The 56,267-nt window shown below is 39.3% G+C and carries 66 protein-coding genes (2 of these 66 running past the window's edge); 13 read left to right on the top strand and 53 right to left on the bottom strand.

Annotated elements, in window-relative coordinates; all coding sequences use genetic code 11:
• On the top strand, positions 1-1,361 hold the 3' portion of the coding sequence (locus tag HDF25_RS12445) for an aconitate hydratase (protein WP_184625134.1). The gene continues 907 nt to the left of window position 1, outside the view; 1,361 of the gene's 2,268 nt are visible here — the last part of the coding sequence; its start codon lies beyond the left edge, outside the window; it ends in the stop codon at positions 1,359-1,361.
• Positions 1,362-1,407: 46 nt separating this feature from the next.
• Here HDF25_RS12445 and HDF25_RS12440 read toward each other — a convergent pair whose 3' ends face one another.
• Positions 1,408-2,745 (bottom strand): GH1 family beta-glucosidase, encoded by a 1,338-nt coding sequence (locus HDF25_RS12440; protein ID WP_184625132.1) that lies wholly within the window; start codon positions 2,743-2,745, stop codon positions 1,408-1,410.
• 54 nt (positions 2,746-2,799) lie between these two features.
• Positions 2,800-4,644: a MutS-related protein gene (locus HDF25_RS12435; RefSeq protein WP_184625130.1), complete on the bottom strand. Its 1,845-nt coding sequence runs from the start codon at positions 4,642-4,644 to the stop codon at positions 2,800-2,802.
• Positions 4,645-4,767: 123 nt separating this feature from the next.
• Between HDF25_RS12435 and rlmH the strand changes: the two genes are divergently transcribed.
• A complete protein-coding gene (gene rlmH / locus HDF25_RS12430) occupies positions 4,768-5,241 on the top strand; it encodes a 23S rRNA (pseudouridine(1915)-N(3))-methyltransferase RlmH (protein WP_184625128.1) in 474 nt (157 codons plus the stop codon).
• A 269-nt stretch (positions 5,242-5,510) separates the two neighbouring features.
• On the opposite strand, the gene HDF25_RS12425 is transcribed toward rlmH, so the two are convergent.
• Both HDF25_RS12425 and HDF25_RS12420 read right to left on the bottom strand, forming a co-directional pair.
• Positions 5,511-6,041: a DUF5606 domain-containing protein gene (locus HDF25_RS12425; RefSeq protein ID WP_184625126.1), complete on the bottom strand. Its 531-nt coding sequence runs from the start codon at positions 6,039-6,041 to the stop codon at positions 5,511-5,513.
• A 3-nt stretch (positions 6,042-6,044) separates the two neighbouring features.
• The gene (locus tag HDF25_RS12420) at positions 6,045-6,506 is read right to left on the bottom strand and encodes a peptidylprolyl isomerase (RefSeq protein WP_184625124.1); all 462 of its coding nucleotides are present in this window, start codon (positions 6,504-6,506) and stop codon (positions 6,045-6,047) included.
• Positions 6,507-6,689: 183 nt separating this feature from the next.
• Between HDF25_RS12420 and HDF25_RS12415 the strand changes: the two genes are divergently transcribed.
• The gene (locus tag HDF25_RS12415) at positions 6,690-7,952 is read left to right on the top strand and encodes an asparagine synthetase B (protein WP_184625122.1); all 1,263 of its coding nucleotides are present in this window, start codon (positions 6,690-6,692) and stop codon (positions 7,950-7,952) included.
• 15 nt (positions 7,953-7,967) lie between these two features.
• On the opposite strand, the gene HDF25_RS12410 is transcribed toward HDF25_RS12415, so the two are convergent.
• Genes HDF25_RS12410 through lpxK form a run of 3 tightly spaced genes read right to left on the bottom strand, consistent with a single transcriptional unit; the run spans position 7,968 to position 11,828 of the window.
• Complete coding sequence (locus HDF25_RS12410) at positions 7,968-9,983, bottom strand: putative porin (protein WP_184625120.1); 2,016 nt, start codon at positions 9,981-9,983, stop codon at positions 7,968-7,970.
• A complete protein-coding gene (locus tag HDF25_RS12405) occupies positions 9,983-10,798 on the bottom strand; it encodes a purine-nucleoside phosphorylase (protein WP_184625118.1) in 816 nt (271 codons plus the stop codon). The genes HDF25_RS12410 and HDF25_RS12405 overlap by 1 nt, the downstream gene beginning before the upstream one ends.
• Positions 10,770-11,828, bottom strand: coding sequence for a tetraacyldisaccharide 4'-kinase (gene lpxK / locus HDF25_RS12400; protein WP_184625116.1), 1,059 nt, complete (start codon positions 11,826-11,828; stop codon positions 10,770-10,772). The genes HDF25_RS12405 and lpxK overlap by 29 nt, the downstream gene beginning before the upstream one ends.
• Positions 11,829-11,922: 94 nt before the next feature.
• Here lpxK and pruA point away from each other — a divergent pair, with 94 nt between their 5' ends.
• Entirely contained in the window at positions 11,923-13,551 is a 1,629-nt protein-coding gene (pruA, locus tag HDF25_RS12395) for an L-glutamate gamma-semialdehyde dehydrogenase (protein ID WP_184625114.1), read from the top strand.
• Positions 13,552-13,597: 46 nt separating this feature from the next.
• Here pruA and can read toward each other — a convergent pair whose 3' ends face one another.
• From can to HDF25_RS12380, 3 genes are all read right to left on the bottom strand, one after another.
• Entirely contained in the window at positions 13,598-14,293 is a 696-nt protein-coding gene (gene can, locus HDF25_RS12390) for a carbonate dehydratase (RefSeq protein WP_184625112.1), read from the bottom strand.
• A gap of 5 nt (positions 14,294-14,298) precedes the next feature.
• Entirely contained in the window at positions 14,299-15,894 is a 1,596-nt protein-coding gene (locus HDF25_RS12385; protein WP_184625110.1) for a SulP family inorganic anion transporter, read from the bottom strand.
• Positions 15,895-15,967: 73 nt separating this feature from the next.
• The gene (locus tag HDF25_RS12380; RefSeq protein WP_184625108.1) at positions 15,968-16,309 is read right to left on the bottom strand and encodes a hypothetical protein; all 342 of its coding nucleotides are present in this window, start codon (positions 16,307-16,309) and stop codon (positions 15,968-15,970) included.
• A gap of 185 nt (positions 16,310-16,494) precedes the next feature.
• Here HDF25_RS12380 and HDF25_RS12375 point away from each other — a divergent pair, with 185 nt between their 5' ends.
• The 4 genes from HDF25_RS12375 (at position 16,495) to HDF25_RS12360 (ending at position 21,498) form a co-directional block, all read left to right on the top strand.
• A complete protein-coding gene (locus HDF25_RS12375; protein ID WP_184625105.1) occupies positions 16,495-17,727 on the top strand; it encodes a porin in 1,233 nt (410 codons plus the stop codon).
• 42 nt (positions 17,728-17,769) lie between these two features.
• Entirely contained in the window at positions 17,770-19,314 is a 1,545-nt protein-coding gene (locus HDF25_RS12370; protein ID WP_184625103.1) for an acyl-CoA carboxylase subunit beta, read from the top strand.
• A gap of 147 nt (positions 19,315-19,461) precedes the next feature.
• Positions 19,462-20,577 (top strand): M20/M25/M40 family metallo-hydrolase, encoded by a 1,116-nt coding sequence (locus tag HDF25_RS12365; protein WP_184625101.1) that lies wholly within the window; start codon positions 19,462-19,464, stop codon positions 20,575-20,577.
• A 21-nt stretch (positions 20,578-20,598) separates the two neighbouring features.
• Entirely contained in the window at positions 20,599-21,498 is a 900-nt protein-coding gene (locus tag HDF25_RS12360) for an NDP-sugar synthase (protein ID WP_184625099.1), read from the top strand.
• A 101-nt stretch (positions 21,499-21,599) separates the two neighbouring features.
• Here the strand turns inward: HDF25_RS12360 and dnaK are convergent, their stop codons facing one another.
• From dnaK to HDF25_RS12195, 33 genes are all read right to left on the bottom strand, one after another.
• On the bottom strand, positions 21,600-23,513 hold the full coding sequence (dnaK, locus tag HDF25_RS12355; protein WP_184625097.1) for a molecular chaperone DnaK: 1,914 nt from the start codon (positions 23,511-23,513) through the stop codon (positions 21,600-21,602).
• Between the two features lie 179 nt (positions 23,514-23,692).
• On the bottom strand, positions 23,693-24,880 hold the full coding sequence (locus tag HDF25_RS12350; protein WP_184625095.1) for a class I SAM-dependent methyltransferase: 1,188 nt from the start codon (positions 24,878-24,880) through the stop codon (positions 23,693-23,695).
• Positions 24,881-24,988: 108 nt separating this feature from the next.
• Positions 24,989-25,522, bottom strand: a complete 534-nt coding sequence (gene rplQ / locus HDF25_RS12345) for a 50S ribosomal protein L17 (protein ID WP_184625093.1) — start codon at positions 25,520-25,522, stop codon at positions 24,989-24,991.
• A gap of 86 nt (positions 25,523-25,608) precedes the next feature.
• The gene (locus tag HDF25_RS12340) at positions 25,609-26,601 is read right to left on the bottom strand and encodes a DNA-directed RNA polymerase subunit alpha (RefSeq protein ID WP_184625091.1); all 993 of its coding nucleotides are present in this window, start codon (positions 26,599-26,601) and stop codon (positions 25,609-25,611) included.
• 79 nt (positions 26,602-26,680) lie between these two features.
• Positions 26,681-27,289, bottom strand: a complete 609-nt coding sequence (gene rpsD, locus HDF25_RS12335; protein WP_041878578.1) for a 30S ribosomal protein S4 — start codon at positions 27,287-27,289, stop codon at positions 26,681-26,683.
• Between the two features lie 65 nt (positions 27,290-27,354).
• Positions 27,355-27,744: a 30S ribosomal protein S11 gene (gene rpsK, locus HDF25_RS12330; RefSeq protein WP_041878538.1), complete on the bottom strand. Its 390-nt coding sequence runs from the start codon at positions 27,742-27,744 to the stop codon at positions 27,355-27,357.
• A gap of 21 nt (positions 27,745-27,765) precedes the next feature.
• Entirely contained in the window at positions 27,766-28,143 is a 378-nt protein-coding gene (gene rpsM / locus HDF25_RS12325; RefSeq protein ID WP_037442576.1) for a 30S ribosomal protein S13, read from the bottom strand.
• Between the two features lie 80 nt (positions 28,144-28,223).
• Positions 28,224-28,340 (bottom strand): 50S ribosomal protein L36, encoded by a 117-nt coding sequence (rpmJ, locus tag HDF25_RS12320; RefSeq protein ID WP_010599887.1) that lies wholly within the window; start codon positions 28,338-28,340, stop codon positions 28,224-28,226.
• 1 nt (position 28,341) lies between these two features.
• On the bottom strand, positions 28,342-28,560 hold the full coding sequence (infA, locus tag HDF25_RS12315) for a translation initiation factor IF-1 (RefSeq protein WP_008244555.1): 219 nt from the start codon (positions 28,558-28,560) through the stop codon (positions 28,342-28,344).
• 71 nt (positions 28,561-28,631) lie between these two features.
• Positions 28,632-29,417 carry a type I methionyl aminopeptidase gene (gene map / locus HDF25_RS12310; RefSeq protein ID WP_184625089.1) on the bottom strand — a complete coding sequence of 262 codons (786 nt, stop codon included), beginning with the start codon at positions 29,415-29,417 and terminating at the stop codon, positions 28,632-28,634.
• A gap of 6 nt (positions 29,418-29,423) precedes the next feature.
• On the bottom strand, positions 29,424-30,767 hold the full coding sequence (gene secY / locus HDF25_RS12305; protein WP_184625087.1) for a preprotein translocase subunit SecY: 1,344 nt from the start codon (positions 30,765-30,767) through the stop codon (positions 29,424-29,426).
• Positions 30,768-30,780: 13 nt separating this feature from the next.
• A complete protein-coding gene (gene rplO, locus HDF25_RS12300) occupies positions 30,781-31,227 on the bottom strand; it encodes a 50S ribosomal protein L15 (RefSeq protein ID WP_184625085.1) in 447 nt (148 codons plus the stop codon).
• Between the two features lie 108 nt (positions 31,228-31,335).
• Positions 31,336-31,515 (bottom strand): 50S ribosomal protein L30, encoded by a 180-nt coding sequence (gene rpmD / locus HDF25_RS12295; protein ID WP_090555281.1) that lies wholly within the window; start codon positions 31,513-31,515, stop codon positions 31,336-31,338.
• Between the two features lie 4 nt (positions 31,516-31,519).
• Positions 31,520-32,038, bottom strand: coding sequence for a 30S ribosomal protein S5 (gene rpsE, locus HDF25_RS12290; RefSeq protein ID WP_184625083.1), 519 nt, complete (start codon positions 32,036-32,038; stop codon positions 31,520-31,522).
• Between the two features lie 18 nt (positions 32,039-32,056).
• Positions 32,057-32,410: a 50S ribosomal protein L18 gene (rplR, locus tag HDF25_RS12285; protein WP_037442582.1), complete on the bottom strand. Its 354-nt coding sequence runs from the start codon at positions 32,408-32,410 to the stop codon at positions 32,057-32,059.
• A gap of 5 nt (positions 32,411-32,415) precedes the next feature.
• Complete coding sequence (gene rplF, locus HDF25_RS12280; protein WP_184625081.1) at positions 32,416-32,973, bottom strand: 50S ribosomal protein L6; 558 nt, start codon at positions 32,971-32,973, stop codon at positions 32,416-32,418.
• An 18-nt stretch (positions 32,974-32,991) separates the two neighbouring features.
• Positions 32,992-33,390 (bottom strand): 30S ribosomal protein S8, encoded by a 399-nt coding sequence (gene rpsH / locus HDF25_RS12275; protein ID WP_041878531.1) that lies wholly within the window; start codon positions 33,388-33,390, stop codon positions 32,992-32,994.
• A gap of 131 nt (positions 33,391-33,521) precedes the next feature.
• A complete protein-coding gene (gene rpsN / locus HDF25_RS12270; protein ID WP_184625080.1) occupies positions 33,522-33,791 on the bottom strand; it encodes a 30S ribosomal protein S14 in 270 nt (89 codons plus the stop codon).
• The gene (gene rplE, locus HDF25_RS12265; RefSeq protein WP_221450897.1) at positions 33,791-34,363 is read right to left on the bottom strand and encodes a 50S ribosomal protein L5; all 573 of its coding nucleotides are present in this window, start codon (positions 34,361-34,363) and stop codon (positions 33,791-33,793) included. Before rplE ends, rpsN begins: the two co-directional genes overlap by 1 nt.
• The gene (gene rplX, locus HDF25_RS12260) at positions 34,363-34,704 is read right to left on the bottom strand and encodes a 50S ribosomal protein L24 (RefSeq protein ID WP_221450896.1); all 342 of its coding nucleotides are present in this window, start codon (positions 34,702-34,704) and stop codon (positions 34,363-34,365) included. Before rplX ends, rplE begins: the two co-directional genes overlap by 1 nt.
• Position 34,705: 1 nt before the next feature.
• On the bottom strand, positions 34,706-35,074 hold the full coding sequence (rplN, locus tag HDF25_RS12255; RefSeq protein WP_041878524.1) for a 50S ribosomal protein L14: 369 nt from the start codon (positions 35,072-35,074) through the stop codon (positions 34,706-34,708).
• Between the two features lies 1 nt (position 35,075).
• On the bottom strand, positions 35,076-35,330 hold the full coding sequence (gene rpsQ / locus HDF25_RS12250) for a 30S ribosomal protein S17 (protein WP_037442595.1): 255 nt from the start codon (positions 35,328-35,330) through the stop codon (positions 35,076-35,078).
• A 13-nt stretch (positions 35,331-35,343) separates the two neighbouring features.
• Positions 35,344-35,553, bottom strand: a complete 210-nt coding sequence (gene rpmC / locus HDF25_RS12245; RefSeq protein ID WP_037442597.1) for a 50S ribosomal protein L29 — start codon at positions 35,551-35,553, stop codon at positions 35,344-35,346.
• Positions 35,554-35,631: 78 nt separating this feature from the next.
• Positions 35,632-36,054, bottom strand: a complete 423-nt coding sequence (rplP, locus tag HDF25_RS12240; RefSeq protein WP_037442599.1) for a 50S ribosomal protein L16 — start codon at positions 36,052-36,054, stop codon at positions 35,632-35,634.
• Between the two features lie 38 nt (positions 36,055-36,092).
• On the bottom strand, positions 36,093-36,953 hold the full coding sequence (gene rpsC, locus HDF25_RS12235) for a 30S ribosomal protein S3 (protein ID WP_041878513.1): 861 nt from the start codon (positions 36,951-36,953) through the stop codon (positions 36,093-36,095).
• Positions 36,954-36,958: 5 nt separating this feature from the next.
• Positions 36,959-37,321, bottom strand: coding sequence for a 50S ribosomal protein L22 (gene rplV / locus HDF25_RS12230; protein ID WP_184625078.1), 363 nt, complete (start codon positions 37,319-37,321; stop codon positions 36,959-36,961).
• Positions 37,322-37,328: 7 nt separating this feature from the next.
• Entirely contained in the window at positions 37,329-37,595 is a 267-nt protein-coding gene (rpsS, locus tag HDF25_RS12225) for a 30S ribosomal protein S19 (RefSeq protein WP_008244581.1), read from the bottom strand.
• The gene (gene rplB / locus HDF25_RS12220; RefSeq protein WP_184625076.1) at positions 37,595-38,419 is read right to left on the bottom strand and encodes a 50S ribosomal protein L2; all 825 of its coding nucleotides are present in this window, start codon (positions 38,417-38,419) and stop codon (positions 37,595-37,597) included. Before rplB ends, rpsS begins: the two co-directional genes overlap by 1 nt.
• A gap of 23 nt (positions 38,420-38,442) precedes the next feature.
• Positions 38,443-38,733, bottom strand: coding sequence for a 50S ribosomal protein L23 (gene rplW / locus HDF25_RS12215; protein WP_184625074.1), 291 nt, complete (start codon positions 38,731-38,733; stop codon positions 38,443-38,445).
• A 1-nt stretch (position 38,734) separates the two neighbouring features.
• Entirely contained in the window at positions 38,735-39,364 is a 630-nt protein-coding gene (gene rplD / locus HDF25_RS12210) for a 50S ribosomal protein L4 (protein WP_184625072.1), read from the bottom strand.
• A gap of 4 nt (positions 39,365-39,368) precedes the next feature.
• Positions 39,369-39,986 (bottom strand): 50S ribosomal protein L3, encoded by a 618-nt coding sequence (gene rplC, locus HDF25_RS12205; RefSeq protein WP_184625070.1) that lies wholly within the window; start codon positions 39,984-39,986, stop codon positions 39,369-39,371.
• A 192-nt stretch (positions 39,987-40,178) separates the two neighbouring features.
• Positions 40,179-40,574, bottom strand: a complete 396-nt coding sequence (locus HDF25_RS12200; protein ID WP_184625068.1) for a DUF1634 domain-containing protein — start codon at positions 40,572-40,574, stop codon at positions 40,179-40,181.
• 70 nt (positions 40,575-40,644) lie between these two features.
• Positions 40,645-41,481, bottom strand: a complete 837-nt coding sequence (locus tag HDF25_RS12195; RefSeq protein WP_184625066.1) for a sulfite exporter TauE/SafE family protein — start codon at positions 41,479-41,481, stop codon at positions 40,645-40,647.
• Positions 41,482-41,560: 79 nt separating this feature from the next.
• On the opposite strand from HDF25_RS12195, the gene HDF25_RS12190 reads away from it, so the two are divergent.
• Complete coding sequence (locus HDF25_RS12190; protein ID WP_184625064.1) at positions 41,561-42,184, top strand: hypothetical protein; 624 nt, start codon at positions 41,561-41,563, stop codon at positions 42,182-42,184.
• A gap of 72 nt (positions 42,185-42,256) precedes the next feature.
• Here HDF25_RS12190 and HDF25_RS12185 read toward each other — a convergent pair whose 3' ends face one another.
• From HDF25_RS12185 to HDF25_RS12155, 7 genes are all read right to left on the bottom strand, one after another.
• Complete coding sequence (locus HDF25_RS12185) at positions 42,257-43,585, bottom strand: outer membrane beta-barrel protein (RefSeq protein WP_184625062.1); 1,329 nt, start codon at positions 43,583-43,585, stop codon at positions 42,257-42,259.
• A 280-nt stretch (positions 43,586-43,865) separates the two neighbouring features.
• The gene (gene rpsJ / locus HDF25_RS12180; RefSeq protein ID WP_008244591.1) at positions 43,866-44,171 is read right to left on the bottom strand and encodes a 30S ribosomal protein S10; all 306 of its coding nucleotides are present in this window, start codon (positions 44,169-44,171) and stop codon (positions 43,866-43,868) included.
• A gap of 61 nt (positions 44,172-44,232) precedes the next feature.
• Positions 44,233-46,347 carry an elongation factor G gene (fusA, locus tag HDF25_RS12175; protein ID WP_184625059.1) on the bottom strand — a complete coding sequence of 705 codons (2,115 nt, stop codon included), beginning with the start codon at positions 46,345-46,347 and terminating at the stop codon, positions 44,233-44,235.
• 16 nt (positions 46,348-46,363) lie between these two features.
• Positions 46,364-46,831: a 30S ribosomal protein S7 gene (gene rpsG, locus HDF25_RS12170; protein WP_041878496.1), complete on the bottom strand. Its 468-nt coding sequence runs from the start codon at positions 46,829-46,831 to the stop codon at positions 46,364-46,366.
• Between the two features lie 16 nt (positions 46,832-46,847).
• A complete protein-coding gene (gene rpsL / locus HDF25_RS12165) occupies positions 46,848-47,261 on the bottom strand; it encodes a 30S ribosomal protein S12 (RefSeq protein WP_008244597.1) in 414 nt (137 codons plus the stop codon).
• A 169-nt stretch (positions 47,262-47,430) separates the two neighbouring features.
• Positions 47,431-48,132 carry a hypothetical protein gene (locus HDF25_RS12160; protein WP_184625057.1) on the bottom strand — a complete coding sequence of 234 codons (702 nt, stop codon included), beginning with the start codon at positions 48,130-48,132 and terminating at the stop codon, positions 47,431-47,433.
• Positions 48,133-48,234: 102 nt separating this feature from the next.
• Positions 48,235-48,456, bottom strand: coding sequence for a VF530 family DNA-binding protein (locus HDF25_RS12155; RefSeq protein ID WP_184625055.1), 222 nt, complete (start codon positions 48,454-48,456; stop codon positions 48,235-48,237).
• A gap of 337 nt (positions 48,457-48,793) precedes the next feature.
• Here HDF25_RS12155 and HDF25_RS12150 point away from each other — a divergent pair, with 337 nt between their 5' ends.
• Complete coding sequence (locus HDF25_RS12150; protein ID WP_184625053.1) at positions 48,794-49,438, top strand: hypothetical protein; 645 nt, start codon at positions 48,794-48,796, stop codon at positions 49,436-49,438.
• Between the two features lie 29 nt (positions 49,439-49,467).
• Positions 49,468-50,778, top strand: a complete 1,311-nt coding sequence (locus HDF25_RS12145) for a mechanosensitive ion channel family protein (RefSeq protein WP_184625051.1) — start codon at positions 49,468-49,470, stop codon at positions 50,776-50,778.
• Positions 50,779-50,831: 53 nt separating this feature from the next.
• Here HDF25_RS12145 and HDF25_RS12140 read toward each other — a convergent pair whose 3' ends face one another.
• The 3 genes from HDF25_RS12140 to HDF25_RS12130 all read right to left on the bottom strand — a co-directional run bounded on the left by HDF25_RS12140 (position 50,832) and on the right by HDF25_RS12130 (position 54,000).
• Entirely contained in the window at positions 50,832-52,802 is a 1,971-nt protein-coding gene (locus HDF25_RS12140) for a M1 family metallopeptidase (protein ID WP_184625049.1), read from the bottom strand.
• Positions 52,803-52,818: 16 nt separating this feature from the next.
• On the bottom strand, positions 52,819-53,550 hold the full coding sequence (locus HDF25_RS12135) for a hypothetical protein (protein ID WP_184625047.1): 732 nt from the start codon (positions 53,548-53,550) through the stop codon (positions 52,819-52,821).
• 102 nt (positions 53,551-53,652) lie between these two features.
• Positions 53,653-54,000 carry an ArsC family reductase gene (locus tag HDF25_RS12130; RefSeq protein ID WP_184625045.1) on the bottom strand — a complete coding sequence of 116 codons (348 nt, stop codon included), beginning with the start codon at positions 53,998-54,000 and terminating at the stop codon, positions 53,653-53,655.
• A 284-nt stretch (positions 54,001-54,284) separates the two neighbouring features.
• Here HDF25_RS12130 and HDF25_RS12125 point away from each other — a divergent pair, with 284 nt between their 5' ends.
• Positions 54,285-55,784, top strand: coding sequence for a sensor histidine kinase (locus tag HDF25_RS12125; protein ID WP_221450895.1), 1,500 nt, complete (start codon positions 54,285-54,287; stop codon positions 55,782-55,784).
• A gap of 4 nt (positions 55,785-55,788) precedes the next feature.
• Positions 55,789-56,267 carry the 5' portion of a LytR/AlgR family response regulator transcription factor gene (locus tag HDF25_RS12120; protein ID WP_184625043.1) on the top strand. 205 nt of this gene lie beyond the right edge of the window, so the window shows 479 of its 684 coding nt (coding positions 1-479); the start codon lies at positions 55,789-55,791; its stop codon lies off the right edge, out of view.

Raw genomic sequence — 56,267 nt, 5'->3', positions numbered from 1 at the left:
ATCCTGCTAAATATTTTGATCAGTTAATCGAAATCGATTTATCAACTCTTGAGCCTTACCTGAACGGTCCGTTCACACCAGATTTAGCAACTCCTATCTCTAAAATGAAAGAAGTTGCTTTAGCTAACGGATGGCCAATGAAAATTGATGTAGGCCTGATCGGTTCTTGTACCAACTCTTCTTATGAAGATATCTCAAGAGCAGTAAGTGTAGCTAAACAAGTTGCAGAAAAAGGCTTAACTGCAAAATCTGAGTACTGTATCAATCCTGGATCTGAGCAGATCCGTTTCACTATTCAACGTGACGGATTTATGGATGTATTCAAACAAATAGGTGCAAAAGTATTTACTAATGCCTGCGGTCCTTGTATCGGAATGTGGGACAGGGTAGGTTCGGAAAAACAAGAGAAAAACACTATCGTTCACTCTTTCAACCGTAACTTTGCTAAACGTGCCGATGGTAACCCTAATACCTTTGCTTTTGTTGGTTCTCCTGAGCTGGTAACAGCTTTGGCTATTGCTGGTGACTTAAGTTTCAATCCACTGACAGATACACTGACAAACGCAAATGGTGAGCAGGTAAAACTGGATGAACCTACAGGATATGAATTGCCTCCAAGAGGTTTCGCTGTGGATGACGCAGGTTATCAGCAGCCGGCAGCTGACGGAAGCGGTGTTCAGATCCTGGTTTCACCAACTTCTCACAGATTACAGTTACTGGATCCGTTTACTCCATGGGAAGGGACAGATCTTAAAGGCTTAAGATTATTGATCAAAGCAAAAGGTAAATGTACTACTGACCATATTTCTATGGCTGGTCCATGGTTGAAATTCCGTGGTCACCTGGACAATATCTCTAATAACATGCTGATCGGTGCGGTGAATTATTTCAATGATAAAACTGATACCGTTAAAAACCTGTTAACTGGTGAATATGGTCCTGTACCTGCAACACAACGTGCTTACAAAGCAGATCACATCGGAACTATCGTAGTTGGTGATGAGAACTACGGTGAAGGTTCTTCACGTGAGCATGCTGCAATGGAGCCACGCCATCTTGGTGTCCGTGCTGTATTGGTTAAATCATTTGCACGTATCCACGAAACCAATCTGAAAAAACAGGGAATGTTAGGTTTAACATTCGCTAATAAAGAAGATTACAATAAAATTCTGGAAGATGATGTGATCGACATCGTTGGATTAACAACTTTCACTCCTGATGTACCTTTAACTATTGTGTTAAACCATGCTGATGGTACGAAAGAAGAATTCCCCGTAAATCACAGTTATAATGCACAGCAGATCGACTGGTTTAAAGCCGGTGGTGCACTAAATATTATTCGTAAGCAAGTTGCCCAATAATATAAATTAAGCATAAAAAAACTCCCGCTGGAAGGCGGGAGTTTTTTTATGCCTTTAGAAATTCCTGCCACCAGTATCCTGATGATTTGATAGTTCTCTGCTGTGTTTTAAAATCATTATGTATTAACCCGAACCGGGCATTAAAACCTTCGGCCCATTCAAAATTATCGAGCAGTGTCCAGGCCATATAACCTGTTATATTGATCCCTTCTTTTTTAGCCCTTAATACAGCCAGCAGATACAGCCTGAAGTATTCTATACGGTCTGTATCATCCACAGCGCCGCCGATAAGCTTATCATGGAAAGCAGCTCCATTCTCTGTAATCATCAGATTTTTGATTCCCGGATAAGAAGCGAACTGTTTAATAATATTATAGAAGCTATCCCCGTTAATCTCCCAGCCCATTGCTGTATGTGGTTTTTTCCGGTTTTTAGCCTTCACCTCCCAGGCCTGGACTACAGGTATAAAGGCATTATATTTAATTGTCAGCGGAAAATAGTTCTGCAGACCAATGAAATCAAAATCAAAAGTTAACCGCTCTGTATGCCGCCAGGTAGAATGTGAGATGGCAAACTTTTCCATCACCTCCCAGTCCTGTCCTGGGTACCCCATTCCTAAAGCTGGCTCTATGAACAAACGATTCATCAGACAATCTACACGTGAAGCAGCCAGTATATCGGCATCACTCTGCGTATAAGGAAGAATCTCTGAACAGGAATAGGTAGTTCCGATATTGGCACCGGAGATCTCTGCACGCAAAATACGCCCCCCGTCAGCCTGTGCAATCGCTGTATGATGAACTGCAGAGAAAAAATTCGTTAAACCTGTTTTACCTGGTGCATGTACACCCAGCATATAACCCAGAGAAGTAAATCCAAACGGTTCATTCAGCACAATCCAGTTTTTCACCTTATCTCCATAAGTTTGCGCACAGATAGTAACGAATGCATTAAAAGCCATATTAACGCTAAATGCAGTCCATCCTCCTTCTGCTTCCAGTGCTTCAGGCAGATCCCAATGGTAAAGTGTGATATAGGGTGTAATCCCCTGCTCCAGGCATTCATCGATCACATTGTGATAAAACCTGATCCCTTCTTCATTAATCGGACCATTGCCATAAGGAAGAATCCGGGGCCAGGAAATGGAAAATCTAAAAACGGAGAACCCCAGCAGTTTAACCAAAGCAATATCTTCGTTATAACGATGATAAAAATCACAGGCCATTGCCGGATGATGCCCCTTCTTGATCTTACCGGATCTTTTAGCGAAAGTATCCCATATAGACGGCCCCTTCCCATACATATCTGCTGCACCTTCAATCTGCAAAGCGGCTGTAGCCACGCCCCACGAAAAATCATCACCAAAATCGGATGCTTTAATCATATATGAATTGTATAACAGGCAATATGAGAATTTGATATTAACATCATGTTATCTTTACAGTAAATTTACCTGATTGAGTTCATCAGGATCAAAACTTAGTCCGATCTCTTTCAGTAACAAAGCTGCATTAAATGTTTTGCAGGCCCCCTCTTTCAGCTTATAGTCAAAATTCATCTCCCCCTCTGCCAGCTGGATATCAAAATGATAATTTCTCAGTGTATCAGGATATTGATGGATCATCTCGGATAATTGCAGGTCATGTGTGGCAAACAAAGCCGGAGACTTCTTGCTGATCATCTGCTGAATAAAAACTTTCGAGCCCAGATATTTATCCTTGCTGTTAGTTCCTCTCAACATTTCGTCAATCAGGACCAGTGGATGAGCCAGTGTACGCACGCCTTCGAGGATCATTTTTAACCGGTTAAGTTCTGCCTTAAAGGTTGAAGTCTGGTCATTCAGCGAGTCTTTGATCCTCATATAAGTCAGGATTTCAAAAATGGAGACCTTCATATAGGCAGCGCATACCGGAGCTCCTGAGTAAGCCAGTACCATATTTATTCCAACAGTCCGCAAAAATGTACTTTTCCCTGCCATATTGGACCCAGTGACCACGTCTACTGTAGGCAGATCCTCAAAACTATAATCGTTAACGACGCGTTTATCATCCTTAATAAGGGGGTGTCCCAGTTCTCTGGTTTCGAGATGGAAGGTTTCAGAGATCACCGGAAAAGTCAGATCAGGTTCATTATAGTTAAAAGTAGCCAGTGAAATGAGTTCTTCAAACTGGCTGATCGTATATAAACCACGGACCAGCTGATCAGAAGATCCGGCATGCCATTTATCCAAACGGATGGCACACCTGAAGTCCCACAACAGGAATATATTAAAGATTGTACCTAATAACATGTTCAGTCTGATATCAAATGAATTGATAATACCGGACAAGATTTTGATTCGCTTACTTAAAGGTATTTCCAGGTCCTGCCTGGTTAAAAATCCCCTGATATAAGCACTCTCCCATTTCCTCTCTTCGGTCCATTTTACTGTCCCTGAAATTGCATTCAGCAAACTGGCGCTCCCGCTAAATCCAGCATGTAAAACATTAATTCTTTTACTATAAACATAATTCAAAACCACATTCACAAAAGCCAGCAGCCCCAGTCCTTTCCAGAACAGGCCCCCATATAATGTACCCAGCAGGATTAATCCGAAAGTCAGAAAAGGAACAACTGCCGTATATAGCCTTAATAATTTGTCCTGTGTAAATTTTAACTGTTCCGGCAGCTGGTGCTCAAATTTATAGGCTATAATTTCCAGCTGTTCAGGTTTATGATTCTGAAGCCCTGCCCTGAAATGAAATGTCTGATCAATATGCGTGGTCAATTCAGTAATTGCTGCCTGGCGATCCAGAATAGTCTTCAGATCTGCTGGTTTAATGAAACTACCGGCAAGCAGTTTCATTCCGTTAACTGTATTTGAACGATTGACAAATGCAAATAAAGAAGCGTGACCGTACAGATCCAGATCCGACGAATAGGGATGATATTCATCTTCAAATTCCTTTCCGTCCTTATATTTATTCTTACCATTAAGAATAACATTAACCTCATTCTGATAAACAAAAAGTAATTTTTCAGCGTAATTCAACTCCTGCTCTTTTGCTGTCTGACGCTTAACCAATACCATAAAAGCCAAAATTGGTACACACATCAGTACACCTACTGGCCAGTAATAGCCAAAATAGATGGTAATACTTACTAAAAATATTTCAGCCAGAAACAAACCTAACCTGGCTAAAGAGATGTTATTAAGTGATTTATTAATTTCCTTTAACTGTGCTTCCTGAACCGTAACGTTATTTTGATAGCCCTTTAAAATACTATCTTTAGATTTTACCATATCTTTGAACTTCTAAAATTCTAAATATAGACAATACTGAATGAAACCCGCATGAGCTTACACTCAAAATTAAATAAATAAGCACATGCAAACTTCATAACCATTAAAGAACAATATATACTGATGAAAATCACTTTACTCGTCGTTGGAAAAACGGAAGATAAATATCTGATCGAGGGCATTGAAAAGTACCTTAACCGGTTAAAACACTATATCGGATTCAATCTTGTAGTTATCCCAGATGTGAAGAACACTAAAAATTTAACTGAAGCACAACAAAAGACCAAAGAGGCTGAGCTGATCCTAAAACAAATCAGTAACCTCGATACCGTTATCCTGATGGATGAGAAAGGGAAGAAATACACTTCAGTGCAATTTGCAAATTATCTGAACAAACAGATGATTGGAAGTGTTCAGCATATGATATTTGTAATCGGCGGGCCTTACGGTTTTGATGAAAGTGTTTACAAAAGAGCGAATGGAAGTATATCTTTATCAGATATGACATTCTCACATCAGATGGTCCGTCTGTTTTTTGTGGAACAATTATACAGGGCCTTTAGCATTTTAAAAGGTGAGCCCTACCACCATGAATAAAAGCACTTCTTAGTCCGGAAGATTTTATGGAATTTTTCATTTTATGCATCATGATTATATAGAAAAAAGGAAAATATGCAACCAGGAGATTTTAAACGAAAATACAGATTCAGAAGCCACCCCAAAGGTAACCGCTGGGGTTTTACGATCGCTATTATTATTTCTATACTGGCATTTCTGCTGATAGTATATTATCTGTAAAGGGGTAGAAAAGACATAAAAAAACCGGATTAAACAATCCGGTTTTTTTATGGAGCTGAAAAGGGTAATTAAACTCCTTTTTTGCTTGTCATATTTGCTTTTTTAGCCGGCTGAGCTGTTTTGCTCGGTGCTTTAGCATTAGAAGGTTTAGGCGTAGCCTTAACTTTCTTCTCTTCAGCTTTAGCAGCTTCCAATGATTCAGGTGCTCCTGGTGCAGCTTCAGTAAATAAAGGAAGTTCCTTTAACAAATGAAACCAGGTAACGATTTTCTTCATATCTGAAGCATAAACCTTTTCCTGATCATGTGTAGGAGCAACATCCACGAATAATGCTCTTAAAACTTTAGCATCTGCCTTAGCATCAGGAACATCTCCTTTTACAGCAGCAATATTTGCCAGAACATCAATCAGTTTTAAATCTTCATCCTCACCGTAGATTGTAATATCTTCCAGTGAAGCTAGTTTAGTAGAAGAAATACTAGCTACAATTTTAACCTTTTGAGCATCCAGCCCTTCCAGTACATAACCCGCTTTATTTTGTCCAACAAGTTTAAATAAACCTGGTCTGCCGGATACGGCTACAATTCCTCTTAAATTCATATATTAATCTTCTATCACTTCTATACCCAAAATTTTGTCTCCTTGTTTGAGATCATCAACAATGTCAACATTTTCAATCACTTTACCAAAGCAAGTGTGATTTCTGTCTAAATGTGCAGTATTTGCTCTGCTGTGGCAGATGAAAAACTGTGATCCGCCTGTATTTCTACCAGCATGTGCCATAGATAATACACCACGCTCATGATGTTGGTTTTCGCCATCCAGTTCACAATCAATTTTGTAACCAGGTCCGCCTGTTCCAGCCAGATGAGCTGTAGCTGCATCTTTTGAATTCGGACATCCTGCCTGCACTACGAAATTTGGAATTACACGGTGGAAAGTAACTCCATTATAAAACCCTTCGTTTGCTAATTTCTTGAAGTTAGCAACTGTGTTAGGGGCATCCTTGTCATAAAACTCGACAGTCATGTCGCCTTTTTCTGTTTTTATTATTGCTTTGCTCATATTCTTTTTTGTAATCGCCAAATTTAGTAAATTGAAATGACTAGATAAAGATTTCAAACTCCATCTGACCTATAAATGTATATATAATGATTGATTTTCACGTTTAATTAAAGAAAAAAATCAATCCACAATATTGTAATTCCTGTTGATAAACTAACTAAATTCGTAAAGATTTCTTTGCTTATGATTCTGAAAAAGGGCTTTCTGTTACTCCTGTTCCTCGTACTGACCCTTGTGGTGAAGGCTTCATCGATTCTCATCAATATGGATGAAGATCAGAAAAACCACCTTAAAGCCTACGGCATTGCCTACTGGAGTATCACACAAAAAGCAGAAGTAAGCTGGCTGCTCAACTATAGGGGCGGAAGTTTCCTGATCAGTTACAGTAAGCCTGTAGAAGACGAATGTAAGATCAGAGGCGTATCCTATCAGGTCATTCCTGACGCAAAGGTAACTGCTATCCTCAATGAGATCAATGACCCTGAGGTCAATATGGAAATGGTCAAACTGGAGAAAGCCCCTAAAATCGCCGTCTATTCCCCTAAAAGTAAATTACCTTGGGATGATGCGGTGACCATGGTCCTGACCTATGCAGAAATCCCTTATGATATCATTTATGATGACGAAGTTCTAAAAGATAAATTAAGTGGTTACGACTGGCTGCATCTTCATCACGAAGATTTCACCGGTCAGTATGGCCGCTTCTGGAGCGCTTTCCAGAATACTGCCTGGTATCGGGACGATGTCAGAACCCAGGAAGCAACAGCAAAAAGGAACGGGTTCAGCAAGGTATCACAGATGAAACTGGCCGTTGCCAAAAAGATGAAGGAATTCTGTGCTGGCGGAGGTTTTCTCTTTGCAATGTGTTCGGCTACTGACAGTTTTGACATTGCACTCTCGGCAGAAGGGGTAGATATCTGTGCCAGCATGTTTGATGGTGATGCCGAAGATCCGAATGCCCAGTCTAAACTGAACTACAACAATACCCTGGCCTTTAGAGATTTCAAACTGGATCTGAATCCTGCTAATTACAAACTATCCGACATTGATGTCACACAAACCCGGAATCTGACCCAGGAAAATGATTATTTCACCTTATTTGAATTCTCCGCCAAATCAGATCTTGTACCCACCATCCTTACCCAGGATCATGACAGGGTGATCAAAGGCTTCATGGGCCAGACCACCGCATTCAGAAAGAGCCTGTTGAAGTCGAGTATTACAGTACTGGGTGAAAACAAAGGGGCAGGCGAGGTACGTTATTTGCATGGAGATATAGGAAAAGGGCAGTTTACCTTCTATGGTGGTCACGATCCGGAGGACTACCAGCATCTGGTAGGTGATCCTCCGACAGATTTAAATCTGCATCCCAATTCACCGGGATACCGTTTAATCCTGAATAATGTCCTGTTTCCGGCAGCAAAGAAAAAACATCAGAAAACCTGATGTTTAAACTGGCTCTTAATCATAGAAACTCCAGCTCAACCCTACTTTGAATAACCTGTCAGGCATAGGATACCTGTTTACGGTATAATAACCTTTGGATTGTAATCCCTGGTTGGCATATTCATATTTAAGAAAGATATTGGCTTTTCTCAAACTTGCCCTAATCCAGAAATCTACGATAGGGTAAGAATCGAACTTATCCATCTTGCCGACATAAAACTGGCTTACAGCAGGCGAATAAGAATAGTTTGTATATTTTGTATTATACCTCACGTCAAAACCATATTCAGCTTTTAAAACTTTAAAGAAAGTCTGTTTCAGATACAAGCTGTTGAAAGTATAGAATTCGGGCGTCAGCATGATATCCGGTTTGCTGTTTTTCTGATAGACGATATAACTATCGAGGTTAAATCTGCCATAAGTCAGTTTTTTCCCAACAGTCAGCTTTAACAGACTGATATTTCCTGTATTCTGTACCGGTGCAATCGTCAGGGAATCTACGGACGGATTTGCCTGCAGGAAATACAAATAGTCTGTGATCAGGAAGTACTCTGCACCAGCTTCCAGTCCAAGTTTCTCATTGATGTACTTAAAAGACAGATTGACTGTTTTTGTTCTTTTAAAATTGTTGTCTTTCCATTGAAAATGGTTCCCGTAATGAGTGTCATAAATTTCCTCCGGCGATTTATTCTGAATATATCCTCCCAGAACTATCCTTCCCAGGTTTTTACTGACCATCACATTACTTTTAGCCTCATACAGGAAATCACCTGCCTGTCTGCCCTGGAATATCTGCTGGACATCAAAATTCAGATCTATACGGTCACTGAATCTGTAACCCGCAGAACCCAGCAGCGTCACATTCTGAAATGATTTTGTGTACTTGGAATAGTATTGCTGAGGAGGTGGAACCCCTACCAGCTGCGTATAATTATAGAAATCGTGGCGTATCCCGGCATCAATCTTCAATTCATTCTTAATCACAGATTTAGACTTTCCACGAAGAAAGAAACTATAAATAAATTCATTCTGAATATGTTGTACTGAGGTACTGTCATTGGTATAGGAAAGATCATTCAGTCCGGCAGGTAAAACAGTATGGTCATCAGATTCATTTTTCTGAAAAGCATAGGAATCCTTATCGTATCTAATGGTATAGGTGATTTTATTCGTCGGCAAAACCTTTTTGGTGATCTCCTGATCCAGCGTATCAATACGACCGACAAAGTACATCTGCTTTAAGAAAAATGTATTCTTTCTGTAGATCTGCCTGGCTGTACTTAAACGTACTGTCTGAGACATCCTGTCTATAGAGAGATTATTATTTCCAAAGATATCCGTGTTTGTAATAGATCCGTTTTCATAAGCCTTCAGCGTATTAAAAATAGCATTGGCAAATAAGGTATAACGTTTATTTGGTGAAGTGTACCAGCTCCAGAATGTACCGTTCAGCACATCCCCTCTCTGACGCTGGTAAAGTCCGTTAGCCCCTATCCGGTTATAACTGGCACCTACATTGAAATTTTTCTTAATGTTCTGAGAATGCAGCACCCGGAAAAGCTGTTCTGCATCCCCGCTATATTGTCCTGCGTAATAGAGGTTACTGTATGGTGTCCTTGCCTGATAATATTTGATATCATCTGGCCCCATCGCATACCAGTCAAGGGAATGGAAACCAGGATCAAAACCTATCGTTTTTGAAGGCACAAATAAGAGATCTTTTGCAGCAAGGCCGATATTACCCGTATTGATCGTTGGTCTCCTTGGCTGTGCAATCGGACTGAAATTCTGCATCCCTCTTAAACTGGTATCCAGTGCTAAAGTCTGAATACTGTCTTTCGTTAATTTAAGTGTGGTATAACGGACAAATCTGGAGGTAAAAATAACAGAGTCCTTACTGTTTTCCAGTTTATTTCTTAAGGAATCCAACTCTTTATTCTGGTTCACTGAAGTTTTAAGATCCTGGGCAATAGCCTGCTGTGCCCCAAACAAGACGCAGCTCAAAAGAAATAAAACAATGGTTTTATACATTATAAAGAAAGAATTAGCTGGCTTAATATTTTTGTCATCTTGGGCTCAGCCAATCTCGCTGTAGCCAGTATTTCTTCCAGGCTGACCGGAACCAGCACATCTGTAAATCCTTCATCGGTTAATACCGAAACAGCAAAAACAGGAATACTCATATGGTTGGCAACGATAACCTCGGGAACAGTACTCATTCCTACTGCATCTCCACCGATAATACGCAAATAATTATATTCCGCTTTGGTTTCCAGGTTTGGTCCTGTCACAGACACATAAACTCCCTGGTGACAAGTGATCTTTTCTTCTTCAGCTATCGCCAGTGCATGTTTAATCAGGTCTTTCTGATAAGGCTGGCTCATATCCGGAAATCTTGGTCCCATATCCGCATCATTTCTTCCGCGTAAAGGACTTTCCGGCTGCAGATTGATATGATCATTAATAATCATCAGGTCGCCTTTCTTAAATGCAGGATTTAAAGAACCTGCTGCATTAGAGATAAACAGGTTCCTAATTCCAAGTGCTTTCATCACTCTTATAGGAAAGGTGATCTGCTGCATGGAATAACCTTCATAATAATGCAGTCTGCCTTGCATAGCCACCACTTTTTTACCATTCAGTACACCGAAGATTAACTTTCCAGAATGGAATTCAAGGGTTGAAATAGGAAAATTGGGAATATTGGAATACATCAGACTGAATTCAACTTCAATCTCATTCACCAAACCACCCAGTCCGGTTCCCAGAACAATCCCGATTTCCGGCTGGAAATCATTAGTTTTTAACTTTATATACTCAACGGTTTCGTGTAGTGTCTGAAACATATTTTAATATCTTTTGATCAAATTTATCTTTGTGGTCTGCCTCAATAACGATGTTAATCGGCAGGTAAAATACAGGCAAATCTAACAGTAATTCTTTGATTGTAACATCAAATAAACGCTGCGCATCCTTTTCTGTTGTGATAATAATCTTTTCTTTTGCAGGATCCTGCCTGAATGCCTCTACCAATTTACTCAAATTTCCCGAACTGAATGAATGATGATCAGGATAATCATGATGTATAATAGAAGCAGAAAATTGCCCCAGGTAATCCAGCAATGGTTTGGGGTTAGCAATTCCTGTCAGCAAAAATATCTTTTTATAATCAAGGACTTCAGCGTTCAGCTGCTCCCCGGTAAAAAGACCGGTAAGATTCCGGTACTGGATACCAGAAAAGAATAGTTTATCTCCGGCGTCTTTTCCAAACTTCCTGCTGCACTCATTTCTTTGTGTCATACTGATCCCCTCAGGAGATTTCGTGACTAATAAAACGTCAGCTCTTTGATATCCTCCAAAAGGTTCTCTCATATTTCCTGCGGGCAACAGGAACTGTGGCTTTACTAATTTCTGGAATTCGAATAATAAAATACTAAACCCGGGATTCAATCTTCTGTGCTGATAGGCATCATCCAGTAAAATCAGATCATGATCTTGTTTTAACCGATTAATTCCTTTTACACGATCTTCACAGACAGCAACTGTTATCTGCGGAAATTTATGATAAAACTGTAAAGGTTCATCTCCTATAGACCTGGCAGTTGCAGTTTCATCCGCATATAAAAACCCTTTAGTCTCCCTGCCATATCCCCTGCTTAAAATCGCAATTTTATAGCCGGCCAGCAGATGCACCAGATACTCCGTCACCGGGCTCTTTCCCGAACCGCCAACCACCAGATTGCCCACACAGATAACCGGGAGATCAAACCGCGTAGATTTGAAAAGCCCCAGGTCATAGCACTTATTCCGCAGAATAACCACTATACCATAGACAACAGAAAAGGGCAGTAACAGTAATCGGATATATTTTATCATACTAAGGATTCAAAAATAAGAATATCATATAATAGAATGGATTGATTGGCAATAAAATAAAAAACTATCTTTGTACAAACAACAATATTATATCATGCTCAAAGGATTTTTTAACGTACCAACACCTGAGAACGAGCCTATTTTAGGTTACGCGCCAGGAAGTAAAGAACGTGAATTATTGAAAGCTGCTTTAGCTGAAGCACGTTCAAAAAAAGGTGACATTCCAATGTATATCGGTGGCAAAGCTGTCCATACTGATAAAAAGGGAAAGGTTACTCCACCGCACGATCACCAACACGTTTTAGCACAATACAGCATAGGCGACAAAACTCATGTACAACAGGCAATTGATGCAGCATTAGCTGCTAAACCACAATGGGAAAACCTGCCATGGGAGCAACGTGCCGCAATCTTTTTAAAGATAGCTGAATTAATTTCAGGCCCGTACCGCTATAAATTAAATGCTGCTACCATGCTTGGTCAGTCAAAAAATGCTTACCAGGCAGAGATAGATGCAGCTTGTGAGCTGATAGATTTCTTACGTTTCAACGTAAGTTATATGGCTGATATTTACAAACAACAACCTCCTGTTTCACCAAAAGGAGTATGGAACAGAGTTGAACAACGTCCTTTAGAAGGTTTCGTATTCGCACTGACGCCTTTCAACTTTACGGCTATCGCAGCCAACCTGCCAACTTCAGCTGCCCTGATGGGTAACGTTGTCGTTTGGAAACCGGCAGACACACAAGTTTATGCAGCTAATTTACTGATGGAGATTTTCAGAGAAGCTGGTTTACCTGATGGTGTAATCAACCTTGTTTATGTAGATGGTCCTGAAGCAGGAGAAGTTATCTTCAACAGCCCTGATTTCGCAGGTATTCACTTTACTGGTTCTACTGCAGTATTCCAGAACATCTGGAAAACTATTGGTACAAACATTCATAAATACAAAACCTACCCACGCATTGTCGGAGAAACCGGTGGAAAAGATTTCATCCTGGTTCACAGTTCTGCAGATGCAGAAGTTTCAAGCACAGCGATCTTACGTGGTGCTTTTGAATACCAGGGACAAAAATGTTCCGCTGCTTCAAGAACTTACATTGCTAAAAGTTTATGGCCAAAAATTAAAGAACTGATGCTTCGTGACCTGGCTACCTTCAAAATGGGTGGAACAGAAGATTTTGGAAACTTTATCAACGCAGTAATCGACGATCGTTCTTTCACTAAACTGGCTAAATATATTGACCAGGCAAAAGCCGATAAAGGCGTAGAAATTATTGCTGGTGGAAACTATGATAAATCTAAAGGATACTTCATAGAGCCAACAGTTTTAGTCGTTGAAGATCCAAAATACACGACCATGTGCGAAGAATTATTCGGACCGGTTTTAAGTGTATATGTATATGATGATGCCGATTTTGATCAGGTTTTAGAAATTATAGATACGACTTCACCTTATGCACTTACAGGTGCGGTGATCGCTCAGGACCGCTATGCTATCGATAAAGCTTCTTATGCTTTACGTAATGCAGCAGGTAACTTCTATATCAATGATAAATGTACAGGTGCTGTTGTTGGTCAGCAGCCTTTTGGCGGCGCCAGAGGTTCAGGTACAAACGACAAAGCAGGTTCAATGATTAATTTATTACGCTGGGCTTCCCCGCGCACTATTAAAGAAACATTTGATCCGCCTAAGGATTACCGTTACCCATTTATGGGATAATCAAATCATAAAAAAAGCCGGTGTTAACCGGCTTTTTTTATGATTATTATTTTTTAGACTCACTAGCTATCACTTTGCTAGGATCAGCTATCTTAAATACTGATGAGATATGATCATTGGATTCTGTAGTCACGCCCAGATCTTTGATTAATCCGGTTTCCAGACTATATACCCAGCCATGAATACCCAGTTTTTTACCATTCTGCCATCTGTTCTGAACAATAGAAGTTTTAGTCAGGTTAAAGACCCCTTCTATCACATTCAGTTCAACAAGTCTGGCTGCACGTTTTTTATCATCTGTGATCCTGTCCAGTTCATGATAATGCAAACGGTAAGTATCTTTTATATTTCTCAGCCAGTTATCAATAATTCCGTATTGTTTATTACCTAAAGCGGCTTCCACGCCTCCGCAACCATAGTGTCCGCAAACAATAACATGTTCAACTTCCAGTACGTTTACCGCGTAATCCAGTACACTTAACATATTCATGTCTGTATGTACAACTACATTGGCAATGTTACGGTGAACAAAGATGTCACCAGGGTTGGTATTGGTAATCTGGTTCGCCGGTACCCTGCTGTCCGAACAGCCTATCCATAGAATAGGTGGCTTCTGGCCTGCTGATAGACGGTCAAAAAATGTAGGGTCCTCAGCTAAAGTTGTTGCTACCCAGTCCTTATTACCTTGTAATAAGCCTTCGTAAGTTATTTCGTGAGAATGTTGTTCTGATTTTGCACACATAATATTTATATTTTATGAATATCTTCAATAATTTTGTCAGTAATACGGGGTACTATATAATGCTCCTTTATAGCCACTAAGGTAACTACAATCCCCTTTGTATAAGCATTATGCTTGTAATTAAAAATTGTCTCCAGCACATCCGGATGAATGTATCTGGAATTACTTCCGTCAATAATAACGTTTGTTTCCTGAGGAATCTTATTTAATACAACCTGAATGGCTGCTTTGTTTAAAAAGGAAACTTCTTCAGCCAATTTAATTCTCAGATTCTTCTTATTTCCCTCTTCCTGAATTTTGTAAAAAAATGGATTCCGCATATTGGTCCTCAGTAAATAGAATACCGATAACAACATACCAACTGCTACCCCTTTAAGCAGGTCAGTCAGTAGAACAGCCACTACTGTAATAAAGAACGGAACAAACTGATCCCAGCCCTTATGGTACATGTGTTTAAATAAACTGATCCTTGTCAGTTTATAACCTGTTACCAACAGGATCGCTGCTAAACAAGCCAGCGGAATCATATTAATCAGTCCCGGAATAAAAAGGAGAGATAACAACAGCCAGCAGCCATGTAAGATAGCTGAAACTTTTGTTCTTCCTCCTGCATTCACATTCGCAGAACTTCGTACAATTACAGAAGTCATTGGTAAGCCGCCAAGCAAACCGCTTGTCATATTTCCAATCCCCTGTGCCATCAGCTCTCTGTTGGTTGGAGAAACCCGTTTAACAGGATCAATCTTATCCACAGCTTCAAGACTTAACAAAGTTTCCAGACTTGCCACAACCGCAATAGTCAATGCAACGACCCATACATCTTTATTCCCGATGGCCGAAAAGTCAGGCATATTGAATAAACCTTTAAATTCCGCCCAGCCACTAACTACCGGGATCTTTACCATCTGCTCTGCTTTTAAAGCTAAACCAGTTTGCTGGAAAACAAGCGTCATTCCAATACCCAGTGCAACAACCAGCAAAGGAGCTGGTACAACACTCAGTTTTTTGAATTTAGGCCAGATCAGCAGGATAGCAATAGAAAGTACAGTAATAATGATAGCCGCGGGATTGAGTAATTTCAAAGCGTCAAAGACAACCGAATACATATGGCCTCCACTTAAACTTTCATCCAGAAAATCTTTGTCAACACCTAATGCATGCGGCAGTTGTTTCAAAATCAGGATTAGTCCGATAGCAGCGAGCATTCCTTCAATTACGCTTGAAGGAAAATAATTGCCTATAGTCCCGGCTTTAATCAGGCCGAGTAAAATCTGCATTACGCCTGCAAGCATCACAGCCAGTAAAAACACCTGATAACTGCCCAGCTGTGCAATAGCACCTAACACAATAACAGTTAAACCTGCTGCAGGGCCACTGACACTCAATTGCGAGCCACTGAAACTAGCCACTACTATTCCGCCTATAATACCGGTAACCAAACCAGCAAACAAAGGGGCACCTGAAGCCAGGGCAATACCCAGACACAAAGGCAGGGCTACCAAAAACACGACAATACTGGAAGGTAAATCGCGTTTTAAATTCTTTTTTAAGATATATTTCTTCAATCCAGCCCTTGAGGGGATTGAGTTTCCATTCTGCATAACATTCCTGCTAATTATTCTTTATAAAATTTAAACGTGGTTAAATCAATGACTTAACCTATAATCTATAAAATTAGCTAAAGTTAGGCGGCGGCGTGGGAACAGAGGGATGGTAGGGATTTACATACCGTTTAAAATGATCAATATAACAGTTCCTGATACCAAAATCCACTAACAGCGGAACATAAGTATAGGTATTATGAAAGTCAATAGGTTTGTAATCAATAAATTTAAGGACAGATTTCCCTGAATCACAATCTGAGCTATGCTCCTGCTCCAACTGAAGAATAACCGTTTTGATCGTATTCTTATCCATATCACCGACAAATACAGGCGCAGCAGAAATAAACATCTTCACAACGAAAATGCTTAAGAAAGCAAGGACTATATGTACACGATATTTATTAAGGAGCATTTTCTTTGGTGATCAGCTTTACTTTCACCAAAAGTAATACCAGGAACGACTTATCAGCAACAAAATGTGTAAAAAAAATGTAATTAAGTTTTAGAAACAAAGGTTCCGGTCTAAATATCATGGAATTAGATGCCGTATTATTTTAGCATTAATGTACTTTCGCAATTTCTAAACCTGCCCTATTAATGAAAAAAAATCTGCTAACCCTGATTTTATGTTACCCGCTACTGGTCTTTAGCCAGAGTAATAATGAGCCTTCTTCTTATGATATTCATGATATCAAGATCACAGGATATCTGCAGACACAGTTCCAGAAAGCACAATCACCCGGTATTTCCTCCTTTTCAGGCGGAGACTTCGCTGAAAATTCAGATAACCGCTTCATCATCCGCAGAGGCCGTCTTAAGATTGACCGGGTAGATAAATATTCCAGCATCGTCTTTCAGCTTGATGCTACCCAGAATGGCGTACAGCTAATGGATGCCTTCATCCAATTGCATAAACCTGACAACAAAAGACTACAGCTAACCGCAGGTCTGTTTAACAGGCCATTTGGTTACTCCATTGTATATTCTTCAGGATACAGGGATTTTCCTGAACGTGCAAGAGTATTTCAGACCCTCATGCCCCGTGAGCGTGACATTGGAGCTATGTTAAGCTACAAACCTGTCAAAGCACTCAGTTTCCTGACTGCAGACCTCGCTGTTGTTAACGGAAGCGGGCTCACAGCCAGAGATTATGACTCTAAAAAAGATCTTATCGGTAACCTTTCCTTTAAATTTGACAGTCTGGCCAACAAAAAATTACATGTAAGCTTTGGTGCGTCAGTTTATAAAGGTAGCGTCCGCAGTGCGACAGATACTTACTATGCCGATAACGGCAGTGGTTTTACAAAAATCACCAGTCCCGAAATCAAGGGGTCTAACCTCAAAAGAAACTACTATGGTGGCAACATCCAGCTCCAGTATGACAATACATTTGGACAGACTAACCTGAAAGCAGAATACGTAGCGGGAATACAGCCCGGTGTAGCAGCTTCCAGTACAGTTAGCGGGACACTGGCCAGCCAGAGCTTTTCTATCCAGCCAGCTACAGATCTTTACCTTAGAAAGTTTTTGGGTTATTATATCTGGTTTACCCAGCAGATTTCAGACAGCAAGGTCAATGTTTTAATCGCTTATGACGTATATGATCCCAACCGTAAAATCAGTGAAAATCAGATTGGCCTGGATAATAATACCACAGCTGGTGATATTAAATTCAGTACATTAGGCTATGGCTTTGCTTATACATTTAATTCCAGACTGAAACTTACCATTTATAATGAACATGTAGTCAACGCTCCCACCCAGTTAACAGCTTATCAAAAAGATATCAGAGATGATGTCTTTACCACACGTTTACAATATCGCTGGTAATTTATACATTTATAAAACTGAAAACCAAACGAGCTTAATTCCATGGATAATAAAATAAAGTTACTACAGGATAAAATTGAACAGGCACAGGAAGGCGGAGGTCCGCAAAGAATACAAAGTCAGCACAAAAAAGGTAAATTAACCGCAAGAGAACGTATACACTTTTTACTGGATGAAGGTTCTTTCCAGGAAATAGGAATGTTTGTCACCCATCGCAGTACCGATTTCGGGATGGAGACCGAAAAATATCCGGGAGATGGTGTGGTTACCGGCTACGGAAATATCAATGGCCGGCTTGTTTATATTTTCTCTCAGGATTTTACCGTATTCGGAGGTTCACTTTCTGAGACCCATGCAGAAAAAATATGCAAGATCATGGAAATGGCCTTAAAGACAGGAGCTCCTTTAATAGGTTTAAATGACAGCGGTGGAGCCCGTATACAGGAGGGTGTAGTTTCATTAGGAGGTTATGCTGATATTTTTTACCGGAACGTCCAGGCCTCCGGTGTTATCCCTCAGCTTTCAGCCATTATGGGGCCTTGTGCCGGAGGTGCAGTTTACTCTCCTGCCATAACAGATTTTACTCTGATGGTAGAAAACACTTCCTATATGTTTGTAACCGGCCCCAATGTGGTTAAAACAGTTACACACGAAGAAGTAAGTTCCGAGGAACTGGGTGGCGCCAGTACACATGCTACAAAATCCGGGGTTACCCATTTCTCCTGTGTGAATGAACTGGATGCCATTAATCATATCAAACAATTGCTGAGTTATATGCCGCAGAATTGCGAGGAAACTCCTGCCCTGCTGGCTTATAAACCGGATCAGCAGGAATCAAGACCATCCTTGAATAAGATTATTCCGGAGAATGCTAATCAGCCCTATGATGTAAGAGGTGTTATTGATCAGCTGAGTGATCAGGGTAGTTTTCTCGAAGTTCATAAAGATTTTGCAGAAAATATTGTGGTCGGTTTCGCCAGGCTCGCAGGAAGAAGTATTGGTATTGTGGCCAATCAGCCTGCCTATCTTGCTGGTGTACTCGACAATAATGCTTCTGTTAAAGCTGCCCGTTTTGTCAGGTTCTGCGATTGTTTCAATATTCCGTTACTGGTCCTTGAAGACGTCCCGGGTTTCCTTCCCGGCACAGACCAGGAATGGAATGGAATTATCAAAAACGGGGCAAAACTACTTTATGCCTTCAGTGAGGCTACAGTACCTAGAATTACAGTAATTATCAGAAAGGCCTATGGAGGTGCTTATGATGTCATGAACTCCAAACATATTGGTGCGGATATGAACTACGCCTGGCCAACTGCCGAGATCGCTGTAATGGGTGCTAAAGGAGCTGCTGAAATCATCTTCAAAAAGGAAATCAGCAGTGCTGCCGATCCGGCTGCCAAACTGTTAGAGAAAGAAAAGGAATATGCAGAGATTTTCGCCAATCCTTACCGTGCTGCCGAACGTGGTTTTATAGACGAAGTTATCGAACCGGCCAGTACCCGCTCCCGGTTAATCAGCGCGTTTAAAATGCTCGAGAACAAAGTGGTAAATAATCCACGTAAAAAACATGGAAATATCCCTTTGTAAAAAAAATAATTACTACCCAGAAATGGGGAAAATAAAAGAATAAGCCCTCAAAATCGTGTTTATTCTGTCAATATCGGTCTAGATATCAACAATAGACTTGATGCTTAAAGCCATCTTTATATATTTGTTTATCATAAACATATAAAGATGGCTAAAAAGAAAGACGAGAAGCAGAAACATGTGTCTGTTGTAACTAAGAAATCACTCCAGTTTTTTGAAGAATATATCAATAACCCATCCCCAACAGGATTTGAATACCCTGGTCAGAAACTTTGGTTAGACTATTTGAAACCTTATATCGATGAAAGTTTTATCGACAACTACGGAACTGCTGTAGGTGTCATCAACCCAAAAGCAGAATATAAAGTAGTTATTGAGGCTCATGCCGATGAAATCTCCTGGTTTGTCAATTATATCACCTCAGACGGATTAATTTACGTCATTCGTAATGGTGGCTCAGATCATCAGATTGCCCCTTCTAAACGCGTAAATATCCATACTGATAAAGGAATGGTCAAAGCTGTTTTCGGATGGCCTGCAATCCATACCCGTGGTGCAGGAGAAAAAGAAGAAGCACCAGCATTAAAAAACATATTTCTTGACTGCGGTTGTACAACCAAAGACGAAGTTGAAGCTTTAGGTATCCATGTAGGCTGCGTAATTACTTATGAAGATGAATTCATGGTACTGAACGACCGCTATTATGTAGGTCGTGCTTTAGATAACCGCGCTGGTGGATTTATGATTGCTGAAGTAGCCCGTTTACTGAAAGAGAATAAACAAAAATTACCTTTCGGTTTATACATAGTTAATTCTGTTCAGGAAGAGATAGGCTTGAGAGGTGCCGAAATGATTGCGGACAGAATTAAGCCGCATGTAGCTATCGTTACTGATGTAACGCACGATACCACAACACCGATGATCAACAAAATAACCCAGGGTGATTTAGCCTGTGGTTTAGGTCCGGTCGTATCTTATGCACCAGCAGTACAGACAAACCTGAATAAATTACTGATTGAGACAGCTCAGAAAAATGACATCCCGTTCCAGCGTCAGGCTTCGTCCCGCTCGACCGGAACTGATACTGATGCTTTTGCCTATTCAAATGGCGGTGTACCTTCGGCACTAATCTCTTTACCCCTGCGTTATATGCATACCACAGTTGAAATGGTACATAAAGAAGATGTAGACAATGTCATCAGCCTGATCTATCATGCTTTGTTAAACATTAAAAAAGATCACGATTTTAAGTACAATAAATAAATTAAAAAAATTATAAGAAGAATGAAACCCACCTTATTAATACTCGCAGCCGGTATGGCAAGCCGCTATGGCAGCATGAAACAAATTGACGGTTTTGGTCCTAATGGAGAGACCATCATCGACTATTCCATTTACGATGCTATCAAAGCTGGCTTCGGGAAAGTTGTCTTTATTATTAAAGAAGAATACGTAGAGAATTTTAAGGAGATCTTTGATGCAAAACTTAAAGGCAAAATAGAGACAGACTACGTTTTCCAGAATTTTGACTTGAAACAATACGGGATCGATCTGGAAATAGAAAGAAGTAAACCATGGGGAACTGCCCATGCAGTTTTAGCAGCAAGACATGCCATCAAAGAGCCTTTCTGCGTAATCAATGCAGATGACTTCTATGGTCTGGATGCTTATGAGAAAATGGTAAAATTCCTGACAGAAGAAGTTAATGACAGTAACTATTCAATGATTGGTTACGAAATTGGTAAAACTTTGTCAGATTATGGTTCTGTATCACGTGGAGTATGCAAAGTAAGCGCTGATGATTACCTGGAAGAAATCGTTGAACGTACAAAAGTTCTTCATGCAGGTGATGCTATTGTTTATGAAGAAGAAGAGAAACAATATCCACTATCCTTAGACACCAGAGTATCTATGAATTTCTGGGGTTTCACACCAGAGGTATTTAAAATTTCTGAAGAACTATTCAGAGATTTTGCGAAAGAAAACAAAGACAATCCAAAAGCTGAGTTTTTCATTCCATTGGTTGCTGATAGTTTAATCAATTCGGATACTGCCGATTTCAAGGTAGTTCCAACTGACAGTAAATGGTTCGGGGTAACTTATAAAGAAGATAAACCTATTGTACAGGCTTCTATAGACCAGCTGATCAAAGATGGTATCTATCCGGAGAATCTCTGGAACTAAATAGTAAAAAAGCCTTAAACTAAGTTTAAGGCTTTTTTTTGACCCATAAAAAAAGAGGATAGATTTTCATCTACCCTCTTTTTTATTGAGATAAGCTAAGCTTATTTTTTGTCGTCTTTTACTTCTTCAAAGTCAACATCAGTAACGTTATCAGCTGAATCAGCCTGACCGCTTGCTGCGTGCTCAGCACCACCTTCAGCAGGTGCGCCTTCCTGACCAGCTTTGTACATCTCTTCAGATGCTGCATTCCATGCTGCTTGTAATTCTTCCTGAGCTGCATCGATATCAGCGAAGTTTCTAGCAGCGTGTGCTGCTTGTAATTTCGCTAATCCAGCTTCAATCGGAGCTTTTTTATCAGCAGAGATTTTCTCACCGAATTCTTTCAATTGTTTCTCAGTAGAGAAGATTAAAGCGTCAGCGCTGTTGATTTTATCAGCTTCTTCTTTAGCAATTTTATCAGCATCAGCATTCTGCTCAGCTTCTTCTTTCATTCTTTTGATTTCTTCATCAGTTAAACCTGAAGAAGCCTCAATACGAATTTTTTGCTCTTTACCAGTAGCTTTATCTTTTGCACTTACGTGTAAGATACCGTTTGCATCAATATCAAATGCAACTTCTACCTGAGGAACACCACGTGGAGAAGGAGGAATACCATCTAAGATAAAACGACCAATCGTACGGTTCTGAGCAGCCATTGGACGCTCACCTTGTAAGATGTGGATTTCTACCGAAGGCTGGTTGTCAGCTGCTGTAGAGAAGGTTTCTGCTTTTTTAGAAGGGATAGTAGTATTTGCTTCAATCAGTTTAGTCATTACACCACCCATAGTCTCGATACCTAAAGAAAGAGGAGTTACGTCTAATAACAATACGTCTTTAACTTCACCAGTTAAAACACCACCTTGAATTGCAGCACCAATAGCTACAACCTCATCAGGGTTTACACCTTTAGATGGTTCTTTACCGAAGAATGCTTTTACAGCTTCCTGGATAGCAGGAATACGTGTAGAACCACCAACTAAAATGATCTCATCGATATCAGAAGTTTTTAAACCAGCGTTTTTCAAAGCAGATTTACAAGGTTCGATAGTACGTTTGATTAAATCAGCAGCCAGTTGCTCAAATTTAGCACGGCTTAAAGTTCTAACCAAGTGTTTCGGACCGCTTGCATCAGCAGTGATATATGGTAAGTTGATTTCAGTAGAAGTAGTGCTTGAAAGCTCAATTTTAGCTTTCTCAGCAGCTTCTTTCAAACGTTGTAATGCCATTGGATCCTGACTAAGGTCCATACCATTTTCAGCTTTGAATTCAGCAGCTAACCAGTCAATGATAATGTGGTCAAAGTCATCACCACCTAAGTGTGTATCACCATCAGTAGATTTTACTTCAAATACACCATCACCTAATTCCAATACAGAAACGTCATGAGTACCACCACCACAGTCAAACACAACAATTTTCATGTCTTTGTGTGCTTTGTCCAAACCATAAGCTAAAGCAGCAGCAGTTGGCTCGTTGATGATACGTTTAACTGTTAAACCAGCGATTTCACCAGCTTCTTTAGTAGCCTGACGTTGAGCATCGTTGAAATAAGCAGGAACAGTAATAACTGCTTCTGTTACTTCATGACCTAAAAAGTCTTCAGCAGTTTTTTTCATTTTCTGCAGAATCATTGCAGAAATTTCCTGTGGAGTATATTTACGGTCGTCAATTTCAACACGTGGAGTATTGTTGTCGCCTTTTACAACTTTGTAAGGTACGCGACCAGCTTCTTTGGAAACCTCAGCAAAGCTGCTGCCCATGAAGCGCTTAATTGAATAAATTGTTTTTGTTGGGTTAGTGATCGCCTGGCGTTTTGCAGAATCACCTACTTTACGCTCACCATTTTCTGCAAATGCAACAATGGATGGCGTTGTACGTTTACCCTCACTGTTGGCTATAACTACAGGTTCGTTACCTTCCATTACGGCTACGCAAGAGTTTGTTGTTCCTAAGTCTATACCAATAATTTTTGACATGCTATTTTATCTTTGTTTATGTGATGAATTCTTATTTTCTAATTCTATTTAACAAGCAATGTGCCAATTGGCTTTTGTCAGGTAAACCGGCACAGGTTTTTATATTTTGGTTAAAATGTAAATAAAAACCTTTTACATTGCTGACAGGTTGTCAGAAATGACATTACCGGAGGCCGTCATTACATCAGATCAGCTAATTTTTCAAGATGATGATACTCAATGCCAAAATATGCTTTTGTCCTTTTAATTTTCTCCAGGATCTCTTCTTTAGCTACCAGTTGCTCCTTGGTTTTCACCCCCACTACCAATACATTCTTTGGCGTGTGTGCATCAGAGATAAATTCAAATACTTTCGTCTTGTACCCAAAATATTCCAGTATTAATGCTCTGATCCCATCAGTCACCATTTCCGCCTGGCGTTCTAAAAAGATACCATACTTAGTTAAGAATTCCAGCTCATTTACAGCCTTTCCTTTTTCTATTTGTCTTCTGATTTGCTTATGACAACAAGGTGCAACCACAATGAGTTCGGCATTCCCTTTTATCCCCTTATAAATTGCATCATCAGTAGCCGTATCGCAGGCATGTAAAGCAATCAATAAGTTAATATTTTCAGCCTCATAATCTTCTATAGTACCCTGAACAAAATCAAGTCCTGTAAAGTTTGACCCCGATGCTATTTTATTACATAAATCAACCAGGTCCTGACGATATTCCACACCAGTAACTTTCGCCTCTGTTTTTAATACATTAACCAGGTAATCATATAAAGCGAAAGTAAGATAACCTTTACCAGAGCCCATATCTACCACATTTTTCATTCCCCTGGCAGGCAAAGTTCTGATCAGCGGATCCAATAACGCGATATACTGATTAATCTGTTTATATTTATCCTGTGCATTTTTATAAACAGCACCATTAGCGTCACTGATTTTTAATTCCTGCAAGTAAGTCTTACCCGCAGGCTGAATCAATCTTTTCTTTTCTTTGTCATGAGAAAGCGTAACAGGAACTTCAGTTTTAATGAGCCGTTCCCTAACAGAGATTATTCCTTTTTTATCGTGTTCAACAATCACTTCTTTCTCCGTGCTGAAAAAAGTACAGATCTTAAAATCATTGCTGATAAAATGATTAATTCTGGTCAGGCCATCCGCGATTGAAAAATTCTTTACGATGTCCCTGGTTTTGTTCCGGTAAGTAAAAGAAAGCATTTCTACTTTTTTAATCTTTATCCTACGTACATATACATTCTTTAGTTCCTTGTCATTACCCTTGTAATTACCAAGGGAGACTTTAACAAATACATTAGACGGGATACTATCTGCTAACTGTTGCTGGAATTCCTGAAGGAGAGATTGATTGGACATAAAATTATAGATTTACTATGATCATATATAATTTACTATGGTCTTATATATAAGAATAGCCCTGTCCAATTAAGAACAGGGCTATCTGTATTTTGATGAGGAAGAATATTATTCTCCTTTATCTTCTTTTGTTTCTTCAGCAGCTGGTGCTTCAACAACCGCTTCTGCAGTTGCTTCTGCTTTAGCAGGAGCTTCAGTAGCGTCAGCTTTTTTAGCAGTAGATTTGCTTCTTCCACGACGGGTAGTTTTCTTTTCTTCTGTAGCAGCTTCTTTACCGTAAACTTCGTTGTAATCAACCAACTCGATTAATGCCATCTCAGCATTATCACCTAAACGATTGTTTAATTTGATAATTCTGGTATAACCACCTGGACGGTTAGCAACTTTCGTAGCTATGTCACGGAACAATTCAGTAACTGAATCTTTGTCCTGTAAATAACTGAAAACAGTACGACGAGAGTGAGTAGTATCGTTTTTAGATTTAGTGATCAAAGGCTCAACATACATACGCAAAGCTTTTGCTTTTGCTAAAGTAGTAGAGATTCTTTTGTGTTTGATCAATGATGAGGCCATGTTAGCCAACATCGCTTTACGATGGGACTTAGTTCTGCCTAAGTGATTGTGTTTTTTACCGTGTCTCATTTTTTTTTTATTCAGTGTGTACCGTCTCTTCTCAATTAAAGAGGGAATTACACACTATTAACAATATTGTTATTTGTCTGTTGAAATTATTCTTCGTCCAGTTTGTATTTACCTAAATTCATACCGAATGATAAGCTTTTAGATTTTACTAATTCCTGGATTTCAGTTAATGATTTCTTACCGAAGTTTCTGAATTTTAACATATCAGCTACATCATAAGAAACAAGGTCTGCCAGTGTGCGGATATCAGCTGCTTTAAGGCAGTTTAATGCACGAACTGATAAGTCAAGATCAACTAATTCAGTTTTAAGGATTTTACGCATATGTAAGATTTCCTCGTCAACTTCTTTAGTTTCTTCTTTAGCCTGAGATTCTAATACTAAGTTCTCATCAGAGAACAGCATGAAATGCTGAATTAAAATTTTGGCTGCTTCTTTCAATGCCTCTTCAGGATGAATAGATCCGTCAGTAGAGATATCTAAAATTAATTTTTCGTAATCTGTTTTCTGCTCAACACGATAGTTTTCAATCGTGTATTTTACATTTTTCATTGGAGTAAAGATCGAATCGATAGCGATTACACCAACAACAGCATCATTAATTTTGTTTTCTTCAGCCGGAACATAACCACGTCCTTTATTGATAGTCAATTCTACCTCTAAAGTCACTGATTTCTCCATGTTACAAATTACGAAATCCGGATTAAGAACTTCGAAGTTGTTAGAGAATTTAGTGATGTCACCTGCAAGAAATTGATCCTGGCCATTAACTACAATAAAAACTTTTTCAGAATCACCTGAATCACCAGCTTTTTTAAAACGAACCTGTTTCAAATTAAGGATAATTTCAGTTAAATCCTCTACAACACCTTTCATTGTAGAAAATTCATGTGATACGCCAGAAAAACGAATACTTGTAATGGCATACCCTTCTAAAGAAGAAAGAAGAATTCTTCTTAAGGCATTACCAATTGTTACACCGAAACCGGGTTCTAAAGGACGAAATTCAAATATACCATCGAAATCCGTTGATTTCTGCATGATGACCTTATCGGGTTTCTGAAATGCTAAAATTGCCATTTATAATGTTTTTAGATCGTTATTAAAATTATGTAACGTAAAATAGTTAAAGCCCGTATAAAGGCTTTAACTAAATCTATTACTTAGAGTACAACTCTATAATAAGGTTTTCTTTGATATTTTCTGGAATCTCGTCGCGATTCGGATAAGTTAAGAACTTACCGCTTAATTCCGAAGCATTCCAATCTAACCAATTAAACTTATTGATTACTCTTCCTGCTACTGAATTAGTGATGCTTTCAAGAGTTTTAGATTTCTCACGAACTGCAACAACATCACCAGCTTTCAATTGATATGAAGGGATATTTACTACTTCACCGTTCACTGTTACGTGTTTATGGCTAACTAACTGACGAGCAGCAGAACGAGTAGTTGCAATACCTAATCTGTAAACTGTATTATCTAAACGAGCTTCTAATAATTGTAATAAGTTATCACCTGTAATGCCCTGACGGGAAGATGCTTTAGTAAACAAGTTACGGAACTGACGTTCTAATACACCATAAGTATATTTAACTTTTTGTTTCTCCATTAACTGTACTGAGTATTCAGATTGTTTACCTCTTCTTTTAGACGCACCGTGCTGTCCAGGAGGATAGTTTTTTCTATCTAATACTTTATCAGGGCCGAAAATTGGCTCTCTGAATTTACGCGCGATTTTGGACTTTGGTCCTGTATATCTTGCCATTGCTTTTTGTTTTAAAGTATCATGCAACCTTAAGCTGCAGACTCTTAGCTTTAAAAATTAATAAATTAAACTCTTCTCTTCTTAGGAGGACGACATCCGTTGTGCGGAAGCGGTGTAATATCTTTGATTGAGGTAACTTCGATACCTGAGATTTGCAATGTTCTGATTGCAGACTCACGACCTGAACCTGGACCTTTAACAAAAACTTCTACTTTACGCAGACCTAAATCAAAAGCTACTTTACCACAATCAGATGCAGCTTGTCCGGCAGCGTATGGAGTGTTCTTTTTAGAACCCTTGAATCCCATTTTACCAGCTGAAGACCATGAAATAGTTTGACCGTTGTTATTTGTTAGGGTAACAATGATATTATTAAAAGTCGCATTGATATGTGCCTGACCAACTGGTTCAATAACAACAATACGCTTTTTGGTTACTTTTTTACTCTTAGCCATAATTATTATTCGATACTAATTTTATTTAGTAGCTTTTTTCTTGTTAGCAACTGTTTTTCTCTTGCCTTTACGAGTACGAGAATTGTTTTTAGTACGTTGTCCACGCACTGGTAAACCTTTTCTGTGACGTAATCCGCGGTAACAACCAATATCCATTAAACGTTTGATGTTTAACTGAACTTCAGAACGTAAAGCACCTTCTACTTTAATTCCGTCGTTAATGATTGTACGTATTGCTGATAACTCATCATCAGACCAGTCCTGTACTTTTTTGCTAAAATCGATACCTGCCTCAGTTAATATACGCTGAGCAGTTGATCTGCCTACACCAAAGATGTAAGTTAGTCCAATTTCGCCTCTTTTGTTTCTTGGTAAATCTATACCTGATATCCTTGCCATATTTGTACTAAATGTTTGATTATTTGACGACAGATTGAGTAACCTGTACATTCAATCTAATCATACCACAATAATGTTTTTTAACCTTGACGCTGCTTGTACTTAGGATTTTTCTTGTTTATAACGTAAAGTTTACCTTTACGACGAATAATCTTGCAATCAGCACTGCGTTTTTTAATTGATGACCTAACTTTCATTTTATTTATATCTATAAGTAATCCTGCCTTTTGACAAATCGTAAGGCGACATCTCTAATTTTACTTTATCCCCAGGTAATATCTTAATGTAGTGCATTCTCATTTTACCCGAGATATGAGCGATAATCTCATGACCATTCTCCAGTTCTACACGGAACATGGCATTTGATAATGCTTCTCTTATTACACCGTCTTGTTCAATCGAGGCTTGTTTAGCCATATAATATTGATTTTTACTTGATTAGCTGCTATTAAACAGGGTTGCAAAATTAAATAAAAATATTTAATTATTTACCTTTTTTCTTTTAAAACTTCTTCAATAAAAGAAAACGTTGATAAAACGTCTGCTTTACCCTTCTTAACTGCGATTGTATGCTCAAAATGTGCCGATGGTTGATTGTCACGACTCGTAACTGTCCAACCGTCCGACCAAAACTTTACACTGGCTGTACCGGCATTAATCATTGGCTCTATGGCAATTACCATCCCTTCCTCTAATTTCATCCCAGTGCCCCGTTTCCCGTAATTTGGTACTTCAGGCTTCTCATGTAATTTAACACCAACACCGTGACCGACAAGCTCTCTCACAACACCGAAACCATTCTCCTCTGCTAAAGCCTGTACTGCATATCCGACATCACCGATGCGGGATCCTACGACAGCTTTATCAATGGCACGTTTCAGGCATTCCTGGGTAATATCAACGAGTTTCTGACGATCTGCGCTAATTTCTCCGATAGAGAAAGTATAAGCCGAATCACCGAAGAAATTGTTTTTAATAACACCACAATCGACAGAGATTAAATCTCCTTCCTGTATTACATAATCACTTGGAAAACCATGAACAACCTGCTCATTAGGCGAAATACAAAGTGAATATGGAAATCCATTGTAGTTTAGAAATGCTGGTATCGCTCCGTTATCTTGTATATAAGTCTCCGCGAGTTTGTTAAGCTGCATCGTGGTTACTCCGGGTGCAATAATCTTCGCTACTTCAGCGAGGGTTTTTGACACCAGTAAGGAGCTTTCCCTGATCAGCTCTACTTCTTCGGGAGACTTATAATAAATCTTAGACATTCAATATTAAATTACAGCACTGCTGCTGGTTGTATTCGCAGCGGCAACTCCTGTACGACCTGTAACTCTACCTGTCTTCATTAATCCATCGTAATGACGCATTAATAAATAACTTTCAATCTGTTGCAAAGTATCCAATACAACACCTACCAGAATCAGCAGGGATGTACCACCATAGAAATGCGCGAATTCTGATTTAATACCAAATTTCACAGCAATCGACGGAAGGATAGCGATAATAGCTAAGAATACTGAACCTGGAAAGGTGATCTTAGAAATTACATCATCAATGAATGATGAAGTAGACAGACCTGGTTTAATACCAGGAATGAAACCGCCATTTTTCTTCATATCATCAGACATCTGTACCGGATTAACAGTAATCGCAGTATAGAAGAAAGTGAAGGCAATGATTAAAAATGCAAAGGTCAGACTATAAGCCAGTGAAGTAGGATCACTGAACTGGATTAACCAGGTGTTCTGCAATTTAGGGAAGAACTGTGTAACTGTAGTTGGAATGAACATCAGTGCCTGAGCAAAGATGATTGGCATTACACCTGCAGCATTTACTTTTAACGGGATATATTGTCTTACACCACCGAATTGTCTGTTACCAACAATACGTTTTGCATATTGTACAGGCACCTTACGGACACCCTGAACAATAAGGATAGTAAACATTACCACAGCAAACAGTGCTACGATCTCCAGAACCAGGGCGATAAGACCACCACTGTCTCCTACTAATCTAGAACTGATCTCCTGTTGTAAAGCTACCGGAAGACGGGCGATAATACCAACCATGATGATTAGTGAAATACCATTTCCTATACCTTTATCAGTAATTTTTTCTCCCAACCACATGACAAACAAAGTACCTGCTGACAAAACAAATGTTGCAAGAACAAAGAATAAAGTGTGGTCAATCAGAATTGCTTCCTGAGGAACCTGAGTCTTTACATAACCAACAGCCTGAACAGCTGTAATAGCTACAGTTAAGTAACGGGTAATCTGATTAAGTTTATTTCTGCCACTCTCTCCTTCTTTTTGCATTTTCTGGAAAGAAGGAACAGCAATACCTAATAACTGAACTACAATTGATGCAGAAATATAAGGCATAACCCCTAGTGCGAGGATAGATACACGGGAGAATGAACCTCCAGCAAACATATCCAGCAGACCCAGGATCCCAGATTTCTGATTATCGCCTAGAGCTGTTGCATCAACACCTGGTAAAACCACGTGAGAAACAAACCTGTAGACCAAAAGAATTACGAGCGTAAATACTATACGCTCTTTTAATTCTTGAATTTTCCAAATATTACTTAAAGTAGTAAAGAGCTTCTTCATTAATTATAATTAATTACAATTTTTCTATTGAGCCTCCAACAGCTTCAATAGCTTTCTGTGCAGTTGCAGAAAAAGCATGTGCTTTAACTTCGATTTTAGTTTTTACTTCACCACGACCAAGGATCTTAATCAGATCATTCTTGTGAGCTAAACCATGATCCTGCAATGTAGCGAAATCAATAGTAGTCAGGTTGAATCTCTCTGCTAAACCTTGTAAAACGTCTAAGTTAACGCCTACATATTCAGTACGGTTAATTGGTTTGAAACCAACCTTAGGTACGCGACGTTGTAATGGCATCTGACCACCTTCAAAACCGATTTTAGTTTTGTGACCTGAACGGGATCCGGCACCTTTGTGACCACGAGTGGAAGTACCACCGCGACCAGAACCAGTACCACGACCAATTCTTTTGCTATTCTTAATAGAACCTGCTGCAGGTTTTAAATTACTTAAGTTCATTTTTGAAACTTATTGTGCTGCCCTTCGCTTTCACTAATCAGGGCAACGGTTAAACATATACAAAGGTTGCAAATTAGTAATTATAAACTAATTTACAACCTTTGCGAATTATATACTTTCGATAGCTACTAAGTGATTCACTTTTCTCACCATCCCAATGATAGCCGCGTTAGCCTCAACTTCTACAGACTGGTTCATTTTTTTCAAACCTAATGCCTGCATAGTTCTTTTTTGACGCTCGCTTCTGTCAATGATACTTTTTACCTGGGTTATTCTGATCTTAGCCATGTTCTTATCCGTTAAAAACTTTGTTTAAATCAACACCACGTGTTTGTGCGATGGTATAAGCATCACGCATTTTTGTTAAAGCATCTACAGTTGCTTTTACCACGTTGTGAGGATTTGATGAACCTTTTGATTTTGCTAATACGTTGTGTACACCAGCACTCTCTAATACAGCACGCATTGCACCACCCGCGATAACACCTGTACCTACTGCAGCTGGTTTGATTAATACAAAACCACCTGAGAATTTACCGATTTGTTCGTGAGGAACAGTACCGTTTAATAAAGGAACTTTTACTAAGTTCTTTTTAGCATCATCGATACCTTTAGCAATTGCTTCAGTTACCTCTTTTGCTTTACCTAAACCGTAACCTACGATTCCGTTTTCATCTCCAACAACTACGATAGCTGAGAAACTGAAAGTACGACCACCTTTGGTTACTTTGGCAACACGTTGTATACTAACTAAACGGTCTTTTAATTCGACCTCGCTAGTCTTAACTCTTTTTATATTGATAGTTGACATTCTTATCCTATTTTCAGATTAAAATACTAAACCAGCTTCACGGGCACCTTCTGCCAACGATTTTACGCGACCATGGTATAAATAGCCATTTCTATCGAAAACAACTTCTTTAATGCCAGCTGCGATTGCTTTTTCAGCTACTAATTTACCTACAGCTACAGATTGCTCTGATTTATTTCCATTACCAGAAAAATCTTTTGATAATGATGATGCTGATACGATTGTGCTTCCAGTTACGTCGTTAATGATTTGAGCATAAATTCCTTTATTGCTTCTATAAACTGATAAACGTGGACGGCTTTCAGAACCGGTAAGTCTTTTTCTGATTCCTTTTTTTATACGATCTCTACGAGATAATTTTTTCCCTGCCATGATGATTATTTTTTAGAAGCTGATTTACCTGCTTTTCTTCTTAACACTTCGCCTACAAACTTGATACCTTTACCTTTATATGGCTCTGGTGCACGTAACGAGCGTATTTTCGCTGCAACCTGACCGATCAGTTGTTTGTCAATACTTTCTAAAATGATTTTAGGAGTCTGACCTTTTTCTGAGGTAGTAGTTACTTTAATCTCTTCCGGTAACTGGAATACATAGTGGTGAGAGAATCCCAATACAAGATCCAGGGTGTTACCTGTGTTAGACGCGCGGTAACCCACACCTACTAACTCTTGTGAAATTTTATAACCTTCTGTTACACCAATAACCATATTGTTTAACAATGAACGGTATAAACCGTGCAATGCTTTGTGTCTTTTTTGTTCAGTCGGGCGAGTTACAGTAACTACACCGTCTTCCTGAGAAACAGTGATGTCTACATCAACTGCTTGTTTTAATTCACCTTTAGGGCCTTTTACAGTTACTAAATTGTTTTCATCAACTGTAATTGTTACTCCAGCAGGGACATTAATTGGGGCTTTTCCTATTCTTGACATTTTGCTATCCTCCTTTAATTAATAAACGTGACACAAAACTTCGCCACCAATGTTTAGTCTGGCTGCTTCTTTATCAGTCATAACTCCTTTTGAAGTTGACAAGATAGCAATACCTAAACCGTTCAATACTCTTGGCATATTATCAACGCCTGCATACTGCCTTAAACCTGGTTTGCTGATACGCATCAAAGTACGGATCGCAGGGATTTTAGTAATAGGGTTGTACTTCAAAGCGATTTTGATAGTACCCTGAACTGTAGTTTCCTCGAACTTGTAGTTGGCAATGTAACCTTTGTCAAAAAGTACTTTTGTGATTTCCTTTTTAAGATTTGATGCAGGAATTTCTACAATTCTGTGATTTGCCTTAATGGCATTTCTTACTCTTGTAAGATAATCTGCTATTGGATCTGTATTCATTTTTATTGATTTGTGATAGTGGTTTCCTTTCCGAACTATTCGGAGCGACCTTCCATCGGTTAATTTTTCTATTTAAACGTATAACGTTAGGTTATCGCGCTAATAGCGTAATAAACTAACGTTTAACGATTTTACCAGCTTGCTTTGGTAACTCCAGGAATTTTTCCTGCTAATGCCATATCACGGAATGTAACCCTTGATATACCGAATGTACGCATATAACCACGTGGACGGCCAGTTAATTTACAACGATTGTGTAAACGTACTGGAGATGAGTTTTTTGGTAACTTATCTAATCCTTCGAAATCACCTGCAGCTTTTAATTCTGCACGTTTGTCTGCATACTTAGCTACCAATCTCTGGCGCTTAACTTCGCGAGCTTTTATACCTTCTTTTGCCATTATTGATCTGTATTAGGAGTTTGGTTTTTAAATGGTAATCCAAATTGCTTTAATAGTTCCAATGCTTCAACATCAGTTGTTGCTGAAGTAACAAAGGTAATATCCATACCTAAAATCTTAGAGATTTTGTCGATGTTGATCTCAGGGAAGATGATTTGCTCAGTAATACCTAAAGTGTAATTACCTTTTCCATCAAATCCTTTATCATTAATACCTTTGAAATCGCGGATACGTGGTAAAGCTACGGAAATTAAACGATCTAAAAATTCAAACATGTTGTTATCACGTAAAGTTACACGTACACCTACCGGCATACCTTTACGTAATTTGAAGTTTGAGATATCTTTTTTAGATTTCGCACCTACTGCCTGCTGACCTGTGATTGTAGTCATCTCTAAAATAGAGCTGTCCATAATCTTTTTATCAGTTACAGAGAAACGACCAACACCTTGGTTGACAGCTATCTTCTCTAACTTAGGAACTTGCATTACGCTTTTGTAATTGAACTTTTCTTTAAGTGCGATTACAATTTCCTCTTTGTATTTAGTCTTTAATCTTGGTATGTAAGTCATTATTTGATCTCCTCTCCTGATTTTTTAGATACCCTAACTAATTTCCCATCAGCATTAAGCTTTCTGCCAACACGCGTAGTTTTTCCTGATTTAGGATCAATTAACGCAACGTTAGAAATATGAAGAGCAGCTTCTTTTTTAATGATACCTCCGTTTGGAGTAGCAGCATTTGGTTTTGTATGTTTAGATACAAGGTTTACACCTTCTACCAGTATCCTGCTTTTAGTAATTAATACTGAAAGCACTTTACCTTCCTGGCCTCTTGAATCACCAGCGATAACCTTTACTAAATCTCCTTTACGGATTTTAATTTTTGGCTGAACAGTTACTTTATTTTTCATTTTATAATACCTCCGGTGCTAATGATACAATCTTCATGAATTGTTTCTCACGCAGTTCTCTCGCTACCGGGCCAAAAATACGTGTTCCACGCGGCTCATCCTGAGCATTTAGTAGGACTGCTGCATTGTCGTCGAAACGGATGTAAGAACCATCCTTACGTCTGATCTCTTTCTTTGTTCTTACAACAACTGCTTTAGAAACGGTTCCTTTTTTAATGTTACCTGAAGGCAATGCACTTTTAACGGTAACAACGATTTTGTCACCAATAGAAGCGTATCTCTTTCCGGTTCCACCAAGTACACGGATAACCAATACTTGTTTTGCGCCGCTATTATCGGCTACGTTTAATCTTGATTCCTGTTGTACCATGTTATTTAGCCCTTTCTAAAATTTCCACTAATCTCCAGTTCTTGTTTTTACTCAGCGGACGAGTCTCCATGATAAGTACTGTATCACCAATACCACAATCGTTTTTCTCGTCATGAGCCATAAATTTGGTAGTTTTCTTAACAAACTTACCATAGATCGGGTGTTTCACTTTACGTTCTACCGCTACAACAACAGATTTATCCATTTTGTTGCTTACCACCAACCCGGTTCTTGTTTTTCTTAATTGTCTTTCCATTTCGACTCTAAAGTTATTTAGTTTCACTAGCTGACGCAGCTTTACGCTTAGTCATTTCAGTATTTAATCGGGCGATGTCTTTTCTTACCTTGTTGATGCGGGTAGGATTCTCTATAGCCGAAATTGTATGTGCAAATTTTAACTTAACTAAGTTTTCTTTCTCTTCTGCAATCCTGACTACTAGTTCTTCTTGTGAAAGCCCTGTGATTTCTGAGTTCTTCATTTTATTAATTTTTATGTTCTGGGTCTAGCGGTTATAATAACAAGTTACTTACAACATTGACCCCAAAACTCTCTTTTTCTATGCTTCTACGTAATCTCTACGTACTACAAATTTTGTTTGGATAGGTAATTTCTGAGCAGCTAATCTCATAGCTTCTTTAGCAATTTCTAAAGATACACCTTCAGCTTCAAAAATGATGCGTCCTGGTCTAACTACTGCTACCCAGTATTCAGGAGCACCTTTACCTTTACCCATACGTACTTCAGCTGGTTTCTTAGTTACCGGTTTGTCCGGGAAAATTCTAATCCACACTTGGCCTTCACGTTTCATGAAACGAGTTACCGCAATACGGGCTGCCTCTATCTGACGACTGGTAATCCAGGTCGCCTCTAAAGATTTAATCCCGAAAGACCCGAATGATAATTCAGCTCCACGTGTAGCTAAACCTTTCATTCTGCCCTTTTGCATCTTTCTGAACTTCGTTCTTTTTGGCTGTAACATTTTATTCTAAAATTATCGTTAAACGATCTGTTAACTAATTATTTACGAGGACCTCTGTTAGGAGTATTTCCGCCTCTATTATCTCTACCTGGACCGCCTTGACCTGGACCACCCTGACCTGGACCTCTTCCACGACCACCTTTGTTGTCGTTTCTTCTGTCACCACCGCCACGGTTATCTCTGTCTCTGCCACCTGCACCAAAAGCACCTTCAGGTCTGCCACCTTTACCAGGAGCGTTACTTACTGCACCAATGTTTGGAGAAAGATCACGTTTACCATAAACTTCGCCTTTACAGATCCATACTTTAACACCAATCTTACCATAAGTAGTTAATGCTTCAGCTAATGCATAGTCAATATCAGCACGGAAAGTATGCAAAGGAATTCTTCCTTCTTTATACTGCTCGTTACGAGCCATCTCTGCTCCGCCTAAACGACCTGAAGTCATTATCTTGATACCTTCAGCACCCATACGCATTGTTGATGCGATAGTTGACTTCATGGCTCTACGGAAAGAGATCCTTGCCTCTAATTGTTTTGCTACACCTTCTGCTACCAGTTGTGCATCAAGCTCAGGACGTTTGATCTCAAAAATGTTAATTTGAATTTCCTTTTTAGTCAATTTCTTTAACTCTTCTTTGATCTTATCAACCTCAGCTCCTGCTTTACCGATCACGATACCCGGACGAGCAGTGTGGATAGTTACAGTGATACGTTTTAACGTACGTTCGATAACTACTTTAGCTACTCCTCCTTTTGCGATACGCACAGAAAGATATTTTCTTATTTTTTCGTCCTCAACTAATTTGTCAGCATAGTTGTTGCCACCGAACCAGTTAGAATCCCAACCTCTGATGATTCCTAACCTGTTTCCTATTGGATGTGCTTTTTGTCCCATTTCTACTAATTAGTTTGAGTTTCAACGTTTTTACTATCTACTACCAAAGTTACATGGTTAGAACGCTTACGTATTCTGTAACCACGACCTTGAGGTGCTGGTCTCAGTCTTTTCAACTGACGGCCACCGCCAACCATTATAGTTTTAACATATAATTGGTTTTCTTCAGGGCGAGAACCTTCATTTTTAGTTTCCCAGTTTTTGATTGCTGATAATAAAAGTTTCTCAACTTTTATAGCTGCATCTTTATTGGTAAATTTTAAAATATGTAATGCTTTCTCAACACGCTCACCTCTGATAAGATCTACAACCAAACGCATCTTACGTGGTGAGGTTGGACAATTGTTTAATTTCGCTACTGCTTCCATCTCTTAATTATTTTTTCTTTTCAGAGTGACCCCTAAATGTTCTGGTTGGAGCAAACTCTCCCAGCTTGTGACCAACCATGTTTTCTGTTACGTATACCGGTATAAATTTATTACCGTTATGCACTGCAAATGTATGACCCACAAAATCTGGTGAGATCATTGATCTGCGAGACCAAGTTTTAATGACAGACTTTTTGCCTGAATCATTCATAGATACTACTTTCTTCTCTACGTTATGGTCAATATAAGGTCCTTTTTTAATCGAACGAGCCATTATTTCTTCCTTTTCTCTATGATGAAACGATTTGAGTATTTTTTAAGTTGACGGGTCTTGAAGCCTTTAGCATACATGCCATTTCTTGATCTAGGCTGACCACCTGATGAACGACCTTCACCACCACCCATTGGGTGATCGACAGGGTTCATCGCAACCGGACGCGTTCTAGGACGACGTCCTAACCAACGTTTACGACCTGCTTTACCTAATACTTCATTAGCGTGATCTGAATTTGAAACAGATCCGATTGTTGCTAAACAAGTAGTCAAGATTAATCTTGTCTCACCTGATGGCATTTTCAATGTTGCATATTTACCGTCACGTGCAGCTAATTGTGCATAAGCACCAGCGCTACGTGCTAATTGTGCACCACGTCCTGGATGAATCTCCACGTTGTGTACAATAGATCCCAAAGGGATATTCGATAATTTTAAAGTATTTCCAACTTCTGGAGTTGCAGTATCACCTGACAATACTTTTTGCCCAACTTGTAATCCTTCTGGCGAAATAATGTAACGCTTCTCACCATCAGCATAATGTAATAATGCGATACGTGCAGTACGGTTTGGATCGTATTCAACAGTAGCAACTGTTGCAGGAATATCAAATTTATCACGTTTAAAGTCAATTAAACGGTAAGATTTTTTGTGACCACCACCCATGTAGCGCATAGTCATCTTTCCTGTATTGTTACGTCCTCCCGATTTCTTAGAAGAAACAACCAATGATTTTTCGGGCTTGGTTGCTGTAATCTCCGAAAAACTGGCCCCAACTCTAAAGCGGGTACCCGGAGTGACTGGTTTAAATTTTCTTAAGCCCATAGTTATAAAATATTCAATTCTTATTAAATGTTCGCGTAATAATCAATTGTTTCACCTGCTGCCAGAGTAACAATCGCTTTTTTGTATTTCGGGCTACGACCCGTAACTAAACCACCTTTTGTATTTCTTGATTTTAACTTTCCGTTTACAATCATAGTATTGATTGCAAGGATGTTAACACCATACATTTTTTCGATAGCTTGTTTAATCTGCAATTTGTTTGCTTTGTGTTCTACCTGGAAAGTAAAGCGACTTGACTTTTCTGTAAGGGCAGAAGCTTTTTCGGTTAGTATTGGTTTTCTTAAAAATTCCATATTACTTGGCAAATGCCTCCTCCAATGTTTTAACAGTATTCGCAGTCAACAAAAGTTTACCACAGTTTAATACATCATATGTATTGATCTGATCTACAGTAATTACTTTTACTTTCTGAATGTTTCTGCTTGATAAATAAATATTGTTATCCTGAACAGGTAAAACCAACAAAGTTTTCTCACCAGCTAAGCTTAAAGCATTAACTAAAGCGATGTAATTTTTAGTTTTGATTGAATCAAAAGTAAAATCTTCTAAAACAAGGATGTTTTGATCCTGAGCTTTGTATGACAACGCAGATTTACGTGCCAGAGATTTTAATTTTTTGTTCAGTTTAAAACTGTAATCACGTGGCTGAGGACCGAATACACGACCACCACCATTGAACAAAGGAGATTTAATACTACCCGCACGAGCACCACCAGTTCCTTTTTGTTTGTACAATTTACGTGTTGAACCAGCGATTTCATTACGTTGCTTAGACTTGTGAGTACCCTGACGTTGATTAGCCAAATACTGTTTAACATCTAAATAAATTGCATGATCGCTAGGTGTTACACCAAATACCGACTCAGGAAGTTGCACCTTGGCACCTGTCTCTTTTCCTGAAATGTTTACTACATTTAATTCCATCTGCTTACTTGTCTAAGATTACGTAAGAACCTTTAGCTCCTGGAATGGAACCACTAACTACAACAAGATTTTGATCTGCATAAACTTTCAAAACCTGTAAGTTCTGAACTTTCACTCTATCTCCACCCATTCTACCTGCCATACGCATACCTTTAAATACACGTGCTGGATAAGATGCAGCACCTAATGAACCTGGCGCACGCATTCTGTTATGCTGACCGTGAGTTTGTCCACCCACACCCGCAAATCCATGGCGTTTCACAACACCTTGAAAACCTTTACCTTTTGAAGTACCAACTACATCCACAAAATCGCCTTCAGCAAAAATGCCAACCGTTACAGTATCGCCTAAATTCAACGATTCTTCAAACGGAGCAAATTCTACCAATTTACGTTTTGGAGTTGTGCTTGCTTTCGCAAAGTGGCCTTTCAAAGGCTTGGTGGTGTTCTTTTCTTTAGCTTCATCGAAGCCTAATTGAACTGAAACGTAACCGTCTTTCTCTTCGGTCTTAACCTGTGTTACAACACAAGGCCCAGCTTCGATCACCGTACATGGAATGTTTTTTCCATCGGCGTCGAAAATGCTGGTCATTCCTACTTTTTTTCCAATAATACCTGACATTTTCTTTTTTTAATTTAACACCCATCGAAGCAGTAGGGCTTCGTTCAAGGTGGATACACTTCCCGTTAAGGGAGGGCAAAAATAAGAAAGAAATCTTAATTTTCAAACAGTTAGCGAATTTATTTTGCAAATAATTGCTATTATTTTAGGATAGCTCCTAAAATATTCTGATATAAGGCGCCTATGATAGTTTTAACCTACCAGCTTGTTACTCAAACTGATCAGAATTACACCCAAAACGAAGAGTCCGATCAGCACATATAAATAATCGCGTTCGATCAGGAAGCCAAAAACGGAAAAAACAACGCGCGTAACTGGCGTAAATATCAGCAGCAACGTACCGAACTGTATAATTGCTTTTCCATCTAAAACACTCAAACCCTGGAAGATAGCCAGAATCGAAGAATAAACAGTTTTTGAAGGATTAAAAACACGGTAATCAATGATTTCATGACTATAGCCACTCAGATAAATTATACCTCCGATGAAAACGACGATCATCGATGCGATCACGCCTACCCGAAGTAATGTACCCAGGATAACCTGTATGTCTTTATCTGCGAAATAGTGTTTACCCTTTTGTTTCATCTGTTTATATTTATTGTTTTTCATTTGTCAGATGGATCCTTTGATGATTAAAATAATCATGTCGGATTCATTACAATTTTCCTGATAATCCATTATAAATCATTTGCAGTGCCAGAAAAGTGACTACGATCGCAAATATAATTTTGAGTTTGTCTGTATTCGTTTTGACCAGTAGTTTAGAACCGACAGTAGCTCCTGTCAGTACCCCCAGAGTAACCGGCATAGCGATCCCCGGATCAATCTGTCCGCGATGAAGATATACGATTGCACTTGCTGCAGCAGTTACCCCCATCATGAAGTTACTGGTCGTTGTAGAAACCTTAAAAGGCAGCCGCATGATATTATCCATAGCAACCACTTTTAAAGCCCCTGAGCCTATCCCCAGCAATCCCGATATAATACCGGCTACAAACATCATCACAAAACCACCCACCACATTATGTACACCGTATTTAACCGTTCCATTAGCAGTGGGGTAACTTCCATTTAATTTAAAGAAATTGGCCAGCACACCTGTCGCCTTATCATCCGAATGATCTACTTTTTTGCGGACCATCATGGCTGCTGAAAAAAGGAGGATACAACCAAAAATGACTGCAATATACCCCGGATTGATGTAAACAGTAACAATAGCACCGATCACAGCACTTATTGTTGTGGCAATTTCCAGGAACATCCCAATACGGATATTAGTAATCCCTTCTTTGACGTAAGCAGCTGCAGAACCCGAAGAAGTAGCAATTACAGATACAATTGAAGCGCCGATAGCATAATGAATATCAACCCCCAAAACCAGTGTTAATAAGGGAATTATGATTACTCCGCCACCCAGACCAGTTAAAGATCCGACTAATCCTGCTAAAAAAGCACCCGCTAAAACAATAATTGTAAATAGTAATACCGACATTGAGACAAATATACTATCTACAATCAAAACACAATAAAATTAAAATCTCATTGTTAAATTAAAACATAACCTATTTCAAATGAACAAATTTTTATTCCCGCTCCTTACCTTTGTGATGATTAACCTTTCTTTTACGCCGGCTGGTGCCCAGATTAAAGCACCTGCAGATAGTGTAAAAGCAGATCCCAGCTTAAGAGGACAGTATGAGTTTATGCTTTCGAAATCAAAAACGATCAATGGCTATAAACTAATTAACCCCTACAGACTTGCTGGTTTCTATAAAAGTGTGACCGATTCTATCAGGACAGAACGCAGCAGTCGTAAAAATCAGAATACAAAAATTGCCGAACAGGCAAAAACAATCACCGACCTGAATAATCAGATAAAAGGCAAAGAGAGCTCTCTGGCCTCTTCGAATTCTAAAGTTAATGAAATCTCTTTCTTAGGGATTTCTTTCAGCAAGGGAACTTATAACACGATTGTATGGTCACTGATTACTGTACTGGCATTAGCCTTTGCCTTTGTGACCATCAGGTCTGCCAAAAATATCCATGAAGCCAAATACCGGAGTGGTCTGTACGAAGAGATTTCGCAGGAATACCAGGCTTTCAAAGTAAAGGCAAACGAGAAAGAAAAGAAACTGGCAAGGGAGTTACAGGATGAACGTAACAAACTGGATGAATATAAAAACCGCGGAATCTAAAGACGGGGTTCATCAAAAAAAAGACCTGTTCCAAATGGAACAGGTCTTTTTTTTGATGAAGAAATTAACCCATTAAAATCTCACAATCAAGTCCATTGCAGCTGTATACTGGTCTTTTTTCAATCCATTATCATAAGGAGTTACCCCATCCGCATAAGCACGTTCATATCTGATTTCAGGACGCACCATAACCAGGCTGTTAAAGTGATGGACAAAACCAATAGTATGATCCGAATATTTAGTAGCATAACCTGTTCTGTTTCCCTGCGGGTCATTTAAATAACCATTACGTACTGAAATATAATCTTTATCCCCTAACTGAATCTGGAAATAGTTAACTGCCCCAACCGCTTTAGCCGATCCTGGTATCATACTTCCAGCACCTACACCTGTAAAGAAATCCTTGGGAGGACCATCAATCACGGTACCACCAACCAAAGCATCCTTTTGCCACATATAATAAACTTCGGTCATCATGTGCAAAGTTTTGTTAAAGCGATGACCCCAGGTGCCTACAACCATCTGTAAATTATCATGGTCATTTTTAGATTTTCCGGCTCCCAGTGAATTGATTCCTCCGTAAAGTGAGTTGTTGTTATCATTCGATACCCAACGGGCCATCAACAAACCATTGAGACTGGCAGAATTACTCCAGGGTGCCATATCATTTCCGGCATGTGCACCTACCTGTAGCTGCCAGTGCGCTCCTAATTTTATAATAGCCAGCGCACCAGTAAAAGTATAAGGGTCTACTGTAAACATCAGCGAGTGTGAATACAGGTAATTATCAGGGGCCCACTGTGCTTCAATATCAGCAGGAGAGATAAAACGTCCGATCTTCAGGACCATACCATCTGCAACCTTAGGAAAATAGAGCATCCCATAAATCTCAGCCGGATCATAACCATATTTGTTGTTATGTTTTAACAGCTGGTCACTGAAATAACCTTTACTTGTGGTATAGCGATAATCGGTCCCGAATATATTGGTAAATAAAAATCCATAGTCAAAATGATCAGTCTGTACCGTATTGGGTAATCTTTCCAGTTTGATGATGGCCTGATCCAGTACTACACCATTAGGCACTAAATCATAGGATTCAGGTGCGTTGGAATGTTTTGAGGAACTGATATTACCTCCGGCATCAATCCATCCATAAATTTTGAAACGGCCTTTAGTCAAACCGAGTAATTTTTGTAAGGGGTAGTTTGGTGTCTCCGAACTTGCACCAATCAAAGGGCTGCCGTCCCATTCTGAACTTGGAAAAGGAGGTGAATTAAGAGGGGATGGCAGTGAACGGGCCACAGTATCTTTTTTTACTTTTTTTAAGGTGTCTTGTTGTGCATGAACCTGGAATGCAACAGTCGCTATCGCAACCATCGTCAGTAGTGTTTTTTTCATTGCTAATCTGGTGTGTTTTTTTTGTTTAATAATTTCACAGGTGTTATCCAAATCAATGCCACCTGATCCAAAAAAAAAGATAATAACCACATTATCAATGCTATAAAATAAATAAATATACTATTTAAAAATTGCAAACGAAAAACACCTTTCCATAATGGAAGGGTGTTTTTCAAAAAGAAACAGATCCGCTGAAAATTCCAGCCCGCAGCACAAAATGCCTTAAACCAAAAAAGGCCTCCGGAGATTCCGAAGGCCTTTTTATTACACTAAAGCAACATTAAACTTTAATTTCTACTTCAACACCGCTAGGTAATTCAAGTTTCATTAAAGCATCAACTGTTTTAGAGTTAGAGCTATAAATATCTAACAAACGTTTGTAAGCACATAATTGAAACTGCTCACGTGCTTTTTTGTTCACGTGTGGTGAACGTAAAACAGTGAAGATTTTCTTTTCTGTTGGCAACGGAATTGGTCCGCTAACTACTGCGCCTGTTGGCTTTACAGTCTTAACGATTTTCTCAGCAGATTTATCTACCAAGTTGTAATCGTAAGATTTTAATTTAATTCTGATTCTTTGGCTCATCTTATTTTTATTTAAGGCTGCCTGTTAGAGCTATTAATAACAGGCGGCCGGTTTATTTTTATTACTCTGCAGATTTGATTCTGCCTTTTGATTTAGCAATTACTTCTTCCATAACGTTTCTAGGTGCTGGCTCGTAGTGATCAAACTCCATAGTTGAAGTTGCACGACCTGAAGTGATAGTACGTAACTGAGTTACATAACCAAACATTTCAGAAAGAGGCACAGTTGCTTTAATTACCTGAGAACCGTTACGTGTATCCATTCCCAAAAGCTGACCACGACGACGGTTCATGTCACCGATAACATCACCCATGTTTTCTTCAGGGGTTAAGATTTCGATTTTCATGATTGGCTCCATCAATACAGGAGAACATTTAGGTAATGCTTCACGGTAAGCCATTTTAGCTGCCAGTTCGAATGATAAAGCATCTGAATCGACTGCGTGGAATGAACCATCAATTAAACGAACTTTCATGTCTGGTAGTGGGTAACCAGCCAATACTCCATTCGCCATTGAAGCAGCAAATCCTTTTTCAACTGAAGGAATAAATTCACGTGGAATTGAACCACCTGAAATTTCGTTTACAAATTGTAAACCACCTTTTTCATAATCAGCATCGATTGGCGAAATAACAACTTGAATGTCCGCGAATTTACCACGACCACCAGATTGCTTTTTATACGTCTCACGGTGTTGAATAGTACCAGTGATTGCTTCTTTGTAAGAAACTTGTGGAGCTCCCTGGTTAACCTCTACTTTAAACTCACGTTTTAAGCGGTCAATCAGGATATCTAAGTGAAGCTCACCCATACCAGAGATAATAGTCTGACCAGAATCCTCGTCAGTTTGTACTCTGAATGTAGGATCTTCTTCAGCCAGTTTAGAAAGTCCGATACCTAATTTATCGACATCAGCTTGAGTTTTAGGCTCAATAGCTAAACCAATAACCGGCTCAGGGAAGTTCATTGACTCCAGAATGATTGGGTTTTTCTCATCACAAAGTGTATCACCTGTTTTGATATCTTTAAAGCCTACAACCGCAGCAATATCACCAGCTCCAACATTTGGAATAGGATTTTGCTTATTTGCATGCATTTGGAAGATACGGGAGATACGTTCTTTGTTTTCAGAACGTGCGTTATACACGTATGAACCAGCCTCTAAGTTACCCGAGTAAACACGGATGAAACATAAACGACCTACGAAAGGATCCGTTGCAATTTTAAATGCTAAAGCTGCAAAAGGCTCTGCCTCACTTGGTTTACGTAAAACTTCTTCACCTGTATTAGGGTTAGTTCCAATTACACCTTCCTGATCCATTGGTGAAGGCAATAATTCCATCACGTAATCAAGCATGGTTTGAACACCTTTGTTTTTGAAAGATGAACCACAAACCATAGGTACAATTTTAGCATCTAATACAGCCTGACGTAATGCGTCTAAAACTTCACGTTCAGTGATAGTTTCAGGAGCTTCGAAGAATTTCTCCATCAAAGACTCATCATACTCAGCAACAGATTCTAATAATTTTTCTCTCCATTCAGCAACTTCATCCAGCATATCTTCTGGAATTGGCACTTCAGTAAAGGTCATACCTTTATCATGCTCATTCCAAACGATACCACGGTTGTTGATTAAATCAACCACACCTTTAAAGCCTTCTTCAGCACCGATTGGTAATTGCAAAGGAACTGCATTACTGCCTAACATGCTTTTAACCTGTCCAACAACTTTCAAGAAATCTGCACCAGAACGGTCCATTTTGTTTACGAAGCCAATACGGGCAACGTTGTAGTTGTTAGCCAAACGCCAGTTAGTTTCAGATTGAGGCTCAACACCATCAACCGCAGAAAATAAGAACACCAAACCATCTAATACACGTAGTGAACGGTTTACCTCAACGGTAAAATCCACGTGACCCGGTGTATCGATAATGTTAATATGGTAATCCTGTCCTCTGTATTTCCAGCCAACAGTAGTAGCAGCAGAAGTAATAGTGATACCACGTTCCTGTTCTTGTGCCATCCAGTCCATTGTTGCTGCACCTTCGTGCACTTCACCAATTTTGTGACTAACACCAGCATAATAAAGGATACGTTCTGTTGTAGTGGTTTTACCAGCATCAATGTGTGCAGCAATACCAATGTTTCTTGTGAATTTTAAATCTCTTGACATCTTATGTTTTCAATAATTAAAAACGGAAATGTGAGAACGCTTTGTTGGCTTCAGCCATTTTGTGCGTATCTTCTTTCTTTTTAACTGCAGCGCCTTCACCTTTAGCAGCTGAAACGATTTCTCCTGCTAATTTTTCTTTCATGGTTTTTTCACCACGTCTGCGTGCATAAGAAATTAACCATTTCATGCCTAAAGCAATTTTACGGTCAGGACGAACTTCTGTAGGAACCTGGAAGTTAGCACCACCAACACGGCGTGACTTAACCTCTACTGCAGGCATTACATTCGTTAAAGCACGTTTCCACACTTCTAATCCATTCTCACCAGCTTTTTTCTCAGCTAATTCTACTGCATCGTAAAAAATTGAATATGCGATAGATTTTTTTCCATCGTACATCATATTGTTTACAAATCTCGTCACCTGAACATCGTTAAATTTTGGATCAGGAAGGATAATTCTCTTTTTTGGTTTTGACTTTCTCATTTGTTTTTCCTCCTAATTATTTCTTTTTACCTTTTGTTGGTGCGGCAGCTACTTGTCCTGGTTTAGGGCGTTTAGTACCGTATTTAGAACGACGTTGGTTACGACCAGCAACACCTGAAGTATCTAATGCTCCACGGATGATGTGATAACGTACACCTGGTAAATCTTTAACACGACCACCACGGATCAATACAATGGAGTGCTCCTGTAAGTTGTGACCTTCTCCAGGAATATAAGCGTTAACTTCTTTTCCATTGGTCAAACGTACACGCGCAACTTTACGCATTGCTGAGTTTGGTTTTTTAGGGGTAGTGGTATATACACGTGTACATACACCTCTTCGCTGTGGACAGCTGTCCAACGCTGGAGACTTACTCTTGAACTCCAGTGCTACTCTACCTTTTCTAACTAATTGTTGAATGGTTGGCATTGTTTTTTGTTTTTTCTATATTGTTATTAAAAACTTTACCCCTCAATAAGGGACTGCAAAGGTAAGACAATACATTTTATAAATCAAGGGGTTAACTTAAATTTAATCACACCCGGACATAAAAAAACCAAAAACACAGAATACAAACTGTTTAACGTAAAAACCAGCTTTATTTATCACGCATTGAAGGTGAAATTCTTTGCTCCGGGGGAAGAGCCTTAAACGTTTTGTAAGCATTCATTAAATAGAATCTAAAATCTTCCTGGTCGAGTTTATTCAGATCTTTAAGTGAAGGTCTGTATAATACCATAAAATAATCCAGCTCAGCCCCTTTTAAAGGAGTCAGGGCTTTCACAGCAGCTTCATTGAAACGCTCGTCTATCTTACGTTCCGTTTTTTCCCGCTCCAGCTTCCGTTTAAACCGCCTTGCATCCTTACCTTCTTTGGCAAAAATCCTGGTCAGAGAAAACATAAAAGGCTTATTCTGAGTAACCTGAACTACTCTCGCTTTACTATAAACATCAGCATACTCTATTTCAGGATGAAACGCGCCTGCTTTGATTTCCACTGTATGCAGTAATCTATTATTAAGGGATAAATATCTTTTTACAGGCTTGAGGTCTACCAGAAAGAGCGTATCCGGCAGATAACCCGGTTGATTAAAAACGAGCACCTGATTAACAGCAGCGGCAATTGTAAATTCACCTTTGGCATTCGTCATAGTCTTTTGCCTGGTTTGCTGATTCAAAACCTCTACCTGCCCTAACCTCAGTTGTGTAGCTCTGTCAGCGACAGTTCCCTGAACCTGCTGTGCATGTACAGCTAAACTAAAAATACTGATCAGGAGGAGAAAAACGAGCTTTCGGAACATGCTTAAAAATAAGCATTTTAACCCGCAACAACAGAGCTACCCTGAATATTTAACAATTTTTAAGAATTGGTTAAACTGCGGGCGGTATCACGCTTCTAAATTTTAATGGAAAGTATTCAGATAAAGTTTTTCTACTTTTTTACGTGCCCAGTCTGTCTTTCTTAAAAATTTAAGGCTTGATTTCAGACTCGGGTCGTTATTAAAACAGGCTATACGGACAAGTGTACCTAATTCCGGCCATCCGTAATGCCAGACTAATTGTTTCAGGATAAACTCGAGTGTTTTCCCGTGCAGTGGATTGTTAACTTGTTTTTCTTCCGTCATAAAATTTCACGTGTGGGCAAAGATAAAAAACTTAGCGCATAAACAGGCTCTCCTGAACTAATACTGGTTGAATTGCACTTAGATACTGGTCGGGATAAATGCACTGCTGACATAGATTTAGTGTATCAATAGTCCATGTATTTTAACTAGTTGAAATATATGGACCGGCCTTGGGCCTGGATTAACTCAATACTGGGCGCATCCCGACCAGTACCCGACCACCACCCGACTACAACCCTATTAATGTCTTAGCTGATCGAGACCATTACCCTTTTATTCTTATAATTCCTTAGGTTTGTATAGAATCGCATACGCGGTCCCTTAAAATAACTATCATATGAATTTTAACTTAGGTGATTTTGTTCGTTTTGTAGACGAAAATATAGAGGGGTATATTACCCGCATTATTGACAAGGATACTATTGGTGTTACTGATGCAAATGATTTTGAGATTCCGGTACCGGCTTCAAAAGTAACCCTGGTACATGGTGAGATTCCAGATGAGAATACAGTAGTTACCAATCGTCAGACTGTAGTAGCCCCTGTTGCCGAATTCAAAAAAGAAGGCGTTTATCTGGCTTTGATTACTGATCAGCACAGTACAGCAGTAGCGCATTTCAATCTGCTGAATGAAACTTCTTTCCAGCTGCTTGCTACACTGACTACTGAAAAAGGAGGAAACTATAAAGGCGAGTTCGCAGCCATCATTCCTGCAAACAGTGCCAAAAAGATCTTCTCTGCGAATCTGGGCGATATACAATTATGGCCAAAATTCAATATAGAGATCTTATTCTCCACTGCGGCAAATATTGAACCACCAGCTCCGTTGATCTACCGTGAAAACATTAAAGGCAAAGATCTTTCTGTAGCCAAAGTAGATATTGCCCTGCTGAAACAAAAAGGCTGGTTAATCAGACTGGATGAACCAGAACCACTGATCGATGCACAGAAATTAAAAGAGAGTTTTTTTAAAGCCCGTTAAATAACGCTTAAGTTCACGAATAATCCCGGATGAGAGAATTTAGATTTACCCATTCTGCAAATACTATTGGCCGCTGGACCTATAATTTATTGGTAAAATGGGGCGTTACTGAAGAGCTGGCCGCCTATATCAATCTTTTTGCCCTGCTCTTTTTACTGATTATCATTATATATGTCTTTCACCATGTGGTAAGAAGGATATTACGTATTGTATTGATCCGTTTCAGCAAACGCTCCAAAATCAAGTTCTTTCACCATTTACTGAATAATCGTTTTCCGCATTTCCTGGCACAATGTGCACCACTCCTTTTAGTGAATGCCCTTATCCCCGTCATTTTTCTGGATTTCCCGGATATGATCAAACCAATGAATGCCATCACTGATAGTTATATGGTATTTATTGTCATCTGGATGGTGATGGCCCTGATCAGAGCCGGCGGTGATGATTTGCGGACACAACCTGCCTTCCGCGAAAAACCCCTGGACAGTTATATGCAGGTTATGCGGATGATTCTCTACCTGATGGGCGCCGTGGTGATTTTCTCCCATCTGACAGGACAATCCCCTTTTGCCTTCTTTACTGCAATGGGTGCCATCTCAGCAGTTCTGCTTCTGATGTTTAAAGATACCATCATGGGTTTTGTAGCCAGTATCCAGGTATCAGCCAATGACACCGTCAGGATTGGCGACTGGATCACCATGACTAAGTATGGTGCTGACGGGGATGTGATTGCCATCAACCTCACCACTGTGAAAGTTCAGAATTTTGATAAAACGATTACTACCATCCCTACCTATTCCCTGATCTCGGATTCTTTTCAGAACTGGCGGGGAATGACAGAAGCAGGCGGAAGAAGAATTAAAAGGGCTATCCTGATCAAACAGGCAAGTATCAGGTTCATTACGCCTGAGGAAGTAACGGAATACAAAAAAATACAGTCTCTGACCAGTTATATCGAGCACAGACAAAAAGACATTGATAAAAACAATGAACGTCTGGGTATAGATAAGTCATTACTCATTAACGGAAGGAATCTGACTAATGCCGGACTCTACAGAAAATATATCGACAATTATTTATCTAATCATTCCGGTACACATAAAAAGATGACTATGATGGTCAGACAACTTGCACCGACACCGAATGGTCTGCCGATTGAACTTTATGTTTTCACCAGTACAACGAAATGGGCAGACTATGAATATATCATGGCAGACATATTTGATCATCTGATTGCAGCGGCGCGTTATTTTGATCTGCAGATCTATGAGTCGGAAGCTTCGGGAGACACCACCAGCATCAGCTTTAATGACCCGCTGACCATTAACCGGAAGGCTTAAAAAACAAAAGGTTTGCTAATGTTAGCAAACCTTTTGTTTTAAATCGGAAACACCTATTTAGACCAGGTATTGTTTGTTGCATCCGCATCCGGTAAAACCTTATCCGGATCAAGCACTGCAGATACGATCTCTTCAGTAGTCGGATAATTAATTGTCCAGCTCTTATTTCTCATCCAGACATCTACAGGAACCTTAACCACGTCTACCTTACCACTCTTTGTTTTTATCTGCAAAATGATCGGCATAGGCATCTTTTCCAGGTTCGCCACCACAATATCATAACCTACCAGCTGATCGTCCTTTTTAACAGGGGTTACGCTGGTGATTGCCTGGTCCATCTTCCAGTTATCCAGGAACCATCCTCTCCAGAACCAGGAAAGATCCTCACCTGCTCCATTCTCCATAGAACGGAAAAAGTCAAAAGGCGTAGGGTGTTTGAAAGCCCAGTGTTTGATATAGTTTCTGAAAGCATAATCGAAACGATCAGCACCCAGCACTTCATTTCTTAGGATATTCAGACCCATAGCTGGTTTAAAATACAGGTTAATCCCTATATTGGCTTCGACCATTGCATCGGGGGTGACCATAATGAACTCCCTTTCTGGTTTAGCCATGTATTTAGCAGCCATCTGCACATTATCCTTTGGCTTTTTATATTCTCCATGGTTAAAAGCTTCTGCAGCTATTCCATTGATAAAGGTATTAAAGCCTTCATCCATCCAGCCATATTTACGTTCATTGCTACCTACAATCATAGGGAACCAGCTATGTCCGAATTCATGATCGATCACTCCCCATGTTTCTTCAGTTTTAGCTTTCCAACCGCAGAAAACCAATCCCGGATATTCCATACCACTTATATTCGAAGCGATATTCACAGCCATTGGATAAGGATATTCAAACCATTTATCCGAATAATGCTCAATAGTAGCCTTCACATATTCGACCCCTCTTCCATAACTATCTTTACCATTACTCTCTACCGGCTGAGCAGAAACTGCCAGTGATTTTTTGCCACTTGGCAGATTAATCTTCGCAGCATCCAAAACGAAAGCTTTTGACGAAGCAAAGGCTACATCTCTGGTATTGCTCATTTTATATCTCCAGGTCAGCTTATCTTTAGCAGGACGTGATTTAGGATCTGTCACCTCTTCGGCCGTACGCACAGAGATAGTCTGATCACTTAATTTCGCAGCATTCCATCTTTTCAGTTGTGTCGGTGTAAATACTTCCTCCGGATTCAGCAACTCTCCCGAACCCATTAAAATATGACTGGCAGGAACTGTTACATTATAATTGATATCACCATACTCACAATAGAACTCTCCCGCTCCCCAGTAAGGCAGCGTATTCCAGCCCAGTACATCGTCATAAACACATAATCTTGGAAACCATTGTGCAATAGAATAGATCTCTCCGTTTTGTGTAGTCAGGTGTCCCATTCTGTCCGATCCGTTAATAGGGATCACAAAAGAATAATTCATTTTAATCGTGATCAGTTCACCATTTGCCGCTAAAGGTTTATCCAGACGGATCTGCATCCGGGTATCTTCAATAATTGAAGTAAATTTAACTGGTTGTGCTTTTTGAGAAACAGCTAAATCAGTGATTTTATATCCTCCATTTACCTTTTCGCCCCTGGCACCATAACGACTGCCTAATTTAATCAGACTGTTCCCCCTGGAATGCTCATCAAAAAGATTCTGATCCAGCTGTAACCAGATATAGGGAAGCTGATCCGGGCTGTTGTTTTTATAGGTAATAGTTACTGTACCGGTTACTGTATTTTTCTGGTCATCCAATGTTGCAGAAATATTATAGTCCGCACGGTTCTGCCAGTACTTTGCCCCCGGATAACCACTTGCTGAACGGAACTCATTGCCATTCTGGGTATAAAACAATGGACCGAATGCCTGATGAGGGTCATACTTACTTTCGGCAACCGGTTGTTGCGCGTTGGAATTGATACTAAAAGCAAAAAACACTACAAAGAGGAGTGTTTTCTGGATAAATTGATGGTTCATTATATCAGGGTTTAGATTATTTCTTATCTAATTTCTTCATTGGCGGCAACTTTCTTTGTTCAGGAGGTAATTTTAACCAGGTCTGATAAGCCACTGCAATATAGTAATCATAATTAAAAGGATCATCAGCCTTTACTCTTTCTACCGTCGGACGGTAGAGTTCCATAAATTCTCTTAATTCCTCACCCTGTAATTTGATCAGGCCACTAACCCGTTCTGCACTAAAATTCTTACTGATATCTGCTTCATAGGCAGACTTTTCTTCAAGTGCTTTTACTTTTTCTCTCTCCCTTCTGTCTTTTCCAGAGCCAAACGACAACCCGATACCACCAGCGCGCTGTATATTCTGTGTTGGAGAAATCCCATGCACTTGTGTGTATTTTTGCGCATTGGGATCTTTCAGGTCCAGATCTTTGGAAAGTTTTGCACTTTTGATATCTACCTGTTTCAGATTCGTTGCCAGTACAGGCAGATAGATAGTTTTAGATAACATATTAGTCAGATATAAAGTATCTGTATGATATCCCGGCAAAGAGAATTCAAGCAAATCTCCTTTAGCCGCCTTAATCATAAATTGTCCGGCAGCTCCGCTCACTGTTCTCTCCTGAGTACTCAGGTTGCGAACGTTTACCTTTTGCAGCGGGAAACTCTTATTGTCATAGTCGAATACCCCGCCGGTGATTCCTGTTTGTGCCAATGTATATAGTGGTATTGTAAGTAACAATACAATAATTAAGCGCTTAAGCATTTTTTTCAGTTTAGAGTTTTTTTAAATAGGAGCAGGTTCCAAATATAATTCAGTTTACTGCTGCGTATTACTTTTTAACAAAAATTAACAGGTAATAGTTTCCTATTTCAATAGTTTGCTATATAATTCTTCCTCGAAACTAATTAATATAGCTTTTCCATCCTGCTCTACCACAGGCCGCTTGATTGCACTGGTATGAGTCAATAAAACTGCCACAGCAGAATTCTCATCTTTAACCTGTTGCTGTTGCTCGGGGGTCAGCTTTTTCCAGGTGGTACCTTTTTTATTCAGCACAGTTTCCCAACCAAATACTGCACACCATTCATGCAGTTTTTCTGCACTGATTCCTTGTTTTTTAAAATCATGGAATTCATAGTCAATACCGTTGTCTGTTAACCATGTTCTCGCTTTCTTAACCGTATTACAATTCGGGATTCCGTAAACTATCATCTGTATAAAATAAAAGCCTAAGATACCTATATTTCATCAGAGTATATATTATTGATTTGTATTGATATTTTTATTTGTATCAATGAACTCGCAAGCTCGGTTTGTTTTTAAATGGAGAGGAAGCTATCATGATTTTGTTTCCATTTCGTTGCGTAATTTGAAAAATCATGATGGTTTCCTCATTCATCACATTTTTTAAGGCATTCATCACATTTTAACGACATAAAGAAAAACCCTTTGTAGTATTGTACACCAATTCAAACAATATGACTAATCCAGTTAACATGAAAATAGACATTAAAGACTTAAGCAAAATAGAATTCTGGGCAGTCAGTATTATCTATGGGTTTGCTATTCTGATGCTGATTTCTCATGGCTCTCAACATAATAATGCACCCTACGAATTCGATGCTGCCAAAATAAACTTCAGCTATCTTTCGAATTACTTTATGCCGGGCCTGTTCAAGTATTCTATTCTGTATTTTAGCTTCCTGCTACTTAATTTCTGTTGCCTGCCCCCATTATATAAAAAGATCAATACTGGTATCAACTTATCTATTCTACTGGGGGTGTACCTGTTTTCGGGACTCGTACTCAGTATCACCCAAACTTATAGTAAGGCATGGTTGCTGGTCAGCTACGACAATATAGATGAAGCCTATAATAAGATATTCTTTGATGGCTTCACCTATGCCGCCTGGCTGATCCTGTTGATTTCTATTTACACCGCACTCAAAAAGCTGATTATTTACCTGGTTGAGAACGATGAAAATATAAGTGAAAAAAGGATGAAACTGGAGATCGCCTTCGGGGCGGGCTTCTGGTTTGTTGGTATCCTGGTCTGGCTGGCGATCGGGGTAGATTTCAACGCTATTCTATGCTGGACCCTGGTCATCGCATCCTGTACCTTCATGACTATCTATGGAATCTATTATATGATCCCCATGCTCATCTCGCAGGGGAAAGGGTTTCGCAGTTACCTGGGCAAAAATATTTTACTGACCCTGGTTTTATCCATTCCCTTAGGATTGATTGCTTTTATTATTAGCGGTTGGGGTGAACTGTTTCCAATTGTAAATGCATTTCATATTCCGGCGCAGTTATTAATCAGCACACCACTGGCCTGGTATATTTACAAAACCAGGAATGCTACGGATGAACAGATATTTTCGCTGAAAAAGGAACTGGGCAAATCGGATGCTACACTGGGTTTTCTTAAATCCCAGATCAACCCACATTTCCTGTTCAATGCACTAAACACACTTTACGGCACTGCTTTACAGGAAAAGGCAGAGCGTACCGGCGAAGGCATCCAGAAACTGGGAGATATGATGCGTTTTATGCTTCAGGAAAACATGCAGGATAAGATCTCCCTAAGCAGAGATATTGATTACCTGAATAACTATATCGAATTGCAGAAACTCAGGACCTCTACCACAGTTGACATCATCATCAATACAGAGATCGAGGAACAGTTTACCGATCTGAAGATTTCACCAATGTTATTGATCCCCTTTGTTGAAAATGCCTTCAAACATGGCATTAGTCTTCAATTTCCGTCACATATCAAAATCACCCTGCAAACTAAAGCAAATACACTTTATTTTGATGTTCATAACAGTATTTATCTGAAAGCTGACGGAGACCCTGAGAAATTAAACAGTGGAATAGGCCTTCAGAATGTAAAACAAAGGCTAAGCTTACTCTATCCTAAAAAACATGAATTAATTATCAGGGAAAGTGCTAAAGAGTTTTTCATACATTTGACATTGAACCTGGATTAAAAAAATGATTGCCATAGCCATAGATGATGAGCCCATAGCCTTGGATGTAGTCAGATCACATGCCTCTAAAGTTTCTTTTATAAGCCTGGAGGCTGTGTTTACCAATGCTTTTGAAGCCATTTCTTATCTGCAGCAGCATGAAGTGGACCTGATCTTCCTGGATATTAAAATGCCGGACATCAGCGGCATTGACTTTTTAAACAGCTTAAGTAATCCTCCGCTGGTTATTTTTACGACCGCTTATGCAGAACATGCCATTAAAGGGTTTGAACTGAATGCCCTGGATTATCTGCTTAAGCCCTTCTCATTGGCGAGATTCTTAAAAGCCTGCAATAAGGCAGAAGAACTTTACAGCTTACGCAAAAAAATAACTTCGCCAGCTCAGCCCGTCTACATTTTTATTAAGGATGGTTATGAGCAGATCAAAGTAGCTATCGATGAGATTCTGTATATTGAAGCTGATGGCAATTATACACGGATCAA

The organism is Pedobacter cryoconitis (genome assembly GCF_014207135.1).
GTDB lineage: Bacteria > Bacteroidota > Bacteroidia > Sphingobacteriales > Sphingobacteriaceae > Pedobacter > Pedobacter cryoconitis_D.
The sequence above is the reverse complement of the archived record's forward strand: the minus strand, read 5'-3'. Positions and strand labels throughout refer to the sequence as shown.

Excerpts from the sequence above, each read along its gene's own strand:
- HDF25_RS12440 (WP_184625132.1), bottom strand. The coding sequence starts at position 2,745 with ATGATTAAAGCATCCGATTTTGGTGATGATTTTTCGTGGGGCGTGGCT.
- HDF25_RS12435 (WP_184625130.1), bottom strand. The coding sequence starts at position 4,644 with ATGGTAAAATCTAAAGATAGTATTTTAAAGGGCTATCAAAATAACGTT.
- rlmH (WP_184625128.1), top strand. The coding sequence starts at position 4,768 with ATGAAAATCACTTTACTCGTCGTTGGAAAAACGGAAGATAAATATCTG.
- HDF25_RS12425 (WP_184625126.1), bottom strand. The coding sequence starts at position 6,041 with ATGAATTTAAGAGGAATTGTAGCCGTATCCGGCAGACCAGGTTTATTT.
- HDF25_RS12420 (WP_184625124.1), bottom strand. The coding sequence starts at position 6,506 with ATGAGCAAAGCAATAATAAAAACAGAAAAAGGCGACATGACTGTCGAG.
- HDF25_RS12415 (WP_184625122.1), top strand. The coding sequence starts at position 6,690 with ATGATTCTGAAAAAGGGCTTTCTGTTACTCCTGTTCCTCGTACTGACC.
- HDF25_RS12410 (WP_184625120.1), bottom strand. The coding sequence starts at position 9,983 with ATGTATAAAACCATTGTTTTATTTCTTTTGAGCTGCGTCTTGTTTGGG.
- HDF25_RS12405 (WP_184625118.1), bottom strand. The coding sequence starts at position 10,798 with ATGTTTCAGACACTACACGAAACCGTTGAGTATATAAAGTTAAAAACT.
- lpxK (WP_184625116.1), bottom strand. The coding sequence starts at position 11,828 with ATGATAAAATATATCCGATTACTGTTACTGCCCTTTTCTGTTGTCTAT.
- pruA (WP_184625114.1), top strand. The coding sequence starts at position 11,923 with ATGCTCAAAGGATTTTTTAACGTACCAACACCTGAGAACGAGCCTATT.
- can (WP_184625112.1), bottom strand. The coding sequence starts at position 14,293 with ATGTGTGCAAAATCAGAACAACATTCTCACGAAATAACTTACGAAGGC.
- HDF25_RS12385 (WP_184625110.1), bottom strand. The coding sequence starts at position 15,894 with ATGCAGAATGGAAACTCAATCCCCTCAAGGGCTGGATTGAAGAAATAT.
- HDF25_RS12380 (WP_184625108.1), bottom strand. The coding sequence starts at position 16,309 with ATGCTCCTTAATAAATATCGTGTACATATAGTCCTTGCTTTCTTAAGC.
- HDF25_RS12375 (WP_184625105.1), top strand. The coding sequence starts at position 16,495 with ATGAAAAAAAATCTGCTAACCCTGATTTTATGTTACCCGCTACTGGTC.
- HDF25_RS12370 (WP_184625103.1), top strand. The coding sequence starts at position 17,770 with ATGGATAATAAAATAAAGTTACTACAGGATAAAATTGAACAGGCACAG.
- HDF25_RS12365 (WP_184625101.1), top strand. The coding sequence starts at position 19,462 with ATGGCTAAAAAGAAAGACGAGAAGCAGAAACATGTGTCTGTTGTAACT.
- HDF25_RS12360 (WP_184625099.1), top strand. The coding sequence starts at position 20,599 with ATGAAACCCACCTTATTAATACTCGCAGCCGGTATGGCAAGCCGCTAT.
- dnaK (WP_184625097.1), bottom strand. The coding sequence starts at position 23,513 with ATGTCAAAAATTATTGGTATAGACTTAGGAACAACAAACTCTTGCGTA.
- HDF25_RS12350 (WP_184625095.1), bottom strand. The coding sequence starts at position 24,880 with ATGTCCAATCAATCTCTCCTTCAGGAATTCCAGCAACAGTTAGCAGAT.
- rplQ (WP_184625093.1), bottom strand. The coding sequence starts at position 25,522 with ATGAGACACGGTAAAAAACACAATCACTTAGGCAGAACTAAGTCCCAT.
- HDF25_RS12340 (WP_184625091.1), bottom strand. The coding sequence starts at position 26,601 with ATGGCAATTTTAGCATTTCAGAAACCCGATAAGGTCATCATGCAGAAA.
- rpsD (WP_041878578.1), bottom strand. The coding sequence starts at position 27,289 with ATGGCAAGATATACAGGACCAAAGTCCAAAATCGCGCGTAAATTCAGA.
- rpsK (WP_041878538.1), bottom strand. The coding sequence starts at position 27,744 with ATGGCTAAGAGTAAAAAAGTAACCAAAAAGCGTATTGTTGTTATTGAA.
- rpsM (WP_037442576.1), bottom strand. The coding sequence starts at position 28,143 with ATGGCAAGGATATCAGGTATAGATTTACCAAGAAACAAAAGAGGCGAA.
- rpmJ (WP_010599887.1), bottom strand. The coding sequence starts at position 28,340 with ATGAAAGTTAGGTCATCAATTAAAAAACGCAGTGCTGATTGCAAGATT.
- infA (WP_008244555.1), bottom strand. The coding sequence starts at position 28,560 with ATGGCTAAACAAGCCTCGATTGAACAAGACGGTGTAATAAGAGAAGCA.
- map (WP_184625089.1), bottom strand. The coding sequence starts at position 29,417 with ATGTCTAAGATTTATTATAAGTCTCCCGAAGAAGTAGAGCTGATCAGG.
- secY (WP_184625087.1), bottom strand. The coding sequence starts at position 30,767 with ATGAAGAAGCTCTTTACTACTTTAAGTAATATTTGGAAAATTCAAGAA.
- rplO (WP_184625085.1), bottom strand. The coding sequence starts at position 31,227 with ATGAACTTAAGTAATTTAAAACCTGCAGCAGGTTCTATTAAGAATAGC.
- rpmD (WP_090555281.1), bottom strand. The coding sequence starts at position 31,515 with ATGGCTAAGATCAGAATAACCCAGGTAAAAAGTATCATTGACAGAAGC.
- rpsE (WP_184625083.1), bottom strand. The coding sequence starts at position 32,038 with ATGTCAACTATCAATATAAAAAGAGTTAAGACTAGCGAGGTCGAATTA.
- rplR (WP_037442582.1), bottom strand. The coding sequence starts at position 32,410 with ATGGCAGGGAAAAAATTATCTCGTAGAGATCGTATAAAAAAAGGAATC.
- rplF (WP_184625081.1), bottom strand. The coding sequence starts at position 32,973 with ATGTCAAGAATAGGAAAAGCCCCAATTAATGTCCCTGCTGGAGTAACA.
- rpsH (WP_041878531.1), bottom strand. The coding sequence starts at position 33,390 with ATGAATACAGATCCAATAGCAGATTATCTTACAAGAGTAAGAAATGCC.
- rpsN (WP_184625080.1), bottom strand. The coding sequence starts at position 33,791 with ATGGCAAAAGAAGGTATAAAAGCTCGCGAAGTTAAGCGCCAGAGATTG.
- rplE (WP_221450897.1), bottom strand. The coding sequence starts at position 34,363 with ATGACTTACATACCAAGATTAAAGACTAAATACAAAGAGGAAATTGTA.
- rplX (WP_221450896.1), bottom strand. The coding sequence starts at position 34,704 with ATGAAAAATAAAGTAACTGTTCAGCCAAAAATTAAAATCCGTAAAGGA.
- rplN (WP_041878524.1), bottom strand. The coding sequence starts at position 35,074 with ATGGTACAACAGGAATCAAGATTAAACGTAGCCGATAATAGCGGCGCA.
- rpsQ (WP_037442595.1), bottom strand. The coding sequence starts at position 35,330 with ATGGAAAGACAATTAAGAAAAACAAGAACCGGGTTGGTGGTAAGCAAC.
- rpmC (WP_037442597.1), bottom strand. The coding sequence starts at position 35,553 with ATGAAGAACTCAGAAATCACAGGGCTTTCACAAGAAGAACTAGTAGTC.
- rplP (WP_037442599.1), bottom strand. The coding sequence starts at position 36,054 with ATGTTACAGCCAAAAAGAACGAAGTTCAGAAAGATGCAAAAGGGCAGA.
- rpsC (WP_041878513.1), bottom strand. The coding sequence starts at position 36,953 with ATGGGACAAAAAGCACATCCAATAGGAAACAGGTTAGGAATCATCAGA.
- rplV (WP_184625078.1), bottom strand. The coding sequence starts at position 37,321 with ATGGAAGCAGTAGCGAAATTAAACAATTGTCCAACCTCACCACGTAAG.
- rpsS (WP_008244581.1), bottom strand. The coding sequence starts at position 37,595 with ATGGCTCGTTCGATTAAAAAAGGACCTTATATTGACCATAACGTAGAG.
- rplB (WP_184625076.1), bottom strand. The coding sequence starts at position 38,419 with ATGGGCTTAAGAAAATTTAAACCAGTCACTCCGGGTACCCGCTTTAGA.
- rplW (WP_184625074.1), bottom strand. The coding sequence starts at position 38,733 with ATGGAATTTTTAAGAAAACCAATACTAACCGAAAAAGCTTCTGCCCTT.
- rplD (WP_184625072.1), bottom strand. The coding sequence starts at position 39,364 with ATGGAATTAAATGTAGTAAACATTTCAGGAAAAGAGACAGGTGCCAAG.
- rplC (WP_184625070.1), bottom strand. The coding sequence starts at position 39,986 with ATGTCAGGTATTATTGGAAAAAAAGTAGGAATGACCAGCATTTTCGAC.
- HDF25_RS12200 (WP_184625068.1), bottom strand. The coding sequence starts at position 40,574 with ATGAAACAAAAGGGTAAACACTATTTCGCAGATAAAGACATACAGGTT.
- HDF25_RS12195 (WP_184625066.1), bottom strand. The coding sequence starts at position 41,481 with ATGTCGGTATTACTATTTACAATTATTGTTTTAGCGGGTGCTTTTTTA.
- HDF25_RS12190 (WP_184625064.1), top strand. The coding sequence starts at position 41,561 with ATGAACAAATTTTTATTCCCGCTCCTTACCTTTGTGATGATTAACCTT.
- HDF25_RS12185 (WP_184625062.1), bottom strand. The coding sequence starts at position 43,585 with ATGAAAAAAACACTACTGACGATGGTTGCGATAGCGACTGTTGCATTC.
- rpsJ (WP_008244591.1), bottom strand. The coding sequence starts at position 44,171 with ATGAGCCAAAGAATCAGAATTAAATTAAAATCTTACGATTACAACTTG.
- fusA (WP_184625059.1), bottom strand. The coding sequence starts at position 46,347 with ATGTCAAGAGATTTAAAATTCACAAGAAACATTGGTATTGCTGCACAC.
- rpsG (WP_041878496.1), bottom strand. The coding sequence starts at position 46,831 with ATGAGAAAGTCAAAACCAAAAAAGAGAATTATCCTTCCTGATCCAAAA.
- rpsL (WP_008244597.1), bottom strand. The coding sequence starts at position 47,261 with ATGCCAACCATTCAACAATTAGTTAGAAAAGGTAGAGTAGCACTGGAG.
- HDF25_RS12160 (WP_184625057.1), bottom strand. The coding sequence starts at position 48,132 with ATGTTCCGAAAGCTCGTTTTTCTCCTCCTGATCAGTATTTTTAGTTTA.
- HDF25_RS12155 (WP_184625055.1), bottom strand. The coding sequence starts at position 48,456 with ATGACGGAAGAAAAACAAGTTAACAATCCACTGCACGGGAAAACACTC.
- HDF25_RS12150 (WP_184625053.1), top strand. The coding sequence starts at position 48,794 with ATGAATTTTAACTTAGGTGATTTTGTTCGTTTTGTAGACGAAAATATA.
- HDF25_RS12145 (WP_184625051.1), top strand. The coding sequence starts at position 49,468 with ATGAGAGAATTTAGATTTACCCATTCTGCAAATACTATTGGCCGCTGG.
- HDF25_RS12140 (WP_184625049.1), bottom strand. The coding sequence starts at position 52,802 with ATGAACCATCAATTTATCCAGAAAACACTCCTCTTTGTAGTGTTTTTT.
- HDF25_RS12135 (WP_184625047.1), bottom strand. The coding sequence starts at position 53,550 with ATGCTTAAGCGCTTAATTATTGTATTGTTACTTACAATACCACTATAT.
- HDF25_RS12130 (WP_184625045.1), bottom strand. The coding sequence starts at position 54,000 with ATGATAGTTTACGGAATCCCGAATTGTAATACGGTTAAGAAAGCGAGA.
- HDF25_RS12125 (WP_221450895.1), top strand. The coding sequence starts at position 54,285 with ATGAAAATAGACATTAAAGACTTAAGCAAAATAGAATTCTGGGCAGTC.